Genomic DNA, 40,700 nt, shown 5'->3' with positions numbered 1-40,700 from the left:
TGTGCACCCCGACCGGCGCGGCGCTGCTCGTCACGCTGGCCGGCGGCTACGGTCCGATGCCCGCCTGCGTGCCGGTCACGGTCGGCGTCGGTGCGGGCACCGCCGACCCGCCCGGGCACGCCAACGTGGTGCGCGTCGTGATCGGCGACGACACGCACTCGGCACCGGCCCTGGTCAGCACCACCATGACGGTCATCGAGACCATCGTCGACGACCTTGATCCCCGGCTGTGGCCGGATGTGCTGACCGCCCTGCGCGCCGCGGGCGGCGCCGACGCCTGGTGCGCCCCGGCCACCGCGCAGAAGGGACGGCCGGGAATCCTCCTCACCGTGCTGGCGCCGGACGATCGCGTCGACGGCGTCTGCGCCGCGATCTTCGCCCACACCTCGACCCTCGGCGTGCGCCTGTACCCGGTCGAGCGGCGTGCCCTGCCGCGAGACAGCGTGACCATCGACTACCACGGTTTCCCGGTCAGCGTGAAACGGGGCTATTTCGACGGTGCCGTGATCACCACACAGCCCGAGTACGAGGAAGCCAAGTCCGCCGCGGAAGCCACCGGCCACCCCCTGCGGCGGGTGCTCGACGAGGTCAGGGCGGCCGCGCGCGACTAGATCCAGCGATGGGAATCCGCGACGCTTCCGGCTTCGGCCAGCCGGTTACGAAGCGGTTGGCGTCCCGTGTGTCCAGGAGTGGACGACCAGTCTGCCGGAGGCCGCGAAGCGCCCTTGACCGGTGCCGGTCTGGCAGCCCTCGGGCGCGCCGCGAGGAGGTGACCGAACCGGTGTAGGCGTTCGCGTTGGCCGCACCTGTGCAGATCCTTTACGTAGCGCGCGAAGTCAATTTGGCTCGTGTGGCGCGGCGCGCGGTAGTACTGGTGCTTGTCCTCGTCGCGCGCGATGGCTGCGTTCATCTCCTCGACGCCGGGCAGCGCGTCGCGACCTGTCAGGTGCCGGGCGATGAGCTTGCTCTGCTGTTTGGCGAGGTTGACGATCGTGGGCGAGGCCTGCGCCAGACCCACGTAGTACAGGTTGTCGATTCCGGGCTTGACAATACGCTTGAACAACGGGAAACGGTGCTGTTCATCCGGCAGCAACGCCGGATCGTCGAAGAACGGGAAGGACATCGTGTATCCGGTCGCGCACACGATCACGTCGGCCTCGATCCGGGTGCCGTCCACGCACACCACGGCGTCCCCGTCCAGACGGCCGATCTCGCCGAACGCACGTGAAATCACCGGAACCGGCCTTGGTGAGGAAGTCGGCGCTGACCGAGGGGTGCGCGGACAGTGGTTCGTGGTCGGGTTTCGGCAGCCCGTGGTCCTCCATCTTGCCGAGGGCCTTTTTGAATGTTTCGGGCGTTCGAAGCGAGATATCCCTCAGCTCACCGTGATGTTGGAGCTCCCGCTGCTTTGATATCCCTCTGTCGCGAGAATCAGGTAATACCTGAAGCTGCCCAGATTCATACCGGCCCGGGCCCAGGCGTCGAAGTGGTTGCCGGTGGTTATGGTTCCGCCCGTCTTCTTCACCTGCCGGGCACTCCAGTACTGGTCGAAGGTTCGAGTGCCTTCGACGGAGGGGGCGTTGTGTCGCGTCGTCCGACAGATGTCGTACGTACCACCATCGCTGGTCACCGTGCCCTGGTGGGTGCCCGTTGGCCGGTAAGTGCCCCAGTTGTCGACGATGTAGTACCCGACGAGCGGGTCCGACGTCCACCCGTAGAGCGAAAGGTATCCGTTGCCGGACGGATTGAAGCTCCCCGAGTAGGGCACAGTCCGGCGTCCGCCGTTGGTCCAGCCCTTACCGGCGACAAAGTTCCCGCAGTCGGCCCATGAGGTCCCATAGCCGCCACCGGACCCCATGGTCATCGAGACCGACCCGCCACCATCGGTCCAGAATGAATAGTAGTAGCCATTTTTGGTGCCGGTTTGATTCGTGGTTGTGGCCGTATCGGCGCCGGCGGTGCCGGGTAGTACCAGCGCGGACGTGACCAGCGCCAAGGCACCGGCCCGGCCCGGCCGATGAAACTCCGGCGGCCGATCGGGTACACGCTTCCTCCTGTCGAGGCCGGCGACCCGGATCGACGGCGACCAAGCCTATCGTGTTCCCGCGGGTGGCAGGCGTGCGGCGTCGACCGACACGGAAAACCGCTCGATCGCGTTGCCCGCCCCGCCACTCCAGAGGTTGAAGCCGCCCTCGACACCGATCAGGTACCACTCGGGCCGGATCCATCCGCGCCCCACCGAATCCATCGCGAAGGCGCGGATGTCGAGACCCTGGACCGACGAAACGTCGCCGATGCGCTGGTAGACGATCCGGTTGCGGCCCTGCGCCTGTTCGAACCAGACGTTCCAGGTCGCTCCGGCGAGCGGGACCGCGGTGGCGGTCCGGACTCCGCCCGGCCGGATGCCGCCGTGGCTGCTCAGCCAGATGATCAGTTCGGCGCCGTCCGGCGTGCCCGCCGCCACCGGGCTGCGGTGGAACCACACCACGTAGGCGGCGTTGTAGATGCCGGAATCGACCTGCCTGCTCGCCCAGTCGCTCATCACCCCGGGCATCCGGGCGACCTGGACCGGAAGGCCACTGCCCGTCGAGCACTTCCCCCAGTGACAGCCCTTGATCAGCGCGGGATAGGCCGCGGGATCGCCGTTGGGTGGCCGGTCGTGCTCCGCGACGTCCACGGTGAGCGACCGGTCCCCCACGATGATGCACTGCGCCGTGTCGGCACCCCACACGTTGTTCTGCGCGAGGTATTCGCCGTCGCCGGAAGGCACGACATCCCCTTTCCCACACGCCTTCGCCCCGGCCGTCGCGGCGGATGTCGCGGACGGCACGGCCAGCAGCACGACCCCGACCACGGCGGTCAACGCGGCGCCACCCAACCCGATGGCGGCGATGAAGATCGACACCCGGAACGCCGCATGGGCGAGCGGATGGTCCATCGGCGCTCTCCTTCCAGACCTGACAAGGGCTTCTAATCGCGCTCCGCATACACGAACGAAGATTGCCTTCGGTTCAGCGGTTGCCGATCTCCACGCCGCGCTGAGCAGTCGGCCCCTCGTAGCCGAAAGGAAACGAGAGGTCTCCGGACCGGTCAGGAAACGGCGTCGCGACGAAACCGGGTGGTCGTTACGTGCGGGTGATGCGGGCCATCGCGCGGACCACGGCGATGCAGCGGTCCTCAACGTAGGTGAGCCCGCCCTCGACGGCGATCCGGCGGGCTTCCGGCGACACGATGCCCTGTTGCAGCCACAGGGTTTTCGCCCCGATGGCGACGGCCTGCTCGGCGATGCCCGGCGCCTCCTCCGCCGGCCGGAACACGTCGACCAGGTCCACCGGCCCGGGAATGTCGGTCAGCGACCGGTACACTTTCTCGCCCAGCAGCTCGTCGGCCCACGGGTGGACGGGGATGATCCGGAACCCGGCGGCCTTCAGGTTCCCGGGTACCGAATGCGCCGCCTTGGCCGGGTCGCGGCTGAGCCCCACTACCGCGATGGTGGTGGCCTCGGCCAGGGCACGTTCGGCGAGATCGGGCATCTCGCTTTCGAGCATGGCCCGGTCGATCGCGTGCGTGCCCGCCGCGACCGAGGTCAGGCCACGGGCGGCCCGGAACTCGGTGAGCAGCCGCCACGACACCCGCGGGTCGAAGGCCATCTGCTGGCGGGCGATCGCGAGCAGTTGCGGTTCACCGCCGGGTATGCCGTACAGCAGATCCTCGGTCACCGCGTCGGTGAACACTTCGCGGATCGTCGTGCAGAACAGCAGGTAGCTGCCGGTTTCCCAGCCCAGGTCCGCCAGCGCCGGGTCCCCCTCGCCCGCCGACGCCAGCTTCGCGGCCAACCTGAGCAGTTCGGCGTCCGCGCGCAGGGTCGGGATGGTCACGAGGTCCGCGATCAGTTCGGACCGTCGTGCGGAGCTGACGATGGTGCGCGCGGCACCGGCGAACGCGGGCGCCTTCCGATCGAGTTCCCGCCGGATGAGCTCGTTCGTGACCGAAGCCAGGGTGGGGGCTTGCGCGCCGTCGACGATGTCGAGCATTTCGTCGACGTACCGCCGCAGGTCACGGGGCAGCCCGCCGGAGACGCAGTGGCACAGCACGCGGAATGGTTCCGGCAGGCCGGGCAGCCGCGAGCCGATCCAGTCGCGGCTGGATTCCGGGGTGAACTGCTCGATCCGGATCATTTCGGAGAAAGCGCTGTCAAAGGCGTCGCGGGCGGGGATTCCGCGTCGCTCGAAGGCGATGATCGCGTCGTCCGAGACCGACACCAGGAACAGGCAGCCCGGGATGTCGAAGATTCCCTTGAGATCGTTGATCAGTTCCTGGGCCTTTTCCGGCTCGCCGATCTTGTCGAGTTCGTCGATGGCGATGATCAGCCGGTCGGCGACCCGCTCCTCGCTGAGCACCTTCGCGACGTCCGCCGCGAAGGTGCGGAACGCGTCGACCACCTCGGGGTAGGTGAGCTGCTGCTCGGCCTTCTGGACGGACCGGGTGAGGCCGGCTTCGCCCTTGATCGGGAAGGTGAGCTTGCCCGACCAGCCGGTGGTGTAGGTCTGCAGGAAGCGGATTCTCAGCAGGTGCCGCAGGGCTTCCCGGCGCAGCCGGCGGAGCGGCAAATTGCCCGGATCGCGGAGCAGCCGGACCGAACCCGCCAGCACGGCACACAGGGCTCGCCACAGGAAACCGGCGACGTTCACCGAAAAGTGCAGAGCCACCAACCCGGTGAGCATCAGCACGGCGATCTGCCAGCCGCTCCGGCCGGCGAAGACACGGCCAAGGGAATGGGGGAATCCGGCGACGATCGGGCCGAGATCAGCGGCGAAGGCACCGATGGACAGATCCCAGGCGAAGGTTCCGGAAAGGGCGACGAACACCACCTCGAGCAGGCAACGAAAAGTCGAGCGGGCCACCCGGGCCGCTCGTTCGCGCGAGGTTTCCGTGGCCTCCAGCCGCTGCCCGATCGAGTCCTGGGTCTTCGCCAGGACCCCGTTGCACAGCAAGGTGTGCAGGTAGAGCACGAAATCCCGGGCCTCATAGCTCGCCGGGGCCGCGGCGACGACGGTCAGCGGGGACCGCTCGCCCGGCCGGCCGGCGGCCACCTGCTCGATCGCCGTGCTCTTGCCCGCCCCGCGGTGGCCGGCGAGCGCGATCGCCCCGGTGGACGAGCGGTCGATGGTCTTCCACAGCCGGATTCTGGCCGGGGTGAGCACCGCGGTGCCTTCGGCGTCGAGGTCGCGGACCGCGCGCACCACCCATTCCGTGCGGTACACCGGCTCACGCTGTTCGGCGACGGCACGGCGCAGCGCGGGCAGGACGATCTCCTGCACGGCGTAGCTGCGCCAGATCCTGGATTCGGCATCGGCGAGATACCTCAGCAGGCCGATCGCGTTCGGGGCCGCCCGGCGAAGCAGGCGGGTGGTCAGCAGCAGGGCGCCGAAGAATCCGATCGCGCTCACCGCCTGCGTCCAGGCCGGCGGGTTTTCCCACCCGAACAGCACGGCGAGGCACGTGACCAGGAAGGCGAGCAGTGCCACGGAACCGGCGACACCACCCGCGGTGGGCAGCGTGACGCCGGCGAACGGGGCATCGTCGCGGATCCGCGCCGTGACTTCGATGGTGCGGTCGGGATCGCGAAGGTAACCGGTGCGTTCCGTGCGCAGGCGGCCGAGCACGGCCGGGTCGTTCGCGACGGCCCACAGGATCTCCGGCGGGGAAACGTGCTCCTCCCGCATGGCCGCGCGGACCTCGTCGTCCTGAAGGCCGCGCAGGACGAGCAGGTCCAACTCTTCTTCCCCAGCTTCGGTCACAACCTCGCAGGTTAGGCCAGGCCGCAACGCCGTGGGGCCGGTTCCCACGGCGAAGGAACCTGGGTCACATCCACGCGGTCGAACCGTCCGGACGGACCGGCACCCGCCGGGTCCAGGTGACCCAGTCGTCGGTTTCGAGCGTGGCTTCGTCGATCTCGATGCCCCAACCCGGGGGCCCGGGCGTAGTTCGAGGTACCCGGCGACGGCAGGTACGGGTCGGGGCACCACGAAACGTCGTCGAACTTGTACTCGCTTGTACTCGAGAACGCCGAAATTCGTGATGGCGGCGGCGAAATTCGTGGTGGCGGCGGCGAAGTGCAGGTTCACGGCGGTCGCGAGCGGGCCGAGTGGGTTGTGCCGTGCCACCGGCACGTAGTGCGCTTCGGCGATGGGCGCGATCTTCACCAAGTGCGTCAGGCCACCGACGACGCGGATGTCCGGCTGGATGATGTCGGTGCCGATCGCGGTCAGCAACGCGAGGAACTCGTGCGGGGTGTACAGGGACTCCCCGGTCGCCAGCGGCACCGTGATCTCCGAACGGAGCCGGCCCATGCGGGGATGTGCTCCGGGCGCGGCGGTTCCTCGGAAAACAGCGGCCGGTTCGGGGCCGGTGCGGCGCCGAGATCGACGGCTTGCCACGGCTCCCACAGGTAGGCGTGCGCGTCGAAGGTGAACTCCCACTCCTCCGAAAGGCGCGGTGAATGCAGGCGCTGAGGCCGAACCCGGTGACGATCGGGGTTTTGCGAGCGAAATTCGTCGACCGTCCGGACGCCAGCATCCGGTCTTATACACCGTACCTGATATATGATGTCTTTTTTGTTCATCCGAAACTAGTACCGGCGACGGTCACCATCCATAGTGGACGGTCACATCGGCTACCCGGTCGACGGCGAGTTGACCGGGGTCGTCACTTGGGCGGCCGGCTCACCGGCCGCGACGGCGACCCGGCGACGGCGGCGTTCCCGCAGGTCTCGGGCACACCGCACGAGCACCGGCACGACCACGACACACAACGACAGCGCCGCGACGTCGAGCAGGTAAGCGGCCAGCCACACGTGTTTGGCGATCTCGTAGTACCCGTCGCCGGCCACCGCCATCACCGCGATACCGAGCGCGCTTGTCGTGGCCACCCCGGCGACGATGCCGTACCGGGTCGTCCACCGCCGCCGCGACAGCGCGACCGCCGCGGCGCCCGTGCCGAGCAGCACGAGCAAGGACGGCCACCACGGCGGGCTCATCTCGTCGAGCCATTGCCGGAACGTGCTCTGGTCGCCGCCCATATCGCCACTGACCGGGCCAAAGTTCCGCGGCGGCACACTCGCCGGCGTCCATGGCTCGTCGGACAGGTAGGGCAGGCTCCGGCCGTAGGTCGACTGCAGGGCGATCCCCACGGCGCGAGCCAGCACGGCCGGCCGGGCGAGCAACATCCCCCAGACCTTGTTCCTGATCCCGTCGGGGTCGTTCTTCACGGCGTCGGCGCCGATCAGCTCGTCCGGTCCCTTCGGGTAGAACGCGTGGCCCACACTCTCCCGCGCGGCGGCGGGCAGGCCGAGAGCGGTCGCCGTGCCCGGTATTTCGACCAGAGAAAGGGTATAGACCACATTGATCGCGTTGACTTCGGCGTAGTTGCGGTCCTGCCAGGCGAGGCTCGCGCGGATCGGCCAAATGGTCTCGACCACGAGCAGGACGGCGAGCGCTGGGCCGACGATCCGGCCGGACCACCACCGGCCGCGGCCCAGCCGCGCGCCGGTGACCGCGCAGACGAGCACGGCCAGCACGAGCAACGGCAGGAACCCAACCTTCGCCAGCCCCGCGATCACCCCGCCGACGGCGACGAGGGCGAGCGCGGACAGCCGCGCGAAACCGTCCTCGATCCCGGTCGCGGCGATGACGGCGACCCCGCACAGCAGTGTGTACGCGCCGAACAGTCCGGCGGGCTCGGAAAACGTCGAAATGAACATCCGCGCGAAGTCGGGTTCGAGCACGGGGATCAGCGGCGGGAGCAGGAAAACCAGTCGCCGCCGGCCATGCACGAGCAACGCCCGAGCCGTGACCAGGGTAACCAGGAAGATCAGCAGCGTGTACAGCCAGCCGAGCTCGGTCAGGCTGACCGCGCCGCGCCCGCCCACGATGGCCTTCAAAATGATCCCGGCGCTGGACGGCTGGGGATCCGGGCAAGGCGCACCGCGTCCGAAGTCCAGCACCACGCCGCCCTGCCAGCTCGCGGCGTGGGTCGGGGTGGCAGGGACGAGCCCGGCGCCGCAGAACAGCCGGTAACCGTCGCCGTTGTCGCCGGCACCCGTCGGGGTTCCGCCGAGCAGGCCGAGCGCGAGCGACAGCCCGAGCGCGACCACTACCGCGGTCACTGCGGCGAGCCCCAATCTGTTCATGCTGATCAGCGTATGGCGCGGTCCGCGGCGCTGTCTGGGATTACCCGATTTCCCGCACGTCTCGCGACAGGCGAGTCGCGCTCCCGCGACAGGCGAGTCGAGCTTTGGTGACAGGCGAGTCGGGCTTTGGTGACAGGCGAGTCGGGGTTTGGTGACGGGTGAGTCGGGCTCCCGCGACAGGCGAGTCGGGCTTTGGTGGGACTCCGCCGGCAACTCACGTGTCGTGAGTATCGGACTCGCCGGAGGAGTCGGGGCTAGATCGCGCGTTCGCCCTTGCCCAGCACGACGATCCCGGCCGGGCTGACGTGGTAGTGCTGCCGGTCGCGGGTCAGGTCGACGCCGATGTGCGCACCCGGCGGCACGACGACGTTCTTGTCCAGGATCGCCCGCCGCACCACCGCCCCGGCGCCGACGCGCACACCGTCCAGCAACACGGAACCCTGCACCACCGCGCCGTTTTCGATGAAGACGTCGGGCGAAAGCACCGACTCGACGACCTGCGCGCCGGAGATGATGCAGCCGTTGCTGACGATCGACTGGTTCGCCGTGCCGCCCTCGACGAACTTCGCGGCGGCACGCTGCCCCGGATGCGCCAGGATCGGCCAGCGCCGGTTGTAGAGGTTGAAGATCGGGTGGGTCGAGATCAGGTCGCAGTGCGCTTCGTAGTAGTTGTCGATCGTCCCGACGTCCCGCCAGTAGCCGTGGTCCCGGTCGGTCTCGCCCGGCACCACGTTCTGGTCGAAGTCGTACACCGCTGCGTCACCCTTGGCGACCAGCATGGGGATGATGTCGCGGCCCATGTCGTGGTGGGAGGCGGTGTTCTCGGCGTCGGCCTTCAGCGCGTCCACCAGCACCTGTGCGCCGAACACGTAGTTGCCCATGGACACGTAAGCCTGCTCCGGCGCGTCTGGCAGGCCCGGCGGGTCCTCCGGCTTCTCCAGGAAGGCGTCGATCTTGGTGCCGTCGGTGGTCTGGATGACGCCGAACGCGGTCGCCTCCTCGCGACGCACGCGAATGCCCGCCACGGTCACCCCGGCGCCCGACGAGACATGCGCCTCGATCATCTGCCGCGGATCCATCCGGTAGATGTTGTCGGCGCCGAACACCGCGATGTACTCCGGGCACTCGTCGTAGACGAGGTTCAGGCTCTGGTGGATCGCGTCCGCGCTGCCCTGGAACCAGCGGGGCCCCAGCCGCTGCTGCGCCGGAACCGGCGTGACGTACTCGCCGGTGAGCGAGGACAGCCGCCACGTCGTGCTGATGTGCCGGTCCAGCGAGTGGGACTTGTACTGGGTGAGCACGCAGATCCGCCGGACCCCGCCGTGCACGAGGTTGGACAGCACGAAGTCGATCAGCCGGTGCACTCCGCCGAACGGCACCGCGGGCTTGGCCCGGTCGGCCGTCAGCGGCATCAGCCGCTTGCCCTCGCCCCCGGCAAGGACGATGCCCAGCACATCCGATGCCTCGTTCACGACGACCTCCCGATCGCTTCGTAGATCCCCAGGGTGCGGGCCGCGATCGCGGCCCAGGCGAACTCCTCGACGGCCCGGACCCGCCCGGCCGTCCCCATCTCCTTGGCGCGGCCCGGATCGCCGGCCAGCTCGGTGATGCGCCCGGCCAGCCCGGCCTCGAACGCGGAGGGGTCGTTCTCGTCGTAGTGGACCAGCAGGCCGGTCACGCCATCGTCCACGACCTCGGGGATTCCGCCGACGTCGCTCGCGACCACCGCGGTGCCGCAGGCCATGGCCTCCAGGTTCACGATCCCGAGCGGCTCGTACACCGACGGGCACACGAAAACCGTGGCGTGGGTGAGGAACTGGACCACCTCGTCGCGTGGCAGCATCTCCGGGATCCAGTGCACGCCGGTGCGGGTCACCCGCAGGCGCTCGACCAGGCCGCGGAACTCCGCGTCCAGCTCCGGGGTGTCGGCCCCACCCGCGCACAACACCACTTGGAGGTCCTCGGGCAGCGACGCGACCGCGCGCAGGAGGTGCGGCACGCCCTTCTGCCGGGTCACCCGGCCGACGAACACGATGTAGGGCCTGGCCGGGTCGACACCGCGGGCGCTGATCGCGCCGGTCGCCGAAACCGGTTGGTACAGCTGGGTGTCGATGCCGTTGTGCACCACGTGCACGCGCTCCGGCGGGATCGCCGGGTAGACCTCGAGCACGTCGCGGCGCATCCCCTCGCTCACGGCGATGACCGCGTCGGCGGCCTCGTAGGCGGTGCGCTCGATCCACGACGAGATCCGGTAGCCGCCGCCCAGTTGCTCGGCCTTCCAGGGCCGCAGCGGTTCCAGGGAATGCGCGGTGAGCACGTGCGGGATGCCGTAGTTCAGCTTCGCGAGATGACCGGCGAGGTTGACGTACCAGGTGTGGCTGTGCGCGAGGTCGTGCCCGGCCAGCGCGTCGGCCATGGAGATCGCGATGTCCATTGTGGCGAACGCCGGCTGCCGGTAGCCGTGCGCGTCGCGATGGCCGTGCGCCCCCTCCCGGCCGGCACCCCAGCAGTGGATGTCGAGATCGACGAGCGAACGCAGTTCACGGGCGAGGAACTCCACGTGCACCCCGGCGCCGCCGTAGACCTCCGGCGGGTACTCGCGGGTCAGCAGACCGACCTTCATGCCCTGACCCTAGGTGTTCGGACCGCTCCGGTGCAGTACTTCGCCGCGGTGGCTTCCACGAGAGCCGGGCGTGCCCACGGTCCACAGTAGCCACAGAACGACGAGGGGCCGACGGCCACGCGATCGCCGACCGTCCACTTTCCCCGGCCAACGATCGGGTACGGGATGTGCACGCCGCGCGTTCAGCCACCCTGCACGAGGTGCTCATATGAGCACCCCCGAAGTGGGTCATGTGGCAGAAACCGAGGCCGCAGCATGCCGCCCTCACGCTCATCACGGACACGCCGGCCGCCGAACGCCTCCCCCGTCTCCGCGACCCGTCGTAGAGAGCCGCATCGGGACTATCCGAACGCGGCGCGCAGGGCGGGCTTCCCACCGGTCACCGGCAGCGTCACCGACGTCCGCGTCAGATCGAGCGCCAGGCCCGCGCCCGGCTTCGGCCGGAGCGTGTAGTCGTAGTCGCTCGACGCCAGCAGGAACTCCAGGCGGTGGCCCGCCGCCAGAACGTAGTCCTTCGGCATCAACTCGACCTTGATGTGATAGCGCTCTCCCGGGATCACCGGCTGCGTGCGCGACGGGTCGGCGCGGTTCTGGGGGTCCGCCCAGCCACGGCTGATCACGTGCGACGTGCCGTCCGGTGCCCGGTCGAGCAGCACCGCCGTGACGTTCGCGGCCGGGCGGTCGAAGGACAGCGCCAGGTCCGCCCGCACGGTCCCCGAAAGCCGCACCGCCTGCTTCGCCGCGGAAGTCGTGTACAGCAAGCGGTTTCCCGAAGACGCGGCGTCCGCGAGCTGTTCGATCGTCTTGCTCGAGTCGTCGGTCAGCGATTCGACGGCCGCTCTGCCCGGCACCGGATAGCGCGTGTCGATCGTGCCCTTCACGCCGCCGCCCGGCCACGGGTACACGCGGACGTCGGTCGTGCCCGCGACGGGCCAGTCGGCTTCGTCGGTCCACGACAGGTCCTCGCGCTGGATCGTCGCCTTCGGCTCGTTCTGGATGCCGTTGTCCACGCCGTGGAGGTAGTGGGACATCCACTTGTTCAGCGTCGAGAGCCAGGCGTCACGGCGCAGCGTATACGGGTCGGCGTGCCCGGACTGGTGCAGCCAGATCTTGTGCTCGACGCCGTGTGCCTTCAACGCTTCGTACCACTCGGCGACCTGGTCGGTCTTGACGTTCCAGTCGTTGAGGCCGTGCACGGCGAGCACCGAGGCGTGTACCTTGCCAACGTCGTCGCGGTAGTTTCGGACATCCCAGAACCGCGTGTAGTCGCCGGTCACCCGGTCCTGGTCGCGGGTGAGCCCGTCGATCACCGGGCGGCAGATCTGCCGGTCGGCGCGGGTGTAGACGTATTCGGCGAGGACGTCGGCATCCTCGCCCTGGAACCCGCCGGCCGCGACGACCGCGCCCTCGTTGCGGTAGTACTGGTACCAGTTGGAGATCGCCGCGATCGGCACGATCGTCTCCAGCCCGGCGACGCCGGTGCCGGCGACCGCGTTCGGCAACGTGCCGTTGTAGGACACGCCCATCATGCCGGTCTTCCCGGTGCTCCAGCGCGCGGTCACCGGCGCACCGGCGGCGTCGCGCGCGTGCGCCCGGCCGTTGAGCCAGTCGACGACGGACCTGGCGCCGATCGTCTCGTTGACATCGCCGGTGGTCGGGCACCCGGTCGACAGCCCGGTGCCGAGCGACTCCCCGTACACCACGGCGAATCCGCGCGCGGTGAAGTAGTCCTGGTACCGCCAGGTGATCGGGGAGGGGCCAGAGAGCACAGCCGGCCCGACACCGTTCGCGGTCGCGCGCGGGCCTTCCGGGCCATGCCCGTGTCCTGGCACGTACAACTCGACGTCGACGTCGTGGTTCGCGACGTCGTTGCCACCCGCGTAGTACGGGCTGGCCTGGTACACCACCGGGACCTTCATGCCCCGGAGCGTGGCGCGCGGCCGGACGACCTGGGCGTGCACGAGGTCGTCCTTACCGTCGTGGTCGCTGTCGACCGGTGCGCTGACCCAGACGTCCTCGCGGATCACGTCGGCCGGATCGAACACCGGCTGCGCCTCGCCGCCGGTGAACACCGGCGTCGGCGGCACCCCGGTCGCAACGGCCTCGGCGACGCCTGTCAGCGGCAGCGCGAGGACCGCGGCGAGCAGGACTGCGGATGGTGCGACCTTCACTCGAAACCCCCAAGCCGGGCGAAGCAGGCAAGTGGAGACACTTCCGTTCCGCACGGCGAGGTGTCAAGAGACTAACGTCGGGCCCATGCCGACCGTGGAAGCCCCGATCGTCGCCGTCACCGTGTATCCGCGGCATGCCCGTGTCACCCGCCGGGGCCGGGCGCGCCTCGACGCCGGCCCCCAGACAGCACTGACGTTCGCCGGACTGCCGCTCACCCTCGACCCGGCATCGGTGCGCGTGACCGGCACCGGGCCGGCGCTGATCGCCGGCGTTGACGTCCGCACCGAACGCCACGCCGAACCGGCCGACGCGCCGTTGCGCGCGTTGACCGAGCAGCGACGCGCCGACCAGGCGACGATCGACGCCCTCTCGGACGACGAAGCGGCGGAAGCGATGAAAGTGGAGTTGCTGACGTCGCTCGCGAAACGCAGTGGCAACAGCTTCGCGAAGGCGTTGGCCGCTGGAACCGCCGAGCCGGACCGCGTCGCCGAAGTGACCGACGCGCTGGGAAGCCGGCTCGCCGAGGCGCTGAAGGCCCGCCGCCGGCTCACGGACCGGCTCGCCCGGCTGCGCGAGGACCTCGCCGCGCTCGACCGCCGCATCGCGGCGCACAGCGGACAGTCCGAACAGGACAGTACGAGCGTGGTCGTCCAACTGGAGATCACCGAGCCCGAAGGCGAAGCCGGGCTCGAACTGTCCTATGTGGTCCCCGGTGCGAGCTGGGAGCCGGGCTACGACGTCCGGGTCCACGGCACCGACGTCACGGTGACCTCGTACGGCCTGGTCAACCAGCACACCGGCGAGGACTGGCCGGAGTGCGAGCTGGCGCTGTCCACCGCGCGCCCGGCGAACACCGTCGTGGTGCCCGAACTCCGGCCCTGGTACCTCGACCGCGCGCAGCCGATCCGCCCGATGGTGGCAGCCGCGCCAGGCAGCGTGCCCGAGGGTGCCGGGATGAAACGGTTTGCCGCGCCCGCGATGGCACCGAAACCGGCCGAGGCCGAACAGGGCACGACGGCGGTCACCTACCGGCCGTCGTGGCCGGTCGCGGTGCCCTCGGGCGCGCAGGGCCACCGTACGACGCTCGCCCGGCTTGACCTGACCGCGGAACTCGGGTACGTCACCGCGCCCGTGCTGGCAGAGGAGGCGTACCTGCGCGCCAAAGTGGTCAACACCTCCGAGCACGCGCTTCGGCCCGGGCGCGCGTCGGTGTTCCACGACGCCGAGTTCGTCGGCACGACCCGGCTGGACGCCTGGGCCCCGGGCGAGGACATCGAACTCGCGCTCGGCGTCGACGACCGGATCCGGGTCGAGCGAGAGCTTGTCCGCCGCACCGCGAGCAAGGCGACGCTGTCCGGGCAGAAACGCCGCGAGGCGGAGTACAAGATCACCGTGGCGAACCACGGCCCGCGCGAAGCCGTCGTGACCGTGCTCGACCAGGCTCCGGTCTCCCGCGACGACACAATCACCGTGCGGGATGTGCGGACCAGCCCGGAGCCCGCCGAAACTTCGGCGCTGGGCGAGTTCACCTGGCGGCTGGCGCTGCCGTCCGGCGGGACCGGGGAGGTGACGCTGTCCTACCGGGTGGACGTCGCGAAGGGCGTGGAACTCAGCGGCTGGCGGGAATAGTTCCCTACTGCCGTGCCGCCCAGTAGTTCCGGAAGAGCAGGTAGGTGTCGATGATGTCCGGCGACGCGCTCTCGACGGACCGGTAGACGCCCCACTTGGGGCGCATGTAGTCACCCTGGTCCGGGATGTTCACGTTCGACATGCTGCCCTGGGCGGCGACGGGTGCGCCGGAACCGGTCCCGTTGCGGACGGTGAACGCGGCCTTGCCCTTCGAGCCGATGGTGAACGTCCACTCGACGGTGATCCACTTGGAGGACCGCGAGCGCGTGTCAACGGAAATTTCCCGCCCGCTAACCACCTCCAGTCCATGATCCACCCGACCTCGGGTACGAGTGCGCGGCGCTTTGCACCTATCACACGCGAGTCCGGCTCTCAGTTCGGGCGAGTCCGGCTTTGGTGACGGGCGAGTCGGGCTCCCATGACAGGCGAGTCCGGCCGTCGCGACACCTGAGTTCCCTCTTCGTGCGCGAGGGAGACTCAGCGTGCGCCAAAGCTGGACTGTCGCGGGAACCCGACTCGCCTGTCGCGGGAGCCCGACTCGCGGGACGCGAAAGCCGGACTCGCCTGTCACCAAAGACCGACTCGCCTGTCGCGGGAACCCGACTCGCGGGCTGGCTAGGGTTCGCCGTCTTCTAACTGTTGGCGTATCCAGGCGGCGACGACGTCGACCCTGGCCAGGATCTCGGTGCCGGCCTGAGGGCACGACGGCCCGGAAACCTCGGTGGCCACCAGCTGGCCGTGCACATCATCGCTCGAGGTGTAGAACGGTGCGCCGGAATCGTCGCGGCACGGGCTGTTCTCCACCGTCCGCGGCACGACCGGCAGGGCCTCGAGCGTGGAGGCGTTGATCTTCGAGATGGTGAACTCACCACGCTTGAGGTGGTCGGACGAGGTGATGACGGTGGCCGACGTCGAACCCCAGCCCGCGAACTGCAGACGCTGGCCGACCGGCGGTTTCCCCTCGGGCAGGGTCAGCGGAGCGATGTCGGTGATCGGGGCGCTGAGTTTCCCCACCGCGAGGTCGTTGAGCGGTGACTGGCGGACATCCACCACCTGCACCGTGTGGCCCCCCGGATCACTTTCCTTGATCTTGCCGACGGTCACGGTCATGTGATAGCGCGGTTGCCCGCCCACCCGCACGTCGTTGATGTCGTGGAAGCAGTGTCCGGCCGTGATGATCCACTGGGGATGGATGAGCGCTCCACTGCAGCCACCGTCTCGCACGCCGCCGCCGGGAACCGGGATGTCCTCGGACCTCAGCTTGGCGTTGAACGGCAGGACGGGCTTCGGCGCCGGAGGAGGAGGCGGCGGCGTGGTCGACCGGGCTTGGTCCGCGCCACCGGGGCTCGCGGGCTGTTCCCGCACCTCGACCCGAACCTGCCGCCCCGCGGCGTTCACCTGCTGCCGCGCGGAGTAGCCGTAGCCACCTGCGGCTCCCACGATGACAGCCCCCGCCAGCGCGCAGTGCCAAAGGAACCGGCCCGTCCTCGAACTACTCGTCACCTAATGCTAGACGACCAAAAGGCCGGAAAAGTTCGACCAGCGTGATCACGGATACTCCGCAGGGACAATCTTTGCGCGTTTGGCCCGAGTTGGCCGCACACTCGCGCCATCCGTGCTTGTCCGGGTTGCCTCCCCGGTCACCGGGGTCTGCCTCTACGATGCGGCGGGTGACCGCCTACGACGATCTCGGACACCTGGACACCTCGGCCCTGCCGCCACGTCAGCAGCGGATCCTGGTCGCGATCCGGGACTGGGTGGTCAGGCACGGGTATTCGCCGAGCACGCGCCAGATCGGCGATGCCGTTGGCCTGCGATCGTCGTCGTCGGTGTCGAAACACTTGACGAGCCTGGAGGAGAAGGGGTTCCTCCGCCGCGGTCCCGCGGTGTCCCGGCCCATCGACGTGCGGATGTTCCTGCGGGAACAGCAGGCGCGGGAGCACGCCGACGGCTCGGTGACCGTGCCCGTCGTCGGTGACATCGCCGCAGGCGTTCCCATCTCGGCCGAGGAACATGTCGACGACGTGCTGACGTTGCCCCGCGAACTCGCCGGTCGTGGCAACGTCTTCGGCCTGCGTGTGCGTGGCGACTCGATGATCGACGCCGCGATCTGTGACGGCGACATCGTCGTGGTGCGGCAGCAACCCGAGGCCCATTCGGGCCAGATCGTCGCCGCGATGATCGAGGGCGAGGCCACGGTCAAGGTGTACCGCCGCCGCAACGGCCACGTCTATCTCGAGCCGCGCAACCCGGCCTACGAAGTGATCGACGGCGATGGTGCCGTTGTCCTGGGCATTGTTGTTTCGGTGCTGCGTAGCGTCTGAGTCGGATCAAGGTCGCGCCGTATAGATCGTTATACATCTCTGGGGAAAGCGCTTTCCCGCAGCGAAATCGGCTGGAAGAAAAACAAGGGATTTCCCTCTCCCCTTCAACCGTGACTTGCGGCAGGACCTCCCCGGAGAGCCGTAATCGCAGGTCTGCGCGCCGGGACCGGCCCGGACGAGGTGCACGGTCACCATTTTCGGGCCACCGGGAGATTTCCGGATGCGGGCACTGCTGTCGACGATCGGTTCACGGGGAGCGCCGGTGGACGACGAGCCGGACTGCCTGGCCATCACGGAGGCCAACCTGCGGGCGCTCTTCCCGCACGTCGCCGCCGTCGTGCACCACGGCGGCGCGGGCACCCCGACCACGACCGCACTCGCCGGCGTGCCCCAGGTCGTCGTGCCGCACCATTACGATCAGAACTACTTCGCCCAGCGTGTCCAGGACCTCGGAATCGGCGCCGCGCACAAGGGTGCCGGCTCCCTCACCGAAGCGTTGCGGCCGGCTTTTCAGCCGGATGTGGCGGCCCGCGCGCGGTCCTTCGCCCCGGAAGTGCGCACCGGCCGCCGCAAAGGACGTGTCCCGCTTGTCCGGATCATCGAAACGAATGCCTCGTCCAAAAGGCTCGGAAAACTGACACGACCTCACGGGTGAGTGGTTTACCACGCGCATCTCTCGACGGATACCAGGCACGCGCCCTTGTCGGCGAGCGCTCGCTCCGGGTGCCTGGTCATTCGCGTCACGAGGACGGCTACGCCATCCTGTTGACCGGCGAAAGGACGACCTGACCATGCGACACACCTATCACCTCGGCGTCCTGGCCGGGGACGGCATCGGGCCCGAGATCGTGCCGGCGGCCGTCGAAGTGGCCGACGCGGCGATCGTGGCCACCGGCGCGGATCCCATCGACTGGGTGCCGCTGCCGCTGGGCCGCCTCGCGATCGACGAGTTCGGCACGCCACTGCCCGACGTCACGCTCAAGACCCTGGCCGGGTTGGACGGGTGGCTGCTCGGCCCGCACGACAGCGCCACCTACCCCGAGCCCCACCGCTCACAGCTGAACCCGAGCGGCACCATCCGCAAGCACTTCGACCTGTTCGCCAACATCCGGCCCGCCAAGGCGTTCCCCGGAGCACCGGCGATCGTCGAGCACACCGACCTCGTCATCGTCCGGGAGAACACCCAGGGCTTCTACGCCGACCGCAACACCTACACCGGCAGCGGCGAGTTCATGCCCACTCCCGACGTCGCCATCGCCCATGCGATCATCACCCGCCCCGCGGTGGAGCGGATCGCGCACGCGGCGTTCCAACTCGCCACCCGGCGCCGGAACAAGGTCACCATCGTGCACAAGGCCAACGTCCTGCGGCTGACCACGGGCCTGTTCCGCGACGTCTGCCACGAGATCGCCGGGCAGTACCACCAGGTCGCCGTGGACGACTACCACATCGACGCGATGACCGTGCACCTGCTGCGGCGCGCCCACGAGTTCGACGTCATCGTCACGGAGAACATGTTCGGCGACATCCTCTCCGACCTCACCGCCGGAATCGCGGGCTCCCCGGGCATCGCGCCGGCGATCAACACCTCGGCCGACCACGGCATGGCCCAGGCGGTCCACGGCTCGGCCCCCGACATCGCCGGACAGGACATCGCCAACCCCGCGGCGATGATCCTCTCGGCCGCGATGTTGCTGGACTGGCTGGCCGCCCGCCGTGGCGACCCGCGACCGCGCCGCGCCGCCGAACTCGTCGAGACCGCCGTCGCGGACACCATCCGGGCCGGGACCACCACGCCCGACCTCGGCGGCACCGCGGGCACGCGTGCGTTCACCGGGGCAGTCATCCAGGCCATCCGGGCACGCTGCTAGGCGGCCGAGATGCTGCCGCCCTGGACGGTGATCGGTTTCTCGGGCAGCGGGCTCTTGGCGGGACCCGCCCGCACGCTGGCGTCCGGGACCCGCCCGCACGCTGGCGTCGGTGATGCTGAACTTGCTGTCGTGGCACGGGCAGTTGATCGTGCCCCCGGTGACCTCGCCGACCGTGCAGCCCTGATGCGTGCAGGTCGCGGAGAAGCACTTGAAGGTGCCCGCGGCCGGTTGCGTGATCACCACCCCGTTGGCGGGGAACACCTTGCCCCCGCCGACCGGGATGTCCGACGTTTTCGCGATCACGCCGGGAGTTTCCGAGACCGGGCCGGTGCTCGTGGGCGGCGTTTCCGGCGGTTGGCCCGGCCCACCGTAGGTCTGGCAGGCCGCCACCGCGCCGCCGGCCAGGATCGCCAGCCCGGCTCGCCGGGAGAGGGCGTGGTCCATGACTGCTCCCCCGCTCTAGAAGGTGACTCCGAAGGTGGTGAAGAACCAGTAGGCCGACGAGAACCACAGCGCGACCATCGCCGCGAAGACGGCTCCGCCGACGGTCGGCAGCACCCAGCCCGGGCTGTCCTCGCGCGTGAGCACCAGCATCTTGCACACGAACACGCCGTAGAAGAAGCAGCCGAGCAGCGAGTGCAGCAGGATTCGCGTGTCGAAGGTCTGGAAGCCGAGTGCGAACAGGCAATGCGCGGCCACCGGCACGGTCACGGCCACCGCGAGGCGGCCGGACCAGCGGTGCAGCGCGGCAACCCCACGACCGCCCGAAACCCCGGGCAGCTTGCCGAACAGCGCCAGCGCGGACAGCAGTTGCCCGATCGCCAGCACCACGGCGACGGTGGTCAGCCACGTCTTGACCGCCATGAAGCTGGAGAACCCCGCGAGGTTCACCGCGACGCCGGTCGGTTCGTGCAGGCCGGCGTACAGGCCGAGCGCGACGGACACCGCCGCGCCGGCCGCGAGGGCGACCATGACAGGGCCGAAGCGCGTGGCGCGCCCGGCCCGGGGAATCGGGGTCGTGGGTGGGTCGATCATCCGATCTCCTCCTCACCGGACACCGGGGAGACACTGACCGGCCCGCCGCCGACGGTCGCCGTTCCGGATGCGGCGTCCAGTGGCGGGGCGGGAGTCTCCTGGCCGTTCGTGTTCGCCACACCCACCTGGGAGCCGTCGGGCAGCACGATCCAGCCGATCGTCGTCGTCCCGTTCTTGTTCCGATACAGCCCGGCCGGTTTCTTCGCCACGCCGATCGTGAAGCGGTATTCGTTCGCGCCCAGCTTCGTGGTTCCGGTGAGCGCGTCACCCTCGATCGAGGCGGACAGGCCCGCGTTCCGGTTCGCGGAGGTTACGTCGATGTGCCCGTCCTTCGCCGAACCCGTCAGCCAGGCCTCGCGAGCCCCGTCGCACAGGTAGGCCGCGGCTCTGCGGCCCTTCACCGCGACCGCCACCGCGAGCTTGCTGCTGTCCGCCTTTCCCGCGTAGACCACCTCATCCGGCAACGCGGCCACCCGTGAGGTGGTCGTGACCGGTGCCGGAGAGGTCGTGGCGGGCGGTGCCGCGGCGGCTCCGCCCGGGTGCGCCCGGGTCGCGTTGAACGCCACGAACCCGGCCAGCCCGAGCAGCACCAACGCCGCCGTAACCAGCGGGGTCAGCTGTTTCATCGCCCCACAGTATGCGAACGGCCCCGGCGTCCGGCAGGTCCGGAAGGGCAGAGCAACCCGCCGATCCCCGGGACAGCCGCGGGAAGACGCTTGTTCCGGACTCGGTTGTCGTGACGGGGCCACTCGCGTGGTTTGCCCGGCGGGGCCCGGTGGGTAAGCCCAGGATCGTGCCGGAGTTACCCGACGTCGAAAGCTTCCGCCAGGTATTCGCTGCTCACGCCGTGAAACGGCCGATTTCGGGTGTCGACGTGCTCGACGCGGGAGTCCTCCGTGACGTCACCGCCGACCGGTTGTCGCGAACGTTGCCCGGTCAGCGTTTTTCCGAGCCCCGGCGGCACGGCAAGTGGCTCATCGCGCCGGTCGGCTCGCACGCCGTGATCCTGCACTTCGGGATGACCGGATCTCTTTACTGGACCGGGCCCGGCGAGCAGCCACATCGCCATGACCGGGTGATTTTCGCCTTCCCGGACGGCGAGTTGCGCTACCGGGACATGCGCAAGCTGCAGGGCCTGCGGTTGGTGGACAGTCCTCGCGGCGTGGACGACGTGCTCGCCGACGTCGGACCGGACGCGACCGAAGTGTCCCGAGAGCGGCTGCGGGAACTCCTGGACGGCCGGCGGAAGCAGGTCAAGGCGGCGTTGACGGACCAGTCGATCATGGCCGGGATCGGCAACCTGCTGGCCGACGAGATCCTGTGGCGGGCGCGAATCCATCCCCGCACCTCATGTGTCCACTTGGGACGAGACGAGCTCGCCCGGCTGGACGCGGCGATGGGCCGCGTGCTCCGGCAATCGATCAAAGCGGGGCGCGTGCCGGTCACGAAATCGTGGCTGACCGGGCGGCGTGACGACCCGTCCGGCTCCTGTCCCCGGTGCGGCACCCTGCTCGCTCACGACCGGACCGGTGGGCGGACCACCACCTGGTGCCCGCACTGCCAACCGGACGAGCCTGTCCAGCCGCGGTAGGGAGAACCCGCGGTGAGGGCAACTCGCCGGAACCGGCCCTAGCCGAACACGGTCGGCGGGATTTCCGCGGAGTCGGTGAGACGCAGCTTGCGGCGTGCGCGTTCGTAGAAGGTCGTCCTGCCGAGGCGGACCACGCGTGCGGCGTCCGGGCGGGCCTTCAGGTCGATGCGATCACCGGGCCGGACATAGCCGGAGACCCTTCCGTCGACTTCCACGGCCAGCCGGCCGCTGGTGGGCAAAACCTCAAGCGCGACCGTGTCGCGCACGGACAGCACCACACCGCGGTTGTACGCCGAATGCGGCGCGGAAGGCGTCACCAGCAGGGCCTCGACGGCGGGGCTGGTTATCGGTCCACCGGCGGAAAAACTGTAGGCGGTCGAACCGGTCGGGGTCGCGACGACGACCGCGTCGGCCGCGTAGCTGACGAACGGATGCCCGGCGACGCGTACCGCGACGGCGGCGCTGCCCTCACCGGGCACCCGGACGACGGCGACATCGTTGAAGGCCGTGACCGTCCGCGCGCCGAAAGCGGCGTCGACGGCAAGGCGGGGCTCGATGGTGAACCGATTGCCGTTGATGGCCGCAAGCGCACCTGGCAGGTCCGGCACGTCGATTTCGGCCAGAAACCCGAGTTTGCCCAGGTTCACGCCGAGCACCGGGGCGCGCTGCCGGTCGGCCAGACGCATCGCCCGCAGCATCGTCCCGTCCCCGCCGAGGCTGACCACCAGATCGGCCCGGCTGCCGAGTTCCTCCGGGGTCACCGGGATCGCCGCGCAGTCGATCCGGCGGATCTCGTCCGCGATGCCGAGGATCTCGGTGCCCTGCTCGGCCGCCCAGCCGAGCACCGCCTCGACCGCCGCCGCGGAATCGCGTTGTGGATGCAGGACCAAGCCGACAGCCATCATCTCGTGAGTCTTACGCGAAGATAGTTGGTGCGCAACGGATGTCGCCGGCGGAGGACTCGGGCGTGAGTCCTTCTTCGACACCACAACCCGGCGTCCGAACACGACGGTTTCGCCAACGTCATGTCCCAGCAGATCATGAACCAGCTCGTCAACCGCATCGACAGGAACCGCACCTGCCGGGAGTGATGCGGTGCACGCCCCCGCACGGCCGGACACGCTAGGCGGGATCGACGGGAAGGGTGGCCTCCACCGACGTGCCTTTACCCGGCTGGCTCCGCAGAACCAGCTTCCCGCCGAGGGCCTCGACGCGGTCCCGGAGACCCACCAGACCGGATCCGCGAGAGGGATCCGCACCGCCGATTCCGTCGTCGCTGACTGAGACGTGCAGCAGCCCATCGGCCAGGTCGGCGGCCACCCGCACGCTCGAGGCGTTCGCGTGCCGCACCACGTTCGTCAAAGCTTCCGAGACGACGTAGTACGCGGTCACCTCCACACGCTCCGGCAGCCGCACCCCGCTCCGCACGTCCAGCTCGACCGGTACGCCCGAGCGGCGGGCGAGCGTCCGCAACGCGGGAGCCAGGCCACCCTCGGAGAGGATCGCCGGGTGGATCCCCCGCGCGTACTCCCGCAGCTCGTCCAGGGCGCCGGTCAGCCCCGCGGCCACCCGGTCGAGCTCGGACGCCAGTTCGGAGCCTTCGGCAGGCACCGCCGCCTGCGCGGCCCGCAGTTGGAGCGCGAGCGAGACGAGCCGCTGCTGCAACCCGTCATGCAAGTCGCGCTCTATACGCCGTCGCGTCTCGTCCGCGGTCGCGACGATCCGTGCCCGCGACGCGGTCAGTTCGGCGTGTGCCTCGGCGTTGGCGATCGCGGTCGCGGCCAGTTCGGTGAACCCGGCCAGCCGCTGCTCGGTATCGGGAGGCAGCGCCTCGTCTCGTGTCGACGCCACGAGCACCACGCCCCACAGGTGGCCCGCGACGATGATCGGCGTGCCGACAGACGAGCGCCAGCCCCCGGCCGACCACAACGCCGCGACCGGCCCGGAGACACCGACACGTTCGGCACGGGCCGCTTTGCCCGTCTCGAGAACCAGCGTGCTGACGGTCTGGCCGCCGATCGGCGCCCGCGCGCCCGCCAGCGCGACATCGCCGCCGCGGCTCCATCCGCCGACGATCGTCGCGTGGCCATCGGCGTCGTAGCGGTTCACCAGCGCCGCGTCGGCGGGGAGCAGCCGGGCGACCTCCTCGGCGACCGCGCCGAAGACCGCGGGTGGCGGCGCTCCGCGGGCGACGAGCGTGGCGACCCGTCGCAGCGCCGCCTGCTCGTCGGCGAGCGCGCTCAGCTCCACCCGTGCCTGCGCGTTCGCGATCGCGGTCGCGACCAAACTGGTGAACCGGGACAGCCGCTCCTCGGTATCGCAAGGCAGCGGCTCGTCCCGCATGGTGGCCACGGTCATGACTCCCCAGAGCCGGCCCTCGACGACGATCGGCGCGCCGACGGCCGCCTTGATGCCCCGGACGCGCCCGTTCACGTGCACGTCGCCGGACCCCTCGGCGTAGTCGTCCATCCGCATCGGCCTGCCGGTTTCCAAGATTCGCGTGAGGATGTTGTAACCGCCGAGCCGGAGCCGGGCCCCGACCTCGACCGGGTCACCGGTCCGGCTCCAGCCACCCACGTTCACCGCGGTGCCGCCCGAGTCGAACCGGCCGAGGAGGGTGATGTCGGCGGGAAGCAGCCGGCCGACTTCCTCGGCGACCGCGGCCAGCACCCGGTGCGCCGGCTCGCCCCGGGCGACCAGGGTCGCCACCCGGCGCAACGCCGCCTGCTCGAGGGCGAGCCGCTCGCCCTCCTCCCGCGCGGTCCGCTCGTCCTCGAGGACGCTGAGCATCCTCATCGTCATCTCCGCGACCCGGGCCATCCCGCGCACCAAACCGACTTCCGCGCGCGTCAGGCGGTCCCGCCGGGCGATGACCAGCCTCGCGCCCGGCGGATGGGCGAGCGCCACCGACACCGCCGTGCACCGGCCGACACCGGGTGGCTCCACCGAGGCGTCGTCATCGCCGGGCCGCACCGCGGCAAGCTCGGCGAGGGGCGTGGCTCCCTCGGGGTAGCCGACCGCGACGACAAGCTCGTCATCGCGCACGATCGCGGCCACCTCCGCGTCCAGCGTCTCGGCCGCGCGCTCGGCCACCGCACGCGCCGCCGCCGAGCCGGTCTCGGCCGCGGACACGGCCGCGATGAATTCGGTGAGCTGCTGGCTCGACCACGAGGAGGCACCCATCTCAACCGACCGTCTCAGCCCAGCGCCAGGACGACCAGGGTCTGGTTGTGGAAGCCCCGCAGGCCACGCGTCCGCGCGATCTCGCCGTAGGTGTAGAACCCGGCGACGGGAGTTCGGGGCACGGCCGCCGCGAGCCGGTCGATCTCGGCCCGGATCCCCTCACCGCCGAGGACGTTACGCCGCGCGATGCAGTCGAAGGCGAACATCCCGAGTGGACGCCGTCCGTCGAGCGCGGCGAGTGCGTCATCGCACGCGGCGTCGGTCGCGTCGAGCACCGACGAGGCGTCACCTTCCATCATCCACACGAGGGCGCCCTGCGGAATTTCGGCGATGCACGACAGGGACCGCTCGGCGAAGTCCGCGCCGCTGATGAACCGCACCTCGTCCCCGTCGCGGCGGCTGAGCCCGAAAGGATGGGTCAGCGCGAGCCGCGCCAGCCCGTCCCGGGACGGGCGGGCGAACCGGTCGACGTTCAGCCGCTCGAGGTAGACGTCGAGGGCCGGCCGGTCGTCGAGTGTGGACACCCGGTTGCCGGCGCTGGCGGTGACAAGCATCGGCCCGCCGACGCGCCGCCAGCCGTGGCAAACCCCGATGCCGATCGGCGCGTCCGAGGCGATCCCGGCGGCGACGATCGAGTCGGTGAGCACGCGGTCGCCGTGGAACTGGAACGTCTCGGTCATGCTGAGCTCATCGCCGGCGCAGCCCCCGACGAGCGGCACCGCCGACCCGAGGACCCCGTGCGCGCCGCGCACGATTTCCTGCTGGTTGCCGGCGAAACCGTCGCTCAGCACCATGAGCACCTTGTGCGGCAGGTCCTCGCGGGTGGGCAGGCACCGGGCCACCCGGGCACCGGCCTGCCGCAGGTCGGCCGACGCCCCGGTAGCGGCGGCCGTCTCCACGGCGAATCCCGCTCCCCCGAGCGCCGCGACCACCACACTCGCGTCGTTCGGCCCGGTGCCGGCGATCTCACCGGCGGTCGTGCAGCCGATCAGCGGGACATCGCCCGCCCGCTTCCGGATCTCCCCCACCAGGGCACGGAGGTCGGGCGCACCGGAGCAGAAGACGACCAGCAACTTCGCGTCGTCGTGAAGCAGCGCCTCGTCGGCCGCCCGCGCCCCGGCCCGCACGCAGGCGGACCGGGCAGACCCGACCCCGAACCACCGATCGGTTCCCACACCTGGGGCCTCGACAACGCCCACGTTCCACGACGCTAGCCGACGGCAACTCACGCTGCCAACCAGGCGTGGGTTGCCGGCCCCCGCACGGCGCCAGTCGATCACCCCCGGCTTGACCCGACTCCGCGATTACACTGATCGAATTCCGCACCGAACTGCACGACCACCTCGACGGAAACCCCTCACGCTGATTCGGGCGAACCTTTTCCCACCGCTGGCAAGGACATGAATGGCTGCCTGACGAACCGGCGACACCCGGACTGACAAGGCTGTCGTCCCCAAAGTGCGGCGTCCACGGCCGAGCCGGAATGCCGCAACGGTGTGACGCCCGATCAAGAACATCCGCTTCTATCGGAAAGGAAATGGCGCGCTTACACCGCTTCCCTGACCAATCCACGCCCTGCGGGTCCCACCGGCAGACCCTCCCAGGGAAACCGATCAGGCCAGGTACTCGGCCGCCGCGCGCAGGCTCACGTAGGAGCCGCCGAAGGTGTCGATGCGGTCCCTGTCGCCGTCCGGCGCCGGAACGCCGGTCTCCACCCTGATGAGGTCCACATGCGACTCGCGAAGTGCGGCAAGCAAGGCGCCTACCTCGGGGTGGCGGTGCGCGTCCCGCGTCACCACGACCACATTACGAAACCCTTGTGCCGCTTCGAGAACCTTGGCGACGCCCACGTCGGGCACGTTCAGCACGCGCGTGCCGGGCACGAGCTCGCTCAGGTGCGGACCAAGGCCCCACGGCACCGGGCCGGCCGCGAGCGTCGGCTCGGTCCACACGTCCACCACGAGCGGCGGGCCGGCCAGCCGCGGTTCGCCTTGGATCCGCAACGCCTTGCGCGCCACCTCAAGCCCGAGCCGCCGGTCCACCGCGACGACACCGGCGGGCGCGGGCGCCTCACCCAGCGCCGCCGTCCGCGCGGAGGCCTCGGCGAGCCGATCGAGCGGGAGGTCGCCGGACTCGACGGCGGCCACGATGGTCGCGGTGGCCCGGTCGAGAACATCCGGCTCCAAGGCCTCTCCACCGACGCACAGCGCGTCGGCGCCGGCCGCCAGCGCCCGCACGGCCGAGTCGCCAAGACCGTCGTGTCGTCCGTGCGCGCCGGACACCGCACCCATTTCGAGCGCGTCCGTGATCAGCGCCCCGGTGAAGCCGTAATCACCGCGCAGCACCGCGGTAAGCGCCTTCGGATTGAGCGTCACGGGGTCATCACCCCAGTCACGCACCACCAGATGCCCGGTCATGATCGAGCGAACCCCGGCCTGGATGGCCGCCGCGAACGGGACGAGCTCGATCGCGCGCAGTTCGTCCTCGGTCCTCGGCAACACAGGCAGCGCCACGTGCGAGTCCTCCGTCGCCGCGCCATGCCCCGGGAAGTGCTTCGCACAGGCCGCGACACCGTGCTTCTCAAGCCCGGTCACGAACGCGGCGACGTGGGGCGACACCTTGGTCGGATCCGACCCGAACGCCCGGACCCCGATGATCGGATCCTCGGGCGCCAGGGTCAGGTCCGCGCACGGTGCCAGGTCGAGGGTCACGCCGCAGGCGGCGAGGCGCTCGCCGAGCGCCGTGGCGACCGCGGTGGTCAGCGCCAGGTCGTCCGCCGCGCCCAGGGCCAGCGGGCCCGGCACGAACGATCCGGTACCGACGTCGAGCCGGGTGACGTCGCCACCTTCCTCGTCGATCCCGATGACGATGCCGTCCCGCTCGGCCCGCAGTTGGGCGGTCAGCGCGGCCACCTGTTCGTCGTCGACCACGTTGCGGGCGAACAGGATCACGCCGCCGAGCCCGTCGGCGATCCGGCGGCGCAGCCAGTCCGGAGCCGTCGTGCCGGCGAAACCCGGCAGCAACACCGATTGCGCGAGCGTGGCAAGTGAGGACATCGGCTACCCCTTCACCGCGCCGGCGGTCGCACCGGACACCAGCTTGCGTTGCACGATCAGGAAGAACACCAGCGCCGGAACGGCGTAGACGACCGACGCGGCCATGATCGCGCCCCAGTCCACGGAGAACGCGGTCTTGAACGTCGACAGCCACACCGGCAGCGTCTGTTTGGACTGGTCCCGCATGAACACCACGGCGAACAGGAACTCGTTCCACGCGGTGACGAAGCTGAACACCGAGGTGGTGACCAGCCCGGGGCCGAGCAGCGGCAGGGTGACCCGGTAGAACGCGCCCAGCCGCCCGCAGCCGTCGATCATCGCGGCCTCTTCCAGGTCGTACGGGATGCCGTCGACGAAGCCGTAGAGCATCCACACGGTGAAGGGCAGCGTCAGCGCGGCGTACACCAGGATCAGCGAAGGCAGTTCGTTGAGCAGCCCCGCGTCCCGCATCACCAGGTACATCGGCAGGAAGAGGGCCGAGGTGGGCACCAGCTGCACGATCAGGATCAGCACCAGGAACCCCTTCCGGCCGGCGAAGCGCTGCCGGGCCAGGGGGACGGCCGCGAGCGCGCCGGTGACCACCGCGCACACGACCCCGCAGAGCGTGACGATCAGGCTGTTCGCCAGGTAGGTCAGGAAACCCGGCTTGGTCAGCGCGGTGACGAAGTTCTGCACCGTCGCCGTGGTCGGGACCAGGTCGTAGCTCGGCGAGAGCACCTGGCCGGGTGTCTTGAGCGATGTCGTGACCATCCAGTACGTCGGGAAGATGAAGAACAGCGCGACCCCGATTCCGATCACCGTGAGGGCTGTCCGCTGCGCACGGGACTTCTTCACGAGAGTTCGGCCTCCTTCGAGCGCACCAGCAACTGCACGTAGCGCGCGGTGATGACCAGCAGGAAGAGCATCATCACCATGGCGACGGCCGAAGCGGCGCCGAAGTGACTGCCCGCGATGCCCTTGAGATACAGGTAAACGGGCAGGGTGGTGCTGCCGCCGTCCGGGCCGCCCTGACGGATCGCCCAGACCTGTGCGAACACGTTGAAGTCCCACAGCACCGACAGGAACGCCGTCATGGTCAGGATCGGCCGGATGGCGGGCCAGCTGACCGCCCAGAACGTCTGCCACGCACTGGCGCCGTCCATCCCGGCCGCCTCGTAGTGCTCCCGGGGCACCCCGAGCAGCCCCGCATACACCGTGAACGCCACGAACGGGACGGCCTGCCAGACGATCAGGAGCCCGATCACGGCCAGTGTGCTCGCGCCGGTGGAGAGCCACGAATAGCCGATGAAGCCGTGGAAGCCCAGCCTGTCCAGCGTCTTGTTGAGGATGCCGTACTGCTGGTCGAACATCCACTGGAAGACCGTGGTGGCCGCGACGATCGGCACGGCCCAGGCCAGCACCAGCGTCACCTGCACGATCATCCGGACCACCGAACCGAGATGGCGCATCAGCAGCGCGACGAGCACCCCGGACAACAGCGTGGCGCCGACGACCACCGCGGTGAACACCACCGTACGGACGGTGATCGTCCAGAACTCCGGGTCTCCCAGCGCGCTCGTGTAGTTGTCGAAGCCGACCCAGACGAGTTTGCCGGTCACCAGCTCCCGCAGGTCGAGCCTGCGGAAGCTGATCCCGATCATCTGCACGATCGGCCAGCCCAGCAGGCCCAGGATCGCCACCAGCGCGGGCAGGAACAGCAGGTACGGCAGTGTCCGCGGGCCGATCGGAACCCGCCGCCCGGCTGGTCGAACCGGCCGGGCGGCACCGGGACGCGCCGATGCCGGCGAGATGGCCCCCACCGGCACCGTCGCCTCTTCCGTCGCGGTCATCAGCCGATGAGCTTGTCGAGCGCGGCGTCGGCGTCCGCGGTCGCCTGGTCGATCGTCTTCTTTCCGGTCAGGTACGCGGTCAGCATGTCCTTGAGCGGGTTCTGGCCGGACTCGACGTCACCCCACTTGGGGCTGGCGGGCACGGCGCGGCCGTTCTTCGAGGCCTTGGCCATCACACTGCCCAGCGGGTCCTTGTCCAGCGCGCTGACGTCGGTGGAGGTGCCCGGCACGTAGCCGGCGGCGGCGAGCTGGGTCTGGTACTTCGCGCCCGACAGGAGCTTGACGTAGTCCTTGGCCGCGCTCTGGTTCTTGCTGTTGGCGGGGATCGCCAGGTTCGAGCCGCCGAGGAACACCGGCGCGGTCTGCCCCGCGGTCCTGCCCGGGATGGGGAACGCGCCCGACTTGCCGGTCAGGCTCGCGTCGGTCTTGGCCGCGGTGGCGACCTCGTAGGGCGCACCGACGAACATCGCGACCTTGCCGCCGCCATAGACGCTCGCCTGCTGCGGGGTGGCCTCGTCGGCGTCCTTCGGCGCCTTGGTACCGGAGACGTCCACGAGCTGCTTGTAGAAGTCGATGCCCGCCTTCGAGCCCGCGCTGCCGAGCGTCGCCTTGAAGGACTTGCCGCCGGCCTGGGCGATGTCACCGCCGTTGTCCCAGATGAACGACAGCAGCGCGTACCAGTCCTGGCCGGGCAGGTACAGCGACTGGAAGTCGGGGTCGCCGCCGAACTTCGCCTTCAGCTTCGCGATCGCGTCCAGCCACTCCGCGGTCGAGGTCGGTGTCGCGGTGATGCCCGCCTGCTCGAACATGTCCTTGCGGTAGATGACCTCGCGGTTCGCCGCGTAGAACGGCACGCCGTAGGTCTTGCCGTCATACTCGCCGGAGGCCTTGAGACCGGCCAGCCACTGCGACCCGTTGAAGTCGCTGACGGAGCCGGACAGGTCCGCCAGGACATCCTGCGAAGCGAAGGCGGGGGTCTGGGTGTTGCCGATTTCGACCACGTCGGGCGGGTTGTCGCCGGCCAGCGCGGTGGTCAGCTTCTGCTGGATGCCGTTCCACTGCTGGACTTCGTACTTGACCTTGACCCCGGGATGGGTGTCCTCGAACTCCTTGTTCGACTGGTCGGTCAGGGAGGTCGGTGCCGACCCGGACATCAACCATACGGTGACCGTGCCGGTGTTGCTCGCCGTGGACGCGGTGCCGGATCCCCCGGAGCCGGCGCAACCCGCGGTCGCGAGGGTGAGTGCGGCGGCGCCCGCCGCCAGGGTGAGCCAGCGTTTCACTCGTGCCGTCCTTCGTCCAGGTCGTCGCTAAGTGGTGTAGACCAATGCTTAGCGGCTTACAGTGGTCCGTACCACTCGCCGTGTCAAGGCAGGTTGCCAACACGTGATACGACACCCAAGGAGGCCATGAGACGCAAGCAAGGAGCGCACCGCACCTGGCGGGTGCCAGGTGACAATAGGTGCGCCCTGTCGGTTAATCGCACCCTGTTTACGGGTACGTCATCACCCGGCCGGCTCCACCGGCAGCCCCACCGCCTCCGGCCAGCTCTGCTGACTGCCGTTGACCGGGAACTGGGGCGGAGACTGCGCCTGCCCCTGGTGATTCCACAGCTGGGGCGGGGTGCCGCGCAGCCACCGGGAGATGATCTCCCGCCCGATCAGTTCCACCACCTCGCCCGCCGGGCGGCCACCGTGCGGTGCCGGACTCGCCTGCACCGCGTGCCACAGGGCCGCCAGGTAGCTGTCCTCGTACGAGGACAGCTTCTCGTCGTCGAACGTCAACGTGATCTCGACTTGACCCATGCTGCTCATTCCCTCTCGTGCTTCCTGGCCGGACCGGTGCCGGCGCGTCCGAGGCCACACCCTGCCCGACCATTCGTTTCACGGGGGTGATCTCACCGGCGTTCACCTCGACGACTCTCCGGAGGAGGGGTATCACGACAAGTAGCCAGTCAGGATCTCACGTGGGTCCCTCATCCACAGTGGACCACTCGACCGAACTGGTCTGGTCCAGAAAAGGCCGGATCATCCGTCCGCCGGACGGCCCAGGCAATCAACCAAAGGCACGATCGAACTCGACCCATTTGTTTCACGACAAAAGTAGGCATTGACCTTCCGTGCCCGAATTCATGGTAGAGCGCTTACCAACTACTCCCAACGGCGGCTTTCGAACCCGCGACGAGTATCCGAAACTCTTTCGGGTTAGCCCCGGAAACGAGGGAGACACCATGAAGCGCACAGTCGCTGCCCGGATCGCGGGAGCGGTGCTGCTGGCGGCCGGCCTGGCCGGTACGTCCACAGCGCCGGTACAGGCGGCCGAACAGATCTCGGTCGCCCCGGAAATGCTGCAGGCCATGCAGCGTGACCTCGGCCTGACCCCCGACCAGGCGATCAGGAGAATGACCAGTGAAACAAGAGCCGCGGAACTCGAACAGAACCTGCGAGGCGTGCTGAACGGCACCTTCGGCGGGGCGTACTTCGACGCGGTTACCAGCCAGCTCGTCGTCGGCGTCACCGACGCCGGAAAGATCGGCACGGTCCAGGCGTCCGGCGCGAAAGCGGTTACGGTCAGCCGGAGCGAACAGCAACTCGACGCCGTGAAGTCGCGGCTCGACGAGCAGGTCGCCCAGGCGCCGAAAACGCTTACCGGATGGTATGTGGACGTCGTGAAGAACACGGTGGTGGTGACGGCGAAGCCGGGCGCGGCCAACGACGCTCGGTCGTATGTGACCGCCACCGGCACCGAAGCCGGCGCGGTCCAGGTGGTGGAGTCCACCGAACAGCCCCGACCGCTCTATGACGTGCGCGGCGGCGACGCCTACTACATCGGCTCGTCGCGCTGCTCGATCGGGTTCTCCGTGAAGGGCGGCTTCGTCACCGCGGGCCACTGCGCCGCGTTGACTTCCGGCTCCCTCGCCGGTTCCAACCGGGTGGCGCTGGGCAGCTGGGGCGGCTATTCGTTCCCCGGCAACGACTACGCGTACGCACGGACCAACTCGAGCTGGACTCCGCGCGGCGTGGTGAACCGGTACAACGGCAGCACCGTGGCCGTGTCCGGCCATACCGAATCCGCCGTGGGCGCCTCGATCTGCCGGTCCGGCTCGACCACCGGCTGGCACTGCGGCACGGTGCAGGCCAAGAACCAGACCGTCACCTACTCGGAGGGCATGGTGTCCGGCCTCACCCGCACCAACGTTTGTGCGGAGCCGGGTGACTCGGGTGGCTCGTGGCTGTCCGGCAGCCAGGCGCAGGGCGTGACCTCCGGTGGTTCCGGCGACTGCTCCAGCGGCGGCACCACCTACTTCCAGCCCGTCAACGAAATCCTCTCCCGCTACGGGCTCACGCTGGTCACCAGCTGATCCCTCCGGGTGTGGCGGCCCACCGCGACGCGGTTGGGCCGCCAGCTGCCACCGCGCTCCGCGCCGCCCAAAGCGGTCGACCATGATCCCGTGCGGCAAGAACAGTAACGACGGTTACGTTTGTTGACAACAAACCCCGTCGCGTATATGACGTTATACACTTCGAAAAAACTCGGTCCCCTTCGCGGCGTGTCGGGCGCCGGGCCCGGCGATCACGCGTGCCAGACTCACCGCGATGTACACCCCGTCCGACCTCGCCGACCTGCTCGAGTGCGAGCACCGCGGCATCCTCGACCAGGCCCTCGCCGCCGGCCTGCCCGGCGCACCCCGGCCGGAAAGCGGTGGGGACCAGCTCGCGATCAAGCACGGGCGCGCGCACGAAGAGGCCACCCTCGCCCGGCTCCGGGACGAGCGGCGCGTGGTGGTCAGGATCGACGAGCGGGACCCGGCCGTCGCGGCGAAGGAGACCGAAGAAGCGCTGCGGTCCGGTGCCCCCGTGATCTACCAGGCGGTGTTCCACGACGGCGAGTTCTCCGCACGCGCCGACTTCCTGGTGCGGGACGCCGACGGGCGTTACGAGGTGTACGACACGAAGCTGGCCCGGCACGCGAAACCGGCCGCGGTCGTGCAACTGACCGCGTACGCCGACGCGCTGCGCCGCGGCGGCTGGCCTGCCGGGCCGCACATGCACCTGCTTCTCGGCGACGGCAGCACGCGGACCCTGCGAGTCGGCGACTTCCTGCCCCTCCTGGACCGGTTACGTACCCGGTTGCGGAGCCGTGCGGCCGCCTTGCCCGCGCGACTGTGGGCCGACGAGCGCCCGGCGTGCACCGGCTGCCGCTACGCCCAGCACTGCGCATCGGGCAGGGAGGCCGATCGCGACCTCTCGCTGGTCGCGGGCATGCGCGGGGACCAGCGCCGCAAACTCGTCGAGGCCGGGGTGGGCACCATCGACGCGCTGGCCGCCGCCAGGCCGGAGGACCGGCCGGCCGAGTTGTCCGCCACCTCGTTCGCCACACTGCGCGCGCAGGCCGCCATCCAGGTGAAAGAGGACACCACCGGGGAGATCTCCTACGAGATCATCGATCCGGCCGCGCTCGCCACACTGCCCCCGCCCGCGCCCGGCGACGTCTTCTTCGACATGGAAGGCGATCCGTTCGCGCTGTCCGGAACCGGGCTGGAGTACCTGTTCGGCGCGGTGACCGCGAACGGGCGCCAGCGTTTCACCGCCTTCTGGGCGCACGATCGCGCGGAGGAGAAGCGGGCCTTCGAAAAGTTCATCGACTTCGCCACCGGCCAGCTCGCCCAACACCCCGGTTCGCACATCTACCACTACGCGCCCTACGAAACCACGGCGATCAAGCGGCTCGCCGCCATCCACGGCACCCGTGAGGAAGCCGTTGACGATCTTCTCCGCGGCGGAGCGCTGGTGGACCTGTATGCGGTGGTGCGTAAGGCACTCCGGGTCTCCAGGCGCTCCTACTCGATCAAATACCTCGAACCGCTCTACATGCCGAACGCCCGCGAGGGCGACGTGAAGACCGCGGTGTCGAGCATCGAGGCCTACGAGGAGTACCTGACGCTTTTCCGCGACGGCGAGACCGAGCGCGCGGGGGAAGTGCTACGCGGCATCAGCGACTACAACGAGTACGACTGCGTCTCCACGCTTCGGTTGTTCGAATTCCTGCACAAAGTCCGCGTGGACACCGGGATCGAACTCGCCCCGCCGGCCCAGGAATCCGAAGTCGACACGCTGCTGCGCACCACCGAGGAAGACCTCGCCGCAGAACGCCGTGCCGAGCGCGCGGCGCGGCTGGCCGCGCTGGTCGACCCACTGCTCGACGGACTGCCGGACGATCCCGGCGACTTCACCGACGACGACCGGGCTCGCGCGCTGCTGGCGGCCTCGGTCGGTTATCACCGGCGTGAGACCAACCCGGCGTGGTGGGAGTACTTCCGGCAGCTCGCCGCGCCGCTCGACGATCTCGAGGTGGACACCACGTGCGCCGTTCCCCTGTCGGTGCGGGCGGAGGAGTGGGTGCCGCCGGCGGGCCGGGCTCGCACCGCGAAGCGGAAGCTGGTGCTCGGCTGCGACCCCGACCGGCCACACCCGTTCGCCCCCGGGGACGCCGTCCGGCTCCGCTACGGATCGGCGGCGCGGGACGCGAAGGTCCATGCCGCGACGGCCGTCGAACTGGTCCTCGAAGAGAGCTGCCGACCAGGCGAAGAGAGTGACGGCTCGCCGTCCGCGGTTCTTCCCGGCAGCCCTGTCCGGCCGTCCCCGAAGGACGAAGCCGTCGCCGACCTCGCCCAGTTGGTCGTCGAAGCGCTACCCGCGCTGCCCGCCCACCCGGGTATCGACCTGCTCCGCCGATCGGCCCCGCGGCTGCGCGGCGGGGCACTCCCCCCGCCCGGCACGGATCTGGTGCGGACCGTGATCGACGCGGTGGACGCGCTCGACAACTCGGCGCTCGCGGTCCAGGGCCCGCCGGGCGCGGGCAAGACGTACCTCGCCGGGCAGCTGATCGCCCACCTGGTCCGGGCGGGCAGGACCGTCGCGGTGACCTCCACCAGCCACAAGGCGATCGAGAACGTGCTCGCCGCCGCCAGGAAGACCGCCCCGGACCTCCCCTGCGCCAAGCGCGCGAAAGGGGCGCCGGAGCCGGATTCGCCCTGGGAACAACCGAAAAGCAACCCGGCGCTGGTGAAGTGGCGGCAAGAGCAGGACACCGGGCATCTCGTCGGCGGCACGGCCTGGACCTTCGCCAACGCCGCGATGCGTGAGGACCCCTTCGATGTGCTGATCATCGATGAAGCGGGCCAGTTCGCGCTCGCCGACGCGCTGGCGGTCTCCCTGTGCGCCAAGAACCTGGTGCTGCTGGGAGATCCGCAGCAGCTCCCGCAGGTCGTGCAGGGCACCCATCCCGTGGGCGCCGACGCGTCCGCCCTGGGCCACCTGATCGGAGACGCCGACATCATCCCGCCGCGGCTGGGTTACTTCCTCGACGAAACCCGGCGCATGCATCCCTCGGTGTGCGAGCCGGTGTCGCGGCTGTCCTACGCCGGGCGCCTGCACGCCCACCCGTCCGCCGCCGAACGCGGTGTCGCCGGCGTGGCCGCGGGCCTGTACCGGGCCGAGGTCGACCACCGCGGCAACACCACCCGGTCCGCCGAGGAAGCCACCGTCGTGGCCGAGATCGTGGCGAGTCTGCACGGCCGTCCGTGGATTGACCACGGCACCACGCGCCCGCTGGACGACGGCGACATCCTGGTCGTGGCGCCCTACAACCTCCAGGCCAGGGTGGTGACCAGGGCTCTGCACCAGGCCGGGTTCCCGGACGTCCGGGTCGGCACGGTCGACCGGTTCCAGGGCCAGGAGGCGCCGGTGGTGATCGTGACGATGACCTCGTCTTCGGCGGTCGACCTGCCGCGCGGGCTGGACTTCCTGCTCTCCCGCAACCGGCTCAACGTGGCGCTGTCCCGGGCACAGGCGGTCGCGATCCTGGTCTGCTCGCCGCGGCTGGTCGAGGCCGACATCCGCACCGTGGAGCAGATGCGGCTGGTCTCCGGCATGATCGGCCTGCTGACCGAGTCCCACCCCTGGCCAGGCGTTCACCAGGAACAGGCGAGCGTGCCGAAACCGGCAAAGTCGAAGCCGCCGCCGGTGGTTTCGTAGCCCCATCACCGGGCTCTACCGCGCCAGGATCTCGGTTTCGACTTGATCGCGGAAATCAGGCCGTTATCGGCATTCTCGCCACGCTGCGACATCGGGACGCAACGCGTGGAGGTCGACACGTCGAGGTGAGCCTGCCGCCCGCGGCGATCGCCGTCTCGCCCTGAGGCAGGGTACTTCGGGCTCGCCGGAAAAACAGCCTGTCGCGCAATGCCATGCATCGCTGGTTCCCATCGCCCGTGCCGCCACCTCCGTCACATCACCGGCCCGTCGGGGGACCCGAGAAGGTAATGTTGCCGGATTTCGGGGCAGTGGCCGTCGAAAAACTTTCGCGGTGTCTGATCAACCGTCGTCGGACAGGATTCCGGTGAGTACTCGCAGAGCGCGTTCCCGGTGTTCGTCAAGTTTGGCGACCACCTCGTCGATGTCCTTGCGGCGTAAGGCGTCGAGGATGTCGTCATGGGCATGGACGGTAGTGGCGCGTTCTTCGGCTGAGTTGTAGTACATCGCGCGGTAGGCCTCGGTGGAGTCCCACAGCAGCCGGATCAGGCGCATGGTGTGGGTCTGGTCGGGCGAGTCGAGCATGCCGAAATGGAACCGGCGGTTGGCTTCCAGTTCAGCGGCGACGTCGCCGCGCTCGGCAGCCTCGGCACAGTCCCGGGCGGCGAGCGCGATGCGTTCGATGGCGTCGTGGTCCAAAGTGGGTAACGCGCGGCGTACCGCCCGTTCCTCCAGCAACTGCCGCAGCGCGTAGATTTCCTGGAGATCTTCGACGTACAGTTCGGTGATGAAATACCCGCGCCGGGGCAGGTAGACGACCTGGCCCTCCTGCTCCAGCACCCGCAACGCCTCCCGCACCGGGGCGAGGCTGACCCCGAGAGTCTCGGCGATCTCCTCCTGGAGCACCCGTTGGCCGGGCCGGTAACGCCCGGCCACAATGGCCCGCCGCAGGTGCTCGAGCGCATGCTGCGCGGTCGTGCCCGGCCCATTCCGGCGCGTCGGTGACGGCCTCACCGGAACGCGTCGATCCCGGTCAGCACGCCACCGATCACCAGTGCGTGCACGTCCGCGGTCCCCTCGTAGGTCACCACCGACTCCAGGTTGTTCATGTGCCGGATCACCGGGTATTCCAGCGTGATCCCGTTCGCGCCCAGCACCTGCCGGGCCGTGCGGGCCACCTCCAGCGCGGCGTTGACGTTGCCCAGCTTGCCCATGCTGACCTGCTCCGGCTTCAACAGCCCCGCGTCCTTGAGCCGGCCCAGGTGCAGCGCCAGCACCGTGGCCCGGTTGACCTCCAGTGCCATCGCCGCGAGTTTCTGCTGCTGGATCTGGAAGGACGCGATCGGTTTGCCGAACTGGATGCGGGTTGTGCTGTAGTCCACGGCCGACTCCAGGCAGGCCCGTGCGGCGCCCGCCGCGCCCCACACGATGCCGTAGCGGGCTTCGTTGAGGCAGGACAACGGACCTCGCAGCGAGGTCGCGTGGGGCAGCATGGCCGAGCCGGGCAGCCGGACCTCGTCCAGAATCAGCTCCGACGTGACCGATGCGCGCAGTGACAGCTTCTTGTGGATGTCCCGCGTGGTGAAACCCTTCGTGCCCTTGGGCACCAGGAACCCGCGCACCCCCTCCTCGGTGCGCGCCCACACGACGGCGACGTCGGCCAGGGAGCCGTTGGTGATCCACATCTTCTGGCCGCGCAGGACCCAGTCGTCGCCGTCACGGCGGGCGTAGGTCCGCATCGAACCGGGATCCGACCCCGAATCCGGCTCGGTCAGCCCGAAGCACCCGACGGCCTCGCCCGCCGCCATGCGGGGCAGCCACTCCTGCTTCTGCTCCTCGGAGCCCCACCGGTGGATCGCGAACATCGCCAGCGACCCCTGCACCGAGACCAGGCTGCGGATCCCGCTGTCCCCCGCTTCCAGCTCCAGGCAGGCCAGGCCGTAGGCGGTGGCGCTGGTTCCCGCACAGCCGTAGCCCTCCAGATGCATGCCCAGGACCCCGAGCTTGCCCAGCTCACCGACGAGCTCACGGGGCAGCCGTCCCTCCTCGAACCACTCCCCCACCCCGGGCAGCACGTGGTCGCGAACGAACGCGCGGACCGTGTCGCGGATGTCTCGTTCTTCCTCGGACAGCACGGCGTCGATGGACAGGAAGTCCTGTGGGGCCACTGAAGCGGGCATGGGGCGGTCTCCTTGACCTTGGACGTGGGAACACTCTATCTTCGATTTTCGAAAATCGACGATGGGATGTTCGCACATGACTCCGCCCCTTGACAACCTCCGGGTCCTGGACTTCTCCCGCATCCTCGCCGGCCCGTTCGCGACCATGCAGCTCGCCGACCTCGGCGCCAGCGTCACGAAGGTCGAGCGCCCGGGCCGCGGCGACGACACCCGCACCTGGGGCCCGCCCTACGACGAGCGCGGTCAGGCGACGTACTTCCAGGCGGTCAACCGCAACAAGAACGCCCTCGTCCTGGACCTGAGCGACCCCGGCGACCGCGCCGAGGCGCGACGGCTGGCGGTGTCGGCCGACGTGCTGGTCGAGAACTTCCGGCCCGGGTTGATGGCCGAGTTCGGCCTCGACCACGACCAGCTCCAACCGGAAAACCCCGGCCTCATCTACTGCTCGATCACCGGCTTCGGGCGTGGCCCCGGGGCCGCACTCCCCGGCTACGACCTGCTCATCCAGGCGCTCGGCGGACTGATGAGCATCACCGGCGAACCCGGCGGCGAACCGCAGAAAGCCGGCGTGGCGCTGGTCGACGTCCTCGCCGGACTGTTCGCCACGACCGGCATTCTGGCCGCCCTCCACCACCGGAGGACGACCGGCGAAGGCCAGCGCGTCGACATCGACCTGCTGTCCTGCCTGCTCGCCGCGCTGGTCAACCAGGCCAGCGCCTACACGTCGGGCGGTGTCGTGCCCGCGCGGATGGGCAACCAGCATCCGAGCATCGCCCCGTACGAACTACTCCCCTGCGCCGACGGCGACCTGGTGCTGGCCGTCGGCAACGACCGCCAGTTCGCGGCACTGTGCGAAGTGCTCGGCGCCCCGCACCTCGCGACCGACCCGCGTTTCGCCACGAACACCGGCCGAGTGCGGCATCGGACGGTGCTCCGCGCCGAACTCGAGCGGCTCCTCGCGACGAGGCCGGCCACCGGCTGGACGACCGCGCTGACCAAGGCGCGGGTCCCGGCCGGGGTCGTCAACGACATCGCCGGTGCCTTCGACCTCGCCACCAGCCTGGGACTCGACCCGATCGTCCACGTTCCCCGCGAGGACGGTGGCGAAGTCGCGTTGTGCCGTAACCCCATCAAGCTTTCGGCCACGCCGCCGACGTATCGGAGCGCGCCGCCGGAGCTGCCAGCCGGGAAGGACGGCTGAGTCACCTGGGCCTGATCCCGCGTGAAAGGCCGCTTCAAGCCGACGTCGAACGTCGCGGGAAGCGACGGTCCCAGTGTCGCAAGTAGACAGTCGCCGGGTGAACGTGTTGCCGCACAAGCAATTGACCGTGTCCCCCGCATCATGATCAGCGCGGCACGAGGCGCACGCCCGAACACGGTCCTGCTCGCCCCGGAGCCCGGGAGCACGCCAGGTACGGACGCAGCAAACGACCGGTCGGCCGGGCTCAGCCGGTCGGACGCGATCTTCGCCTGATGGCGGTAGGGGTAAAGCAGCGGCGGGGCGCTCACCGCGTCCAAGCGCGATTGGTCCTCGCCGGACAGGCGCGACTCGGCGGCCTCGAGATTGCCCGCCAGCTGTTCCTCGGTGCGGGCGCCGATCACCAGCGAGGTCACGGCGGGCTTGCCGAGCAGGTAGGCGGGCGCGACCTGCGCCGGGGACACCTCGCGCGGCGGCGATGTCGACCAGCGCGTCGAGGCGACGGTCGATCTGGCGGCGCCTCGGGGACGTCCGTGCTGCCGACGCCGGTGAACGCGCCCGACCGCCGAAGGTCATGGTTCCCATGGTCAGCACGGAAACCCGCGGGCTCGAGCGTCCCAGCCGGCGGTACTCCATCCGGTCCTTCTTAGGGATTGTCGTAAAATAACTTAGTTTTTTGCTTCGGGATGCCTATGGTCTGTGCTATGAGCGTGGTCATGGATTCTCTCGCCCGCCGTTACGACGCGGTGAAGCCGCACCTGACCGAGCGGCAACGCCGGGTATG

At 69.6% G+C, this 40,700-nt stretch carries 31 protein-coding genes and 3 pseudogenes; 9 read left to right on the top strand and 25 right to left on the bottom strand.

The genetic code is table 11. From position 1 onward, the window contains the following. Positions 1-611 (top strand): nickel insertion protein (gene larC / locus VJT49_RS29800; RefSeq protein WP_324168291.1); only part of this gene is annotated, 611 nt, incomplete at its 5' end. Here larC and VJT49_RS29795 read toward each other — a convergent pair. The 9 genes and pseudogenes from VJT49_RS29795 to VJT49_RS29755 form a co-directional block, all read right to left on the bottom strand. Then, on the bottom strand, positions 608-1,177 hold the full coding sequence (locus tag VJT49_RS29795; RefSeq protein WP_324168290.1) for a hypothetical protein: 570 nt from the start codon (positions 1,175-1,177) through the stop codon (positions 608-610). The two genes, larC and VJT49_RS29795, sit on opposite strands and share 4 nt — an antisense overlap. A 198-nt stretch (positions 1,178-1,375) precedes the next feature. After that, positions 1,376-1,996, bottom strand: a complete 621-nt coding sequence (locus VJT49_RS29790; RefSeq protein WP_324168289.1) for a glycoside hydrolase family 11 protein — start codon at positions 1,994-1,996, stop codon at positions 1,376-1,378. Between the two features lie 96 nt (positions 1,997-2,092). Beyond that, complete coding sequence (locus VJT49_RS29785; RefSeq protein ID WP_324168288.1) at positions 2,093-2,938, bottom strand: GH12 family glycosyl hydrolase domain-containing protein; 846 nt, start codon at positions 2,936-2,938, stop codon at positions 2,093-2,095. Positions 2,939-3,125: 187 nt separating this feature from the next. Continuing rightward, complete coding sequence (locus VJT49_RS29780; protein ID WP_324168292.1) at positions 3,126-3,533, bottom strand: CoA-binding protein; 408 nt, start codon at positions 3,531-3,533, stop codon at positions 3,126-3,128. Between the two features lie 2,451 nt (positions 3,534-5,984). Then, a pseudogene (locus VJT49_RS29775) lies at positions 5,985-6,353 on the bottom strand (enolase C-terminal domain-like protein); the annotation flags it as partial. Between the two features lie 323 nt (positions 6,354-6,676). Then, the gene (locus VJT49_RS29770) at positions 6,677-8,191 is read right to left on the bottom strand and encodes a hypothetical protein (protein WP_324168287.1); all 1,515 of its coding nucleotides are present in this window, start codon (positions 8,189-8,191) and stop codon (positions 6,677-6,679) included. 254 nt (positions 8,192-8,445) lie between these two features. Further along, on the bottom strand, positions 8,446-9,663 hold the full coding sequence (gene glgC / locus VJT49_RS29765) for a glucose-1-phosphate adenylyltransferase (protein WP_324168286.1): 1,218 nt from the start codon (positions 9,661-9,663) through the stop codon (positions 8,446-8,448). Continuing rightward, positions 9,660-10,814: a glycogen synthase gene (glgA, locus tag VJT49_RS29760; RefSeq protein ID WP_324168284.1), complete on the bottom strand. Its 1,155-nt coding sequence runs from the start codon at positions 10,812-10,814 to the stop codon at positions 9,660-9,662. Before glgA ends, glgC begins: the two co-directional genes overlap by 4 nt. Positions 10,815-11,155: 341 nt before the next feature. Beyond that, a complete protein-coding gene (locus VJT49_RS29755; protein ID WP_324168283.1) occupies positions 11,156-12,985 on the bottom strand; it encodes a Xaa-Pro dipeptidyl-peptidase in 1,830 nt (609 codons plus the stop codon). Positions 12,986-13,070: 85 nt separating this feature from the next. Here VJT49_RS29755 and VJT49_RS29750 point away from each other — a divergent pair, with 85 nt between their 5' ends. Continuing rightward, entirely contained in the window at positions 13,071-14,615 is a 1,545-nt protein-coding gene (locus VJT49_RS29750; RefSeq protein WP_324168282.1) for a mucoidy inhibitor MuiA family protein, read from the top strand. Between the two features lie 4 nt (positions 14,616-14,619). Here VJT49_RS29750 and VJT49_RS29745 read toward each other — a convergent pair whose 3' ends face one another. Together VJT49_RS29745 and VJT49_RS29740 are read right to left on the bottom strand one after the other, a co-directional pair. Further along, on the bottom strand, positions 14,620-14,931 hold the full coding sequence (locus VJT49_RS29745) for a hypothetical protein (RefSeq protein ID WP_324168281.1): 312 nt from the start codon (positions 14,929-14,931) through the stop codon (positions 14,620-14,622). Between the two features lie 299 nt (positions 14,932-15,230). Next, complete coding sequence (locus VJT49_RS29740) at positions 15,231-16,055, bottom strand: S1 family peptidase (protein ID WP_324168280.1); 825 nt, start codon at positions 16,053-16,055, stop codon at positions 15,231-15,233. 230 nt (positions 16,056-16,285) lie between these two features. Here VJT49_RS29740 and lexA point away from each other — a divergent pair, with 230 nt between their 5' ends. The 3 genes from lexA to VJT49_RS29725 all read left to right on the top strand — a co-directional run bounded on the left by lexA (position 16,286) and on the right by VJT49_RS29725 (position 18,810). Beyond that, entirely contained in the window at positions 16,286-16,939 is a 654-nt protein-coding gene (lexA, locus tag VJT49_RS29735; RefSeq protein ID WP_324168279.1) for a transcriptional repressor LexA, read from the top strand. A 220-nt stretch (positions 16,940-17,159) separates the two neighbouring features. Then, complete coding sequence (locus VJT49_RS29730) at positions 17,160-17,594, top strand: glycosyltransferase (protein ID WP_324168278.1); 435 nt, start codon at positions 17,160-17,162, stop codon at positions 17,592-17,594. Positions 17,595-17,730: 136 nt separating this feature from the next. After that, positions 17,731-18,810 carry an isocitrate/isopropylmalate dehydrogenase family protein gene (locus tag VJT49_RS29725; protein WP_324168277.1) on the top strand — a complete coding sequence of 360 codons (1,080 nt, stop codon included), beginning with the start codon at positions 17,731-17,733 and terminating at the stop codon, positions 18,808-18,810. A gap of 135 nt (positions 18,811-18,945) precedes the next feature. Here VJT49_RS29725 and VJT49_RS29720 read toward each other — a convergent pair. The 3 genes and pseudogenes from VJT49_RS29720 to VJT49_RS29710 all read right to left on the bottom strand — a co-directional run. Beyond that, positions 18,946-19,254, bottom strand: a pseudogene (locus VJT49_RS29720) (Rieske (2Fe-2S) protein); the annotation flags it as partial. Between the two features lie 15 nt (positions 19,255-19,269). Further along, complete coding sequence (locus VJT49_RS29715; protein WP_324168276.1) at positions 19,270-19,845, bottom strand: DUF6529 family protein; 576 nt, start codon at positions 19,843-19,845, stop codon at positions 19,270-19,272. Further along, a complete protein-coding gene (locus tag VJT49_RS29710) occupies positions 19,842-20,471 on the bottom strand; it encodes a hypothetical protein (RefSeq protein WP_324168275.1) in 630 nt (209 codons plus the stop codon). Before VJT49_RS29710 ends, VJT49_RS29715 begins: the two co-directional genes overlap by 4 nt. A gap of 110 nt (positions 20,472-20,581) precedes the next feature. Between VJT49_RS29710 and VJT49_RS29705 the strand changes: the two genes are divergently transcribed. Continuing rightward, positions 20,582-21,436, top strand: coding sequence for an Fpg/Nei family DNA glycosylase (locus tag VJT49_RS29705; RefSeq protein ID WP_324168274.1), 855 nt, complete (start codon positions 20,582-20,584; stop codon positions 21,434-21,436). A gap of 38 nt (positions 21,437-21,474) precedes the next feature. Here the strand turns inward: VJT49_RS29705 and VJT49_RS29700 are convergent, their stop codons facing one another. The 8 genes from VJT49_RS29700 to VJT49_RS29665 all read right to left on the bottom strand — a co-directional run bounded on the left by VJT49_RS29700 (position 21,475) and on the right by VJT49_RS29665 (position 31,309). Continuing rightward, positions 21,475-22,341 carry an NAD(+)/NADH kinase gene (locus tag VJT49_RS29700; RefSeq protein WP_324168273.1) on the bottom strand — a complete coding sequence of 289 codons (867 nt, stop codon included), beginning with the start codon at positions 22,339-22,341 and terminating at the stop codon, positions 21,475-21,477. 217 nt (positions 22,342-22,558) lie between these two features. Beyond that, complete coding sequence (locus tag VJT49_RS29695; protein WP_324168272.1) at positions 22,559-24,619, bottom strand: GAF domain-containing sensor histidine kinase; 2,061 nt, start codon at positions 24,617-24,619, stop codon at positions 22,559-22,561. Between the two features lie 14 nt (positions 24,620-24,633). Beyond that, positions 24,634-25,794 (bottom strand): FIST signal transduction protein, encoded by a 1,161-nt coding sequence (locus tag VJT49_RS29690; RefSeq protein WP_324168271.1) that lies wholly within the window; start codon positions 25,792-25,794, stop codon positions 24,634-24,636. Between the two features lie 438 nt (positions 25,795-26,232). Then, entirely contained in the window at positions 26,233-27,675 is a 1,443-nt protein-coding gene (locus tag VJT49_RS29685) for a glycoside hydrolase family 3 protein (protein ID WP_324168270.1), read from the bottom strand. Between the two features lie 3 nt (positions 27,676-27,678). Continuing rightward, complete coding sequence (locus VJT49_RS29680) at positions 27,679-28,509, bottom strand: carbohydrate ABC transporter permease (RefSeq protein ID WP_324168269.1); 831 nt, start codon at positions 28,507-28,509, stop codon at positions 27,679-27,681. Further along, positions 28,506-29,504: a sugar ABC transporter permease gene (locus VJT49_RS29675; RefSeq protein WP_324168268.1), complete on the bottom strand. Its 999-nt coding sequence runs from the start codon at positions 29,502-29,504 to the stop codon at positions 28,506-28,508. The genes VJT49_RS29680 and VJT49_RS29675 overlap by 4 nt, the downstream gene beginning before the upstream one ends. Further along, entirely contained in the window at positions 29,504-30,787 is a 1,284-nt protein-coding gene (locus tag VJT49_RS29670) for an extracellular solute-binding protein (protein ID WP_324168267.1), read from the bottom strand. The genes VJT49_RS29675 and VJT49_RS29670 overlap by 1 nt, the downstream gene beginning before the upstream one ends. A 222-nt stretch (positions 30,788-31,009) precedes the next feature. After that, positions 31,010-31,309, bottom strand: coding sequence for a hypothetical protein (locus tag VJT49_RS29665; protein ID WP_324168266.1), 300 nt, complete (start codon positions 31,307-31,309; stop codon positions 31,010-31,012). 425 nt (positions 31,310-31,734) lie between these two features. Here VJT49_RS29665 and VJT49_RS29660 point away from each other — a divergent pair, with 425 nt between their 5' ends. Together VJT49_RS29660 and VJT49_RS29655 are read left to right on the top strand one after the other, a co-directional pair. Next, a complete protein-coding gene (locus VJT49_RS29660; RefSeq protein WP_324168265.1) occupies positions 31,735-32,865 on the top strand; it encodes a S1 family peptidase in 1,131 nt (376 codons plus the stop codon). 235 nt (positions 32,866-33,100) lie between these two features. Beyond that, positions 33,101-36,541, top strand: coding sequence for a TM0106 family RecB-like putative nuclease (locus VJT49_RS29655; RefSeq protein WP_324168264.1), 3,441 nt, complete (start codon positions 33,101-33,103; stop codon positions 36,539-36,541). Between the two features lie 339 nt (positions 36,542-36,880). On the opposite strand, the gene VJT49_RS29650 is transcribed toward VJT49_RS29655, so the two are convergent. Beyond that, positions 36,881-37,552, bottom strand: a complete 672-nt coding sequence (locus VJT49_RS29650; protein WP_324168263.1) for a GntR family transcriptional regulator — start codon at positions 37,550-37,552, stop codon at positions 36,881-36,883. After that, positions 37,549-38,718 (bottom strand): acyl-CoA dehydrogenase family protein, encoded by a 1,170-nt coding sequence (locus VJT49_RS29645; RefSeq protein ID WP_324168262.1) that lies wholly within the window; start codon positions 38,716-38,718, stop codon positions 37,549-37,551. Before VJT49_RS29645 ends, VJT49_RS29650 begins: the two co-directional genes overlap by 4 nt. A 76-nt stretch (positions 38,719-38,794) precedes the next feature. On the opposite strand from VJT49_RS29645, the gene VJT49_RS29640 reads away from it, so the two are divergent. Continuing rightward, on the top strand, positions 38,795-39,919 hold the full coding sequence (locus VJT49_RS29640) for a CoA transferase (protein ID WP_324168261.1): 1,125 nt from the start codon (positions 38,795-38,797) through the stop codon (positions 39,917-39,919). 314 nt (positions 39,920-40,233) lie between these two features. On the opposite strand, the pseudogene VJT49_RS29635 reads toward VJT49_RS29640, so the two are convergent. Then, positions 40,234-40,380, bottom strand: a pseudogene (locus VJT49_RS29635) (aldo/keto reductase); the annotation flags it as partial. Positions 40,381-40,700: the final 320 nt, after the last annotated feature.

The sequence above is a fragment of the Amycolatopsis sp. genome, from assembly GCF_035276945.1.
Classification (GTDB): domain Bacteria; phylum Actinomycetota; class Actinomycetes; order Mycobacteriales; family Pseudonocardiaceae; genus Amycolatopsis_E.
This window is presented reverse-complemented; position numbering and strand designations above follow the sequence as displayed.

Coding starts and splice junctions, on each gene's coding strand:
- VJT49_RS29785 (WP_324168288.1), bottom strand. CDS start 2,938: ATGGACCATCCGCTCGCCCATGCGGCGTTCCGGGTGTCGATCTTCATC.
- VJT49_RS29780 (WP_324168292.1), bottom strand. CDS start 3,533: ATGCCCGATCTCGCCGAACGTGCCCTGGCCGAGGCCACCACCATCGCG.
- VJT49_RS29770 (WP_324168287.1), bottom strand. CDS start 8,191: ATGAACAGATTGGGGCTCGCCGCAGTGACCGCGGTAGTGGTCGCGCTC.
- glgA (WP_324168284.1), bottom strand. CDS start 10,814: ATGAAGGTCGGTCTGCTGACCCGCGAGTACCCGCCGGAGGTCTACGGC.
- VJT49_RS29750 (WP_324168282.1), top strand. CDS start 13,071: ATGCCGACCGTGGAAGCCCCGATCGTCGCCGTCACCGTGTATCCGCGG.
- VJT49_RS29730 (WP_324168278.1), top strand. CDS start 17,160: ATGCGGGCACTGCTGTCGACGATCGGTTCACGGGGAGCGCCGGTGGAC.
- VJT49_RS29725 (WP_324168277.1), top strand. CDS start 17,731: ATGCGACACACCTATCACCTCGGCGTCCTGGCCGGGGACGGCATCGGG.
- VJT49_RS29715 (WP_324168276.1), bottom strand. CDS start 19,845: ATGATCGACCCACCCACGACCCCGATTCCCCGGGCCGGGCGCGCCACG.
- VJT49_RS29710 (WP_324168275.1), bottom strand. CDS start 20,471: ATGAAACAGCTGACCCCGCTGGTTACGGCGGCGTTGGTGCTGCTCGGG.
- VJT49_RS29700 (WP_324168273.1), bottom strand. CDS start 22,341: ATGATGGCTGTCGGCTTGGTCCTGCATCCACAACGCGATTCCGCGGCG.
- VJT49_RS29695 (WP_324168272.1), bottom strand. CDS start 24,619: ATGGGTGCCTCCTCGTGGTCGAGCCAGCAGCTCACCGAATTCATCGCG.
- VJT49_RS29685 (WP_324168270.1), bottom strand. CDS start 27,675: ATGTCCTCACTTGCCACGCTCGCGCAATCGGTGTTGCTGCCGGGTTTC.
- VJT49_RS29675 (WP_324168268.1), bottom strand. CDS start 29,504: ATGACCGCGACGGAAGAGGCGACGGTGCCGGTGGGGGCCATCTCGCCG.
- VJT49_RS29665 (WP_324168266.1), bottom strand. CDS start 31,309: ATGGGTCAAGTCGAGATCACGTTGACGTTCGACGACGAGAAGCTGTCC.
- VJT49_RS29660 (WP_324168265.1), top strand. CDS start 31,735: ATGAAGCGCACAGTCGCTGCCCGGATCGCGGGAGCGGTGCTGCTGGCG.
- VJT49_RS29655 (WP_324168264.1), top strand. CDS start 33,101: ATGTACACCCCGTCCGACCTCGCCGACCTGCTCGAGTGCGAGCACCGC.
- VJT49_RS29645 (WP_324168262.1), bottom strand. CDS start 38,718: ATGCCCGCTTCAGTGGCCCCACAGGACTTCCTGTCCATCGACGCCGTG.
- VJT49_RS29640 (WP_324168261.1), top strand. CDS start 38,795: ATGACTCCGCCCCTTGACAACCTCCGGGTCCTGGACTTCTCCCGCATC.